This is a genomic window from Candidatus Omnitrophota bacterium (genome assembly GCA_041650805.1).
GTDB lineage: Bacteria > Omnitrophota > Gorgyraeia > 2-01-FULL-45-10 > 2-01-FULL-45-10 > JBAZKM01.
In genome coordinates this window covers 1-57,671 of sequence record JBAZKM010000004.1, presented here as the reverse complement: position 1 = coordinate 57,671, position 57,671 = coordinate 1, and the positions used below count along the sequence as shown (strand labels likewise).

Genomic DNA, 57,671 nt, shown 5'->3' with positions numbered 1-57,671 from the left:
TCCTGTAGACATAATTGAACGACGAAGAGGTGGTATTGCGCGATATACCCAGGCCCAGCAATGCTATGACCCCGCCGGGGTTCATTATATCCTTTAACCTGTCAAAGAAATCGGTGGTAAAAAAACCGTGGTATACAGGGTCCGCGATACTGTGGTCGAGCGTGATAATATCGTATTTTATTTTCGTGAACCTTATGTAGCTGCGGAAATCCTGTATGATGATATGCGACCGCGGGTCCCGGGAAACCGACGCATATTCCCCGGGGAAGACCTCCCTGCTTGCTTCTATGACAGGCAGGCAATTCTCGACCGTATCCACTCTCTTTACAAGGGGCGATCCTAAAAAAGCCGCCGAACTCACGCCGCTCCCGTATCCCAGAAGGAGCACGTTGCACGGCCGGTCCACTATCTCCAGCGTCGTTTCCGCCCATTGCCTGTGCCTTTGTGTGTCCCAGTCATAACTGAAGTATTGGTGTACACGGTTGACCCGCATATCGACGGCGCCGCTTTCCGTCTGCCATATCTCCACGGGGCCGAACTGGCTATTCCCGGTGAAGAGCAGGTTCTTAAAACTATGACAGATCGTAAAACGATCGCTCAATATGATAAGGACGACCGCGGCCACGAAGATGAGGGTTGTGAGCATCAGAAGGCGCCTGGTGAACGGGAGCATGAATAAGAGGGCGGCTGCGGCAAATACGGCCGCGAAGATATAAGTCGATTTCATCCCGAAGAACGGCACAAAAAATATACCGTGGGATATGCCCCCAAAGACGCTGCCGAGGGTGCTGAATGCATATATATATTTTATGTATTTTTCGCCTTTGTCGTATAATATCTCCACCGAAACGGCGTAGGTAAGGCCGGCGATCAGCGACGGGATCAGGGTGGAAGCCACGAAATAGATTATCACGGCCCCCTTATGCGGGCAGATATAAACGAAATACTTTTTTGTTATATAGAAAAGGAGTATGAATACGATCGCCAGGAACTGGAAGAATGAAAATTGCAGAGCGGGAGATCCCGGGGTCTTTGCCCTGAACTTATCCCAGGAGCCAAGATACGTCCCGCCGGCCAGCCCGGTCAGGAAGAGAGATATGATGAAAGCGTTGGAGAATGATGATGCCCCGAATACGTAGGTGAATTCCCTGAGGATGGAAAGTTCCAGTATAAGCGACACAACCCCGGCAAAAAATATCGCCAGAAAGACGTTCCAGGCATGTCTCATATGGACCATAGTATAGCATAAAGAATACGTATTCTGTGCTATAATATGGTAAGTCATGAGCCATATTAACAGGATAGCCGGTTATTTTACCAGGTACCTGGTCGTCTGGGTGGTGCTCTCCGTAGCCATGGCCTATCTCTTCCCGCAGGCCTTTACGCCGCTCAAACCGTTCATGGAGTGGTTCTTCGCCTGCACCATGTTCGGTATAGGCGCCCTCCTTTCGATGAAGGACTTCGAGCCCATCTTTAAAAGGCCCCGGTATCTCCTTCTCGGCATACTTGCGCAGTTCACCATAATGCCGGCCGCCGCTTTTGTAATAGCGCGGGTCCTCGACCTCCCGCCTGCCCTTGCCTTCGGCCTTATCCTCGCAGGCGCCGTTCCCGACGCCATGGCCGCGGGCGTGATGTCGTATATAGCGGAGGCGGATGTGGCCCTGTCCGTCGCGCTTACGACAGGCACCACGCTCATCTCGCCGGTCGTAACGCCGATGCTTACATACCTCTTTGCCCGCGAGTATATCCCGGTCCAATTCTGGCCCATGATGCAGAGCATAATGCTCATGGTCATAATCCCTCTCTTTGCCGGGCTCATCGTGAGGCATCGTTTTCCCGGGCATATCGAAAAGATGAGGCCGGTATTTCCGGCATTTTCCACCTTATTCATAGCATTCATCTGCGGCCTTGTAGTGGCGCTGAACAGGGGATCGCTCGAGCGCATTACGGGCATCGCCTTTGCCGCGGTCGCGCTGCTTAACTTCTCGGGGCTCTTCCTGGGATACTGGGCAGGCGTGCTCTTCAGGTTCGATAAGAGGCAGTGCCGCACCCTCGCTATAGGCGTGGGCATGCAGAATGCGGGCCTGGGCGCGGTCCTCGCCATCAAGTACGCATCGCCGGAGGCCGCTATACCCAATGCCCTCTTCGCCACCTGGTGCATCATAAGCGCCGCCATACTAGCCGGCATATGGAGCCGATCCTATGAAGGCCTATAAAAATATAATGTTCAGCGCGATCATCATCATCGCGATCTTCGGGTCCGCGGAGCTCGTGAGCAGGGTCTTCACATCACCGTCTTCCTATGACTACATTGAACGGCGTATAATCGAACACAACCTGACCCGGCACAAAAAGGCGCGCGAATTCCGTATATTCCTGTACGGCGAATCTACGATGCACGGAGGGGCGCTATATCCCAGTTCGGTGATAGGGAAGTGGCTGAGGCTCTACCTGTCAGACCTTCTGCCGGAAGACGTCATGAGGGATATCACCGTAGTCAACTTCGGCAGGATGGGGGCGGACAGCAGCTTTATTGCCAACGCCTTCGCGGAGACGATCCCCTACAAACCCGACCTTGCGGTATTCTATACGGTGCACAACGATTTTTGCCTCGTTGAATACAGGCTCAGGTATTCTTCAAAAAAACCGTTACTGCACAGGATAGAGGACTTCTTCGGGGCCGTTCCAAAGAGGTCCGCTCTTCTCAGCATCTTTAACAGGCTTATGATCCGGGCGAAGCTCGAACGCAGCAGGATACGCGACGCCAGAGCGGCGGCGGAAGACCCGTGGTACATGGAATCGGACAGCCCGGAGGCCTTCAGGGAAGACGCCAACCTGCTCCGTCCCGGGTCTTTGCAGTTCAGGGAGGTCACGCGGAACTTCGAAAAGAACGTGGGCAGGATCATCGAAACGGCGCGTCTGCACGGCATCCCGGTCATATTTTTCGAAGGGCTGTCCCGGTGGAAGGGGTATGAGCCGGTCAGGTCTATCCACGGCGCCTCCGTTGATAAGGATGCCCTTGCATCGTGGGAGGGATATTTTTCGGAAGCGGAAGGTCTCTTTGCCGGGAAAGAGTACGGCAAGGCGCTCGAGTTATACGGCAGGTGCATAAATATCGATCCTTCATACGCGCTCACCTACTACAGGGCGGCGGAATGTTACGAACGGCTCGGGGAATCCGATAAGGCCAACGCCAACTATGTGCTGGCGAACGACAATGATTATTTCCCCATCCACGCCCCTTCGCTTGTAAACCGGCTTTATGAGAATATAAGGATGGCCGGCATGAAAGGGGTCGATGTCATACAGACCCAAAAGGTGTTCGAAGAGAATTCCGCGAACGGCATAGTCGGTGATGACCTCACCGTAGATCAGATACACCCGTCGCCGGAGGGGCAGGCCCTTATGGCGCTCGAGGTCGTTAATATCCTATACAAGAATAACCTGCTGGCCCCACGGGAAAAGTGGAGGTGGGATAAGCTGCGCGATATCGATGAGATGAAGAAGGCGCTCGGCCTGGACAGCAAGAATATGTTCCATGTGTATACCGGCACTGCCAGCTATCTTGCCAAGCACTACCGCGAAGCGGCAAAATTTCTGGAGAAGGCCTTGGCCATAAAACCGGGATCCGTATTTGTAAGGAGCTGGCTTGCCTGGACATACTGGAAGATGGGGGAATTGGACAATGCCATAGCCCTTTACAGGGAGCTGTACCGGGAGAAGCCGTCCCTCGCCTCTTCATTCTTAGGGCGGCATCCCGATATAAAAGAGGCCCTTGGGGGTGAGCGCTGAAAGCCGCTCCATATGCTATGGCCGGGGCAGATTGTGATTGACGTAGTTTCGTCGTCGAGTATAATAATCAAAGGGATGCAGAATAAATATGGAAATATCCGTCATCATCGCGGCCTATAATGCCGAAAATACCATAAGGGAGGCCGCGCTCTCCGTCCTCGATTCCGACCTTGATAAGGAATTCGAGGTCATAGTGGTGGACGACGGCTCCGCGGACGGCACCGCAGAAAAGATAAAAGACCTGGGTGTCAGGGTCATACGCCAGGAGAATAAAGGGGCGGCCGCCGCCAGGAACGCCGGGGCAAAAGCGGCCCTGGGCGGCCTGCTCGTATTCATAGATTCCGATGTGGTATTTTTTAAGGATACGCTGAGAAAGATCTACGGGCATCTGACAAGGGACGACGTCGATTATGTCACGGGCATATACTCCGTAAGGCCGCTTAACGACGGATGGGCCCAGAGGTACAGGGCCATAGCCGACCATTCGTATTATTACGACCTCATATTCACCGCGGAACAGAAGAAAGGGCCCATAAGACAGGTGATCATAGGCGGGGGGATAGAGGGTATCAAGAGAAAGGTCTTCGAGAAGGTGGGCGGTTTTGACGAGAAGATAAAGGGCGCGGATGTCGAACAGGATAAACTTGCCCTGGTGCTGGTAAAAGGCGGGTATAATATGATAGCAGACGCGGATATAGTTACAAGGCACCACTTCGCCGGTTTTAAAAAACTTTGTAAGGACTATTTCCGCCGGACTCTGCACGTGATGGGCCTGGTCGGAGGAGAAGGTTACGGGCAGGCGTATATAAAGAAGAACGTCTTTCGTACCGCCCTCGGCGGCCTGACCGCCGGTTTTCTGCTCCTCTCGCTTCTCCTCTTTTCATTCTTCCATATCACGGCGACGTTCGTCATCGCGTTACTCCTCTTCCTGGCGTATTCCGCTTCTCACCTCGGCATCTTCATAACGGCGGCCAGGGAATACGGTCTCCTGTTCATGCTGTATACGGTAGCCATGAACCTGTTTTTTTCTCTGCTGATAAGCGTTGCGGGATGCCTGGGTATGGCGAGATCACTATTTGCGGGGCGATGACATGAAAGTGCTCCTCTTTACGACCCCCTGGGATTTTTCGAAGATGACCAACCCGTTCTTTTCCACCAAGGACCGGCTGGGCTTCATAAGAAAGATCTTTAAGGTGGAGGGGCAGGGGATAATGGGGTCTTTCCCGCCGCTCGGGTTGATGTATCTGAGCGCCGCATTGAAAAGGGCGGGCCACGAAGCCAGGATATTGAACGGGATGTTCGCGACGGAAGAAGAGATATTCCGGGAGATGGAGACGGGCGGCTACGGCCTTTTCGGGATATCTACGTACAGCGCGGGATGGCGCGATGATCAGCTCATGATAGAGAAGACGAAGAAGAGGTTCCCCGGCACCGGGATAGTGATCGGCGGGCCGCACGCGAACGGATGGAAGACCAACTGCTTTAAGGACAGCCCGTTCATAGATTATATGGTATACGGAGACGGCGAAAATGCGCTGCTTGGCCTGGTCGAGCGCCTCGGCGGCAATAAGCCGCTGGACGGCATAAACGGGCTCGCGTGGAAAGACGCCGGGACCTCGAAGGTCGTCGATAACGGCGGGCCCGATTACATAATGAACATCGACGACATACCCTTCCCGGATTGGGACGGTGTCGACATATACAGGTACAGGCCCACCCTCACAAATTACAAACGGCTCCCGGCGATAGACATAATAGGTTCAAGGGGGTGCCCGTTCCGGTGCATATTCTGCCATTCGAGCTGCGTCGTCAGAAAGAGGAGCGTAAAGAGTATAATGGACGAGATCGACATACTCGTCAAGCGGTACGGTATAAAGGATATGACCTTCTATGACGAGACGTTCACCATGTTCAGGGACAGGAACCTCCAGTTATGCGACGAGCTGATCAGGAGAAAGTACGACCTCGTATGGGCGGCCAACGCGCGGGCGGATTGCCTGGACGAAGAGATGCTGAAGAAGATGAAGGCGGCCGGATGCTGGCGCCTCCTTTTCGGCATAGAAAGCGGCTCGCAGAGGGTCCTCGATATAATGAAGAAGGGGATCACCCTGGAGCAGACCAGGAATGCGGTGAAGATGACAAAGGAGGCGGGTATCGAGGCGCACGGCACGATGATCTTCGGTATACCCGGCGAAACGTACGAAGAAGGGCTGGAGACGATAAAATTCGCATGCGACCTCGACCTGGATTACGCGGCATTCAGTTCGCTGGCGCTCTTTCCCGGGACAGAGGTATTCAATATGGTCAGCGGTGACGAAGAATTCGATTTTGAGGACCATAGCGCGCTGAAGGTCGGCTATGTCCCCGATTCGATGACGCGCCGGCAGCTGGAAGACCTCCTGGACAAAAGCTACAAAAAATTTTATTTTCGTCCCTCTTATATAGTTAAAAGGATCTCAAGGATCCGTTCGATGGAAGACGTAAAACGGAATATGATAGGTCTTCTGGCGTTCATGAGGGGCGAATAATAACGCGGCAGGGGTACCATGAAAACCGTCTCTAACCAGTTAAATAAGGTTAAGCGGTATTTTGAGAATAACTTAACCGCCGTACAGTTAGACCATATCAGGAGATCATATATAAAGTTTCTTGCGCCGATCCCCTCCAGGGTATTTTCGTCCGACCTTAATGCGCTATCGGTGATCAATTTCTCCGACAAGGGGCCCGCCCACGATTATGTAAGGCATTACATGAAGTATTTCCACGGGCTGAGAAAGAAAAAACTGAAGATCCTGGAGATAGGCGCAGGCGGATACGATAACCCCAAAGCCGGCGGGAATTCCCTCCGCATGTGGAAATATTACTTTCCCCGCAGCACGATCTATTCCATAGATATCCATGAAAAAGAACTGCCGCAGGATGAGCGGATAAGGATATTCAGGGGCAGCCAGGCAGACAGGAAGTTCCTCGAATATGTTTTTAGCGAGATGGGCTCCGTGGACATCGTGATAGACGACGGAAGCCATAAGGGCGCGGACGTGATAACGGCCTTCACCACGCTATTTCCCCTGCTGAAGGGCGGCGGCATATATTCCGTGGAGGACACAAATACGTCATATTTCCCGGAATGGGGCGGAAGCGATAAAGATCCGGACAGGCCGGAGACCACGATGGGATTCTTTAAAGGCCTTACGGACCGCATGAACCATACCGGGGCCGCAAGGCCGGATGATCCATATGCATATTTTGTCAAAAATATCGCCGGCATACATTTCTATCGTGATCTGGTGGTTATCTTAAAAGAGAAACTATCCGGCAGTACCGATGATTAACAAAAAGACCTGGATGTCGCTGCTTTCCGCCGTTTTACTGGCATGCGCGCCGTATCATACATGCGCCAGTGAGGACAACGATGTCATAAAGGCCACGCCTGCATGCGCCAGCTGTCCGCTCGCCGAAAAGAAGTACATGGTGAATATGAATAACCCGGAATGGTGCCCGAAGACGGGGACCTCTGATAAGAAGACGGGCGGGCCGGAGATCACCGATAGCAAGCTGCGCGAGGAATTGCGGCGCAGGAATATGAGGGCCCAGAGTATCGACAGCGCATACCGGAAGAAAGAGGCGGAAGAGGCCGAGAAGAGGCGGCGCCGGGAGGAATGGACAGGACGCCTTGAAAAGACGGAAGAGTGGTTCAAAAAAAATCTTCCGGCGGCGATAAGGGTGAGAGACAGGATAACCGCGGGCATCGATGAATTAAAGTGGAAAACCGGACAAAAACATGTGATAATAAATGGCGAAAGATATATGGAAAAAGACGGCGAATTCATTAAGATGGAAAAAGAGGGCCGATGATACGGGATACCTTATGATAAAAAGGGGGCAGGGCAAAGGTTTTACCATGGTAGAAGCCGTCCTCAGCATGGCGATAATAGCCCTGATATGGGTAGCCGCGTTCGACCTCTTCTTCGTGGGGGCGATCAGCAGTTCCATAGCGAAGCATAAGGCGCAGGCCATATATGTGGCGCAGGCGACCATCGAAAATATGCGCAAGAGGCCGTTCTCGGACATAGCGGGCGGCACCTCGGCGGTGAGCATCGACACCAAAGGCACACCCGACAATTATTCGGACGATTTCAGGGGCGCCCAGACGGTCACCGTATACAACGACTCCCCTTATTACAAAAGGGTCATAGTGGATATACGCTGGAACGAGACTATCCTGGGAAGAAGCAGGATCATGCACGAGCAGTGCGGCACCTATATAGCGAACGACCCGCAGGCAAATTGAAAGATATGCCATGAGGAATAAAAGCGCCTTCAGCACGATAGAGGTCCTGGTCTCTACGGTAATAGTCACTCTCATATTCGCATCCACTATAGGTGCCTTTATGCTGGTGAAGGGTGTCTTCCGGGACAAGGAGGCGGAGATAAACCTGCAGCAGAATGTAAATACGATAGCCGCCAGGATCATCCGGGGCCATCCGGAGCAGGGCAGCATAGTAGGGCTCCGCAGCGCCGTCTCGTTCACCATCCCGGTCGTCACGCCTGCCGGGAGCAGGATACAGTATACCGGGACCGACGATAATGTGCGGAGCTATTTTTTAAACGGTAATTCTATAATCTACGCCAGCCCCACGCAATCGCCGAATCAGCAGACAATCTATACGGCTCCGCCGGGTTCGTCCGTAACGCTTCGTTTTTGGGAACCCGCGGGTGTCACCGATAACGAAACGGTGGGGATCTATATAGCGGTCTCCCGGCAAATAGGCAACCGCACCATATCCGGGTCCCTGTCCACTTATATAAACCTGAGGAATGTGCCTAAATGAGTAAAAGGCCCGTAAGCGACAATAAGGGGTTTGCCATCATATACACCTTTATGTTCGTCTTCCTACTGGTGCTGATAATAACCGCTTTCTCGTCTATCGCTTACAGCAGCCTGTCTATGGCCAACAGGACGTGCAATACCATGCGCGCGTATTATATAGCCGAGGCGGGACTGGCGAGAAAATTCATGGACCTGAGGTCAGGGAGCACGTCATCCCTCTCCGGGACTTTTACCATAGCCGCAGGGAACACCGGGAGTTATTCTGTGACGGTGACACAGGTGAGCGGCGGGCTCTTCCCGACATACCGGCTCGATTCGACAGGCACTTACCGCAACGTGAGCGAAAGGGTGTCTTTGACGCTTAAGCAGATATCGTGCGCCAGGTACGCGTATTTGAGCAACAGCGAAGATCTCATGTTCTGGTGGGGCTCGCAGCCGATATGGTTCGTGACCGGAGACAGGCTGACAGGCCCGGTATACAGCAACGACCAGCTCAATATATCCGGAAGCCCCGTATTCGAAGGCGCGGTCTCAAGCGCGGCCTCGAGCATAAATTACTATCACGGCGGGCCCCCGACCGACGATCCCGATTTCCAGGATTCGCTGACTCTGGGTGCGCCGGTCATCCAGCTGCCGTCCTTTGTCAACGACGTGAAGGCCGCCGCGCAGCAGCCCAACGGCGTTTATCTTACGGGGAATACCATAATGACGCTCCTGCCGGATGGGACGATGAATGTCACTAATGCGGCGCAGGGTTGGATAAGCCAGAATATGCCGCTTCCCCCGAACGGGGCCCTCTTCGTCTCCGGCGGTTATGTGGATATATCGGGCACGCTCAGCGGCCAGCTTACGGTGGGGACGGATAACAACATATATGTGGTCAATAACTTAAGGTACAATGACGACCCGCGTATAAACCCGGACAGCTCGGATGCCCTCGGCCTGGTATCCCAAAACAACGTGCTGGTGGATATAAACGCTCCTTTCAATATGGAGATCGATGCGTATATAGTCGCCCTCAACTCATCGTTCTCGGTGCAGGGTTATGACTCGGTGCTCAAGGGAACGCTGACCCTTTATGGGGGCATGACGCAGCAGAGGAGGGGCGGCGTAGGGACTTTCAATGCCAGTACCAATCAAAAGGTGAGCGGCTATACAAAAAATTACATGTATGATGACAGGTTTGCGAACGTAGCGCCCCTTTACTTCCCTCCCGCGGTGGATAGTAACGGCAGGATCGTGTATCTTAAAATAGTATGGAGCGAACTGTGAAGACCATACATAGAAAAAGGCGAGTGTAACATGGCCGGCAACGATAATATGGGGACCATCAGGATATTTTTAGCCGTCATAATCATAACGATCATCGTCATAATGGTCATGCCTATCATCCTGATCAGAGAGGGCGGCGTGAACGCGCCCGGCGCTTCCCGGGCATCCCTGCCGGGCGACATGGAAGCCCGGATAAAGCAGCAGATGCCGTCAAATGCCATACCCGCGCTCGAAGATATAGAGGAAAGTATCGGCAGGAGGGATAGCAGGAGAAGAGAGCTTGAGGCGGAACTGGCCGAATTTGAAAGCGAAAAAGAGCGGCGGGCGAATAAGCCCGCGGAGGAAGCGGCGGCCGGGACGGAAAGGCCCGTTGCCGGAAAAGGCGCATACCCGCCCGAACGGGGAGACCCGGTCTTACCCACCAAAGAAGATATAAAGAAGATGGAAGAGCGCGGCGTCATCTGCTATTAACCACATGCCCGAAACAAGAGTATGCCTATCGAGAGAAGAAAGTACCCGCGTTTCAAGATAGTCATCCCCGCAGTGATACACCATCCTTATAACGAACATGCGGAGACCGCCGACATAAGCCTGGGCGGCGTCGCCATATATAATATACAGAAATACTATAATACCGAAGAGACCGTCGGCCTGGAGCTCATCCTGGGAGAAGAGTCGGGCTCCGTATTCTGTAACGCAAGAGTTGCATCGATATACCCCAACACAAAGGATGCGGAGATATATAAACTCCACCTCGAGTTTCTGGATATGTCCGATGAGGATAAGAAAAAATTGAAGGACTGGATAACGGCTTCAGGCGCAACCCCTGATGAGGGGTCGGATCGTATAGAGTGATGCCCTTCTTTATTCTCTGGCGAGCCTTGAGAGCGATTTGAAATTTTTGGTGAGCCATCCCAGGACGGCCATCTGTTTCTTCGTCTGGGCGATAGGGCGGGCCGGTATCCCCCACACCACAGAGTTCTTCTCAATGCTGCCTATGACGGCGCTCTTGGCGCCTACCATAACATTGTCGCCCACATTGACATTATCGACCACCCCGGCCTGGCCTCCCATCGTGACATCGTTCCCGATCGTCGTGCTCCCGGAGATGCCGCATTGGGCCGCTATCAGGTTGTTCCTGCCCATCTTCACGTTATGGGCGATCTGGCAGAGGTTGTCGATCTTCGTGCCGGCGCCGATGACGGTATCGCTTAAGGAGCCCCTGTCCACCGTGCTATTGGCCCCTATCTCGACGTCATCTTCTATTATGACCGATCCCAGCTGGGGGAATTTATATATCTTACCGCCTTCTTTCACGTAACCGAACCCGTCAGAGCCTATTACGACCCCGGCGTGCAGGGTGACATTCTTCTTCAATTTAGTATTCTCGTAGAGGGTGACATTCGGGTAGAGGTGGCAAAATGACCCTATAGAGCAATTTTTCTTTATCGCGGAATTGCTCTCGATTATCACATGGTCGCCTATGGTTACGCCATCTTCTATCACCACGCCCGCGCCTATCCAGACGTTGGTGCCGATCCCGGCGGACGGCGAAACGACGGCGGTCGGGTGGACAAACGCGCCTCTGCTCTCCGGGGTATGGAATTTATTGTAAATGATGAGGAATGAGAGCTTTGGATTTGCTACCCTTATGAGCGGTTTTGTCGATTTCCTGGTAAGCCGGCCGGTGAGGATACATGATGCGTTGCCTTTTTCGGCTATAGCGAGACGCTCCTCGTCCATCGCAAACGTCAGATCGCCCAATTTTGCGGTCTCCAGGCCGCTCAGGCCCGTGATATCGACATCGCCGTCGCCTTCGATCGCCCCTTCTACCAGTATCGCCAGTTTTTTTATCTCCATAGCGTCATCGCCGTCCTTTCGATTGTATAGAATCGAACCATATTATATCAGAAATCGGAGAAAAGGTGGTATTAAATTATTTTTAAATAGTGCTGGACAGACGTAACAAAAAGGGGTACAATCGATTATGACTTAAAGGTAGAATATGGATCTTGGCCGCAAGGTGAGGATTGATGTAACCTGCGGCTTTTATCTTTTCAGGCATATTCAGTTATTAATGTAATAAAAAGGAGGAACCGATATGCATAAAGGCAAGATAAAGAAGCTGGTCAGGGACAGGGGATTCGGCTTCATCAATGATACTGACGGCAGGGAGGTATTCTTTCACAGGAACAGCCTCGTCGACATAAAATTTGAGACGCTGAATGAGGACCAGGCCCTGGAATTCGAAGTCGAAAAGTCCGATAAAGGACCCCGCGCGATAAATGTGCGCGTCGTCCAGGAAACGGTGTAAGGACAGAGGGCCGAATATAATATGACACAGCAAAATCCGCAGCCGGCAAGTTCCTCTTTTTACGGGCTGGGCATTGCGCCCAGGATACTCGAGACGCTGGACCGTATGAAGTTCACGGTCCCGACGCCCATCCAGTATAAAGCCATACCCGTTGTGAACGAGGGCAAGGACATCATAGCCGTCGCGCAGACAGGCACGGGCAAGACGCTCGCGTTCGCCATACCTATTATACAGCGGCTCGCGCAGAAGAAAGGACGGTGTCTGGTGCTTGTGCCCACCCGGGAACTCGCGATCCAGGTGGATGAAACGTTCCGTAAGCTCGCGCCGCTCTTCGGTATAAAGACGGCAGTTCTCATAGGCGGGGCCTCCATGCATCTGCAGCTGCAGGCGTTAAGGCAAAATCCGCGCGTCCTTATAGCTACACCGGGCCGTCTGGTAGACCACATGAGCCAGCGGACGGTGATGCTTGCCGATGTTAACGCCCTGGTGCTGGACGAGGCAGACCGCATGCTCGACATGGGCTTCATGCCGCAGATAGAACGCATCCTTAAATTCATCCCGAAAGACAGGCAGACGATGCTATTTTCGGCGACGATACCGCCGGAGATAGTGCATATAGCCGCCTCATACATGAAGCTGCCTATCCACGTCGAGATAGCGCCGTCCGGCACTACCGCCGAAGGGATCACGCAGGAGCTCTTCATCGTAAGGAGGGAAGCGAAGCAGAAGCTTCTCGGCAAACTTTTAGACCAGTATCACGGGCCCGTCCTGTTATTCACAAGGACTAAGATAGGCGCGATGAAGGTCACCAGGCTCATCCGCTCGATGGGCCATAACGCGGCGGAGATACATTCTAACCGCTCTCTTCCCCAGCGGCGCGAGGCGCTGGACGGTTTCAAGTCCGGTAAATACAGGGTGCTCGCCGCGACCGATATAGCGGCCAGGGGCATAGATGTGACAGGGATAGAGGTGGTCATAAATTATGACCTCCCGGAAGACGCCGAGAATTACGTGCACAGGATCGGCCGCACGGCACGCGCAGGGCATGCGGGGCATGCCATATCTTTCGCGACGCCTGATCAGGGCGACGATGTCAAGAGCATAGAACGGCTCATCAAGACACAGCTGCCGATATCCGCGCATCCCGAACTGCCGCGGGAGAGCTTCCAGGCGTACCCCCAGCATAGTTCCGGTTTCCGGCCGGGACATCCCAGGCAATACGGCAGGCCGAGGCATCAGAGGCCGCACGGGCAGCAGCATGGCTACCACAGGTTTTTTTCTCACCAAAAAAGCTCCAGCCGGTAAAAGAGATTATCCGTTACCCAATCTTGAATTTGTAGACCTTTAGAGGTATAATAGCGCGATCGGTAGCATCCTCAAAAAGGGCGGGTATATTTATGAGGACAAAAGATCTTGCGCTTCTGGTGGGCGGCGTCGTAGAGGGAGACGGTAATATAGAGATAACGGGCCTGAGCGGTATCGAGACCGCCAAGCGCGGGGACCTCACCTTTGCAGCGGACGACGAACGGCTCTCTGCAGCCGAAAAGACGCTCGCCTCCTGCATACTCACCGGGCATGCCGGCCGCAGATCGGCGAAGTGCCTCATAAGGGTCAAAAATCCGAAATTCGCGTTCCTAATGGTCTATAACGCGTTCTTCCAAAAAGAGAAGAGGGAGGCGTTCGTCCACGGAACGGCGGTCATATCCGGTTCGGCACGTCTCGGCAAGGACGTATGGGTGGGTCCGAACGTGGTCATAGAGGACGGTGTCACCATAGGCGACAATGCTATTATAGACAGCAAGACGGTCATAAAGAAGAATTGTAAAATAGGGTCTTCCTGCCGCATCTATCCGAACGTCACGCTTTACGAAAACGTGGTCCTGAAGGACAACGTGACGCTCCATAGCGGGGTCGTGCTGGGCGCAGACGGGTTCGGCTACGTTAAGGAAAAAGGAAAGATATATAAGTTCCCGCAGCTGGGCCAGGTGATAATAGAGGAGAACGTAGAGATCGGGGCGAACACGACCATCGACAGGGGCTCTTTGAGCGATACCGTCATCGGAGCCGGCACAAAGATCGACAACTTATGCCAGGTGGCGCATAATGTAAAGGTGGGCAGGAACGTCCTCATGGCGGCGCAGTGCGGTGTCGCGGGGAGCTCGGTCATCGCAGAGGGTGTCACGATCGGAGGACAGGTCGGCATCGCCGATAATCTCCGGATAGGCGAGGAGTCGATGATAGGGGCGAAGAGCGGCGTCATAGGCGATATAGAGAAGGGGACGGTGGTGTGGGGGATACCGGCCCGCCCTATCGCCCAGACGAAGAAGCAGATGGCCGTCCTGGGATGGCTCACGAAGAACTTCAAGTATCTGCAGAAAGCGCTCGGCGGACAAAAAGGATAAAGATGCTCGACGGGAAGAAGATAGTGGCGGTGCTCCCCGCGTACAACGCGGAGAAGACGCTCGAAAAGACATACGGGGAGATCCCGAAGAACATAGTAGACGAGATAATACTGACGGATGACCATTCGCGCGACAGGACCGTAGAGATAGCGAAGCGGCTGAACCTGAAGATATTCGTCCACGATGAAAACAAAGGCTACGGGGGTAACCAGAAGACATGTTACCGCGAGGCGCTGAGGCTGGGGGCCGACGTGGTCGTGATGATCCACCCGGATTACCAGTATCCTCCGAAGCTCATAACCCCGATGGCGGCCCTCATCACCTCCGGGATGTTCGACGTCGTCCTGGGTTCGCGCATACTCGGCAACGCCGCCCTGAAAGGCGGGATGCCGCTGTATAAGTACGTAGCGAACCGCCTCCTCACGCTTGCGGAAAATAATATAATAAGCCAGAAGCTTTCCGAATACCACACCGGGTACAGGGCCTTCTCAAGAGAGGTGCTTTTGAGCCTCCCTATCGAAGAGGACTCCGACGACTTCATATTCGACAACGAGATACTGCTGCAGGCGTTCCGCTTCGGCTATCGCATAGGCGAGATAACGGCGCCGTCCCGGTATACTTCGGAGTCCTCATCCATAAATCTCCGGAGAAGCATCGTTTACGGCCTCGGCGTCCTGTCGACGGCATGTAAATACTTCCTGCAGAAGCATTCGCTGGGAAGGTTCCCCATATTTGACGATAACGGCAGACGGTTGAAGGTATAGGGATCTTAAAAAGGAGGAGCGTATGAGGTATCTGTGGATCGCCGTGATATTTGCCGCCTTCCTGGGCGCGGGCATATGCGTAGCCGGAGAGGCGGAAGATAATAAGACCGTTGTGTTGAAAGAGATAGACGTCGACAGGGACGGCGACGGGGCCATCGACGGGAAAGATGCGTATGATGACACCGGTAGGCTGGTCAGGAGAGGCTATGACGAGAACGGCGACGGCACCATGGACAGGTGGCAGAGTTACGACCCCAATACTGGCCTTCCCATAGTGGTCCCAAGCGACGCCGCGGGCGAGCTGAATTAGGGGCCGGAGTGTCTTGTTTATGCGGCCGCTTCATGTTATCATAGTAGCAATATAAGGGGCCTTATGGCAACGATCGAAGAGTTCAGAAAACTGGAATTCCGCATAGCTAAGATCAAAGAGGTGAATGACCACCCCAACGCGGACAAGCTGTACGTCGTAACGGTTGATCTGGGCGGCAGGACGAAACAGCTTGTGGCAGGCATAAAGATGTCTTATAAGAAAGAGGACTTGATAGGGCGCGAGGTCATAGTGGTCGATAACCTCGACCCCGCCGTCCTGCGCGGCGTAGAGAGCCAGGGGATGCTCCTTGCGGCGAGCGATGAGAAGGGGATCTCGGTGATCTCCCCCGATCGCGATGTCGCGCTTGGAAGCGTAGTGAAGTGATAAGGCATAGCTCATCTGAGCATTAAGGTATTCATAAGATTGTTCCTCCGATGCCTAAACGCATGCAGGCATCGGAGTGAAAATTTGCCTGATGGAATAGGCAGCAAATTTTCTAGCGCCTGTAGCTCAGCTGGATAGCCCGCGTAGCAATAGACTAGTAGTAGGCATCCAGCTGAGCATTAAGGTATTCATAAGATATAGCCGCGCCTGTAGCTCAGCTGGATAGAGTATCTGGCTACGAACCAGGTGGTCGCAGGTTCGAATCCTGCCAGGCGCGCCATATACCGTCAGTAAACTAGTTGATTATAAGGCACGTTTCAGGATTCGAAGCCCGCGAACGCCGACCGAAGGGAGGAAAAGGCCTCCGGCCGACAGTGAGCGGGCTGGCTACGGAGGTGGCCTCTGGACGCCGAAGTAGCCGAATCCTGCCAGGCGCGCCATAGAATTTGCTGTAGCTTTCCGATAGGCAAATTCATGCCGAAGCCTGCTCTGAAAATTTCGAAGAAATTTTCAGAGCGTTTAGGCGAGGGATAAAGGCAGATTTGTACCGCGCAACCCTATGTCCAAGCTCGACGACATATATATGGCCGAGGCGCTCAAAGAGGCGCGGAGGGCATTCGAGGAAGACGAGGTCCCTGTCGGCGCCGTCATAGTCCACAGGGGAAGGGTCATAGCTAAGGCGCACAACCAGATAATGCTCCTTAGGGACCCTACCGCGCACGCAGAGATGATCGCTATCACCCAGGCCGCCTCTTTTCTCGGCAACGAACGGTTGCTCGACACGGCCATCTATGTCACGATAGAGCCGTGCCCTATGTGCGCGGGCGCATTGGTCCTGGCCAGGGTAAAGCGCCTCATATACGGGGCGGACGACCCTAAGGCCGGGGCCGCAGGATCGGTGGTCGATATCACCCGCAACAGAAAGCTGAACCACCGGCTCGATGTGAAGAGCGGTATCCTTAGAGAAGAATGCGCGGGACTTTTGCGGGAGTTCTTCGGGTCAAGACGCAGGACTAAAATTCGCGGAGAGGTAGCCTAGCCCGGTTTAAGGCAGCGGTTTGCTAAACCGCCATACTGGTGAAAGCCGGTATCGAGAGTTCAAATCTCTCCCTCTCCGCCATGTACTATCAAAGAGGATAAATAGCTATGAAACGACTACTCAAGATAGCAGCGTCTATTCTGGCAATATTGGTCATGTTCTCGCTGCTTCCCGTTCTGTCCCTTTATCTGCAGAGAGATCCCAGACCGTATACGAACGCCGACGCCGCGGCGAAGCTGGCCGCCAATAAAGGCGAATATTTCGCCTTCACCGTCCTGGGGGATAACCACGCCGGCCTCATATTCAACGACAGCGCGGCGCTTAAGATGATACGCCGCATAAACATGGAGGACAGGTTCGGTAAGATCCCCGTGGACATGGCTATCATATCGGGCGACGCAACGTATCGCGGTTCGGCATGGGACTACCGCATATTCAACCGGGTCCGCTCTCTCATCAAACGGCCGGTCATAACGGCTATGGGGAACCATGATGATGACAAAGACGACGGGTCCCTCTTCAAAAAGTACGCGGGCGAAAAGGAATTTGCCTTTGCGGACAGGAATTCATACTTCATATTCCTTGACGATTCATCCAATGACCTGACGGAAGCCCAGTTCTCGTGGTTTGAGGAGGAGCTCAAAAAATCGCTCTCCTACACGCACGCGTTCGTAATAATGCACAAGGCGCCCGTATCTCTCTACCAGCAGTCGTGGTTCAGGCCGGAACTCAGCCCGTGGGCCAGGCGTTTCATGCGGCTCTGCGAACAATACAGGGTGAGCGCCGTCTTCACGGGCCACGAACACCTATTCAAGAGCCAGACGCTCGGGAGGGTCCATTACATCATGTCCGGAGGCGGCGGGATGCTTACCCAGGTCCCGGCCCGCGAGGGCGGGTTCCTCCACTATATCGTCGTCAGGGTGAACGGCACCTATGTCGACTATGAGGTCAGGAAGGTATTTCCTCCGCTATGGGAGTATCTCGCTTACTATATGTGGAAAGACCTCTTCTATTTCTTAAAAGACGTCATACTTTAATGATCGATGCGTATACTCCGTAATTACATACTGCGTGAATTTTCCCATTCATTCATCCTGTCGATCATCGTATTCACCTTCGTCCTCGTAGTAGGGAACATCCTGCAGCTGGCGAACCTCCTGATCAATAAGGGCGTAGACATCCTGTCTGTCGTAAAACTTTTTATGTACCTCATACCGTGGCTTTTGAGCTTCACTCTGCCGGTAGCGGCGCTCACCGCCGTGATACTCACTTTCGGCCGGTTCTCAAGCGACGGTGAACTGACCGCTATGAAGGCGAGCGGCGTCAGCTTCTACAGGGCGTCTATGCCGATACTCATGCTGGGCGTAGTATTCAGCGTGGCGGCCTTCTTCATAAACGACCAGGTGGCGCCGGAGGCGTCATTCGCCTCGCGGCGGGCCATCAAGGAGATCGGCATACGCAGCCCCACCGCCTATCTCGAGGAGGGCACCTTCATACGCGGGTTCGAGAACTATGTCATATTCATATACGAGATACGCGGGAATAAGCTTAAGAATATACGCGTCTACCAGCCGCAGGAAGGGAAACCAACGCGCACCATAGTGGCGGAGTACGGCGAGATCAATACCGTGCCGGCCAGGAACATCATCGAACTCAAGCTTTATAACGGCACGAGCGAAGAACCGTCGCCCACAGAGCCGGACAGTTTCTACAAGCTGAACTTCAAGACATACTACATGACGCTCGACCTGTCAAAGATCTTCAAGAAGGAGAAGATACAGAAGAAGCCGCGGGAGATGACGATACGGGAGCTTCGGCTGGAGATCACAAACTGCCTCCATCAGAAGATAGACCCTACCGCGCTCTGGGTGGAGATATATAAAAAGGTCAATATGGCGATCGCCTCCTTCGTCCTCATACTGGTGGGCATACCGCTGGGGATACGTTCGCACCGGAGCGAGAAGTCGATAGGGTTCGGCATAAGCCTCATAATATTCGCCGTCTACTGGGGCCTTTTGCTGGGTGGGATAGCGATGTCGCTCAAAGGCGTGATGTCCCCGCTTGCAGGTACATCGCTCCCGAACGTCGTATTCTTCGCGGCAGGGGCGATCCTCTTCATCCATACCGCACGGCGATAGATATGAGAGTGCTTTTTCTCAACCCTCCTTTCAGGAACGCGCCCTTCTCCCGTTCTTCGCGCAGCCCGGCCGTCACCAAATCCGGCACATTATATTATCCCGTGTGGCTTGCCTACGCCGCAGGTGTACTCGAAAAGGACGGCTTCGAGATCAAACTTATTGACGGGCCGGCACGCCGTCTCTCGGAGAGCGATGTTGTAAAGGCGGCGCGCGCTTTCGACCCGGACGTCATAGTTGTCGACACCTCTACGCCCAGCATATACAGCGATGTCGAAACGGCCTCTTCGGTGAAGGCGGCCGTGAAGAAAGCATTCGTCATACTTGTCGGCACTCATCCTTCCGCGCTCCCGGAAGAGACGCTCGGCCTGAGCCGCTCTATCGACGCCGTTGCGATAGGCGAGTACGACCATACGATAAGGGACCTTTGCAGGGCGCTCGGTTCCGGGAGAGGCCCCGCGGATATCCCGGGGATAAGCTTTCGCCGGGGAGACGCTATAGTCCACAACGGTAAGAGACCCTCGATAGAGGACCTCGACGGTCTTCCGTTCGTCACCTCCGTTTATAAACGCCATCTCAACGTAAAAGATTATTTCTTCGCGGCAAGCTTCCACCCCTTCGTCATGATAATGACGGGGAGGGGTTGTCCTTTCGGGTGCAGTTTTTGTGTCTATCCCCAGGTCTTCCATCCCGGGAAGTGCCGTTTCCGCTCCGCGGGCAGCGTAGCGGATGAATTCGAGTACGTGAAGAGAGAGCTGCCGCATGTAAAGGAGATAGGTATAGAGGACGACACCTTCACTGTGGATCCGAAAAGGACGGGAGAGATCTGCAGGGAGCTGATAAATAGGAAGGTGAAGATGCCGTGGTACGCAAATGTCAGGGCGGATCTTGATCTCGAGACCATGGTCATGATGAAGAAGGCCGGGTGCCGGCTCATCATAGCCGGATTCGAATCCGGTTCCCAGGAGGTACTGGATAAGGTGCATAAAGGCGTCACCGTAGAGAGGATGGAGCGTTTCAGCCATGACGCGAAGCGCGCGGGCCTTCTCGTGCACGGCTGTTTCATGATAGGTAACCCGGGCGACCGTCTTGATACGGTGCTAGAGACGATCGACTTCGCGATACGGCTCAATTGCGACACGGCGCAGTTCTTCCCTCTCATGGTCTATCCCGGCACCGAGGCGTACGAATGGGCCAGGGATAACGGGTACCTGTCGAGCGAGCGGTTCTCCGACTGGGTCACCGCCGAAGGACTGCACAACACGGTGGTGAGCACCGAGCATTTTTCCAACAAAGAGCTTGTGCGGCTGGCAAACTACGCGCGCCGCAGGTTCTATATGAGGCCGGGGTATATCATCTATAAAATGGCGCGCTGCCTGGCGGATCCGTCAGAGCTTGCCCGCACGCTCATATCGTTGAGGACTTTTTACAGGCATCTGGTATAATAAGTCAGGAGTTGGGAGGGAATTTGAATGAGTGAAATATACGACATAGTCATAATAGGAGGCGGCCCCGCCGGGCTTACGGCAGGGATATACGCGTGCCGCGCGAGGATGAAGACGCTTCTGATAGAGCAGGTGACATGCGGGGGGCAGGTATTGATAGCCGATATCGTGGAGAACGTACCGGGATTTTCCGGCGGGGTGCGCGGACCCGAACTCGTCGAAGAGATGGTCAAACAGGCCGGAAAGTTCGGCCTCAATGTGAAGATGGACGAAGCGAAAGAGATATCGGCAAAGAACGGCGAAAAGGGCCCTTTCACGGTGCTGATGGCCTCGGGAGAGCGCATAGAGGCGCTGGCGCTTATAATAGCGACAGGCGCGCGCTGGAATTCGCTGGGGATCCCGGGGGAGAGGGAGCTTACCGGCCGGGGCGTCTCGTATTGCGCCACATGCGACGGCCCGTTATTCAGGGATAAAGAGGTGGCTGTCGTCGGCGGAGGCGATACCGCCGTAGGGGATGCTCTCTTCCTGGCCAAATTTGCCAGGAAGGTCACCATCATCCACCGGCGCTCGCAGCTCAGGGCCGCCAGGATCATGCAGGAGAGGGTGCATAAGAACGACAGGATAGGGCTCCGGCTTAATTCTGTCGCCGTCGAGATCACGGGGAGGTCAAAGGTCGAGGGCGTCAGGATAAAAGATGTAGCTACCGGTAAGGACGATATCGTAAAGGCGGACGGCGTCTTTGTCCTCATAGGGGTCACCCCGAATTCGGATATAGTGAAAGGCGCGGTCAAAACGGACGAAAAGGGCTATATAATGACAGATATCGACATGCATACGTCCGCGGAAGGGATATTCGCCTGCGGCGATGTCCGGAAGAAGGCGCTGAGGCAGATAGCTACCGCCATAGGCGAGGGGGCCGCAGCCGCCTTCACCGCCGAACACTACGTCGAGGGTATCAAAGGGTCGGGATACAAATAGGGTTGACGGTATCCGCATTTCGTGTTAATTTATTTATCGGTTTTAAGCCGAGGTAGCTTTCCGCCTTCGCAGTCAATAAGTTGTAGACAAAGTGCTTCGGCGAGATTCGCCGACACTTTAATGTTATTCACGGATGTTATTCAGCGCCGAGGTAGCTCAGCGGTAGAGCGCTGCCCTGAAAAGGCAGGCGTGGTAAGTTCGACTCTTACCCTCGGCACCATCCGCCTTCCTGTGTTTAGTGTTTCAGGAAGATAGCGTTCGGCGGATGAGCCCGCCGAACGCTAACATCTCCGAATCGCTAATTACAGGAAGGCGGGCCATCTTTTTGTCCATCATTTTTCACCAGCAAGATTATATGGTAAACTGAAGATATGAAGATCTCCGCGGCCGTTATCGCGATCTTTGTATGCGCGCTCCTCAGCTGCGCATTGCCCGGGGATTGCCGTGCCCGGGAGGCGAAGAGCGCTCAGGGGCAGTTCGCTTTAAGCAACGATTTCAGATATTACCAGATCACGTACGAGCAGGAAGAGCGGGATGCCCAAAGCGGGAAGGTCATCGATATCAAGGCAACCCCGCCGGTCAACGAGCCGGTATACGGCAAGGGATATATAGATTATTACCAGCTCATACGGGAGAAGATCAAAGAGGAGCTCAAGTACAGGTACCGCCGGTGGTATAAGGAGGGGGATGTCATCCTTAACTTCATCCTGAAGTCGGACGGGACCCTGATAGGGTTCGACACGGACAAGGCCGCGTCTACGGGAGACGCCCGGCTGGCCGAGATAGCATCCTTAAGCATAAAACAGGCATCGCCGTTCCCGCCCTTCCCCGAAGGGCTTCCGTTCCCGCAGATGTCCTTCACCGTTACGGTATCATTTAAAGAGAAGTAGGGAATGTCCCGCACATATCCGGAGGCCCCCTTTCCCGAATTATGAAATTGACTAAATGAGAAAGATGTAGTAACATATAGGCACATATAAGACGACGTGGTCTTCTAGCAGGTAGACTAGAAGACATTTTTTTTAAGGCATAATAAATTAAAAAGGAGGATGTGATGTTGCAAGGGCTGACTGCGTTTGAGGTTGTCGCGATCTGGAGCGTCCTGGGAGTGTCTCTCCTGGGGTTATTGTACGCGCTCTTTCTCCGCCGGCAGATATTGCGTGAAGATAAAGGGACACCGAAGATGCTGGAGGTATGGAACGCGATCCGCGAGGGGGCCGACGCCTACCTCCGTAAACAGCTCTTCAGCATATTGCCGCTCATAGGGCTCCTGACATTCGCCCTCTTCTTCTCCGTATATATAGTCCCGCCTTCACAGGAGGCGCTTGAGCGGTTCGCCGGGCAGTCGGAATCGGCGGTCCGCCTCCTCATAGGTATCGGCAGGGCGCTGGCATTCGTCATGGGCGCCATGTTCTCTCTTATGGTCGGTCAGCTCGGCATGCGCATGGCGGTACAGGCTAATGTGAGGGTCGCCTCCGCGGCAAGGACATCTTTCAGCAGCGCGCTGAGGATAGCCTATCGCGCCGGCACGATCACAGGCATGTTGACGGACGGCCTGGGCCTCTTCGGAGGCACCATCATATTCATAATCTTCGGCATAGCCGCACCGGATGCCCTCCTGGGGTTCGGCTTCGGCGGCACGCTACTTGCGCTCTTCATGAGGGTCGGAGGAGGCATATACACTAAGGCCGCTGACGTCGGCGCCGACCTGGTCGGCAAGGTAGAGGCAGGCATCCCCGAAGACGACCCCCGTAACCCGGCCGTAGTGGCGGACCTTGTCGGTGACAATGTCGGCGACTGTGCCGGTATGGCGGCCGATATATTCGAATCGTATGAGGTCACGATCGTCGCCGGGCTTATCCTCGGCCTTGCGCTGTATCACATCACTCACCGTCTCGAATGGATAATATATCCTTTATTGGTGCGAGGCATAGGCGTCATCTGTTCCATCATAGGGACGTATGCCGTGAAGGGCGATGCCGGCAGGGAGAAGAGCGGCGATGCCATGAAGGCGATATTCAAGGGATTCCTCACATCCGCGTGTATCTCCATAGCGCTCTTCGGCGTACTGGCATTCTTCTATATGAATAATATACCGGGCGGGTGGTGGAGGCCGTTCCTTGCGACCACCATAGGTGTGGCCCTGGCCATAGCGATCGACCGCCTGACGGAATATTTCACCTCGACCCATGGCCGTCCCGTACAGGAGATACGTAAGGCCACGAATACGGGACCTGCCACCACGATACTGTCCGGTATAGCTGTCGGGTACGAGTCATCGGTATGGTCGGTGCTCGTGATCGCAGCCACCATATTCGGCTCCATAATGATATTCGGGACTATACCGGGTGTTGTCGGCCCCGACAGGATCGCTTATATACTATACGGTGTCGCGATGACCGGCATAGGGATGCTTACGCTGACCGGCAACAACGTCGCGATGGATTCATTCGGCCCGATCGCCGATAACGCTAACGGCATCGGCGAGATGGCATGGCACGGCCAGAGCGGTAAAGATATAAAAGATGCCAAGCAGATCATGGCGGACCTCGATGCCGTGGGCAACACCACGAAGGCCATAACAAAAGGAGTTGCCATAGGATCGGCCGTAATAGCGGCCGTCTCGTTATTCGGGTCATATATGGTCGACGTGAGCAAGGTCCAGGCCGCTATGGGGGTGGCCGTAGCGGACCAGCTCACTTCGCTCGGCATACGCGTATCCATCCCCCAGGTATTCGTGGGCATGCTGATAGGAGGCGCCCTGCCGTGGCTCTTCTCTTCATTCGCCATACAGGCGGTTAGCCGTGCCGCGTCATTGATAGTCCAGGAAGTGCGCAGGCAATTCCGCCTGGGCGTATTGGAGAATAAGATCAAACCGGATTACAAGCAGGCGGTGGCGATATCCACTACCGCCGCGCAGAAAGAACTTATAAGCCTGGCCATATTGAGCGTCGTTACGCCCATACTGGTCGGACTCGTCCTTCAGGTCGAAGCGCTCGGCGGTTTTCTTGCCGGCATAATACTGTCGGGGCAGCTCCTCGCCGTCTTCATGTCCAATGCGGGCGGGGCATGGGACAATTGTAAAAAGACGATAGAAGACGAAATATCGGATACGGTGCTCAATACAGGCAAAGGTTCGGAGCGTCATAAGGCGGGCGTCGTAGGCGATACGGTGGGCGATCCGCTCAAAGATACGGCGGGTCCTGCGCTCAACCCGATGATAAAGGTCGTAAACCTCGTCTCCGTCATAATCGCCCCGATCGTCGTCCAGTATAATAAGCTCGGCTTCGGGGCATGGGTGACCATCTCCTGCCTGAGCGCGCTCCTGATATGGGCGATCTGGCAGAGCAAGAGGCCGGCGCCCTCTCTCGTCGAGAAGGCGTAAATACCGTTACTCATCACCGGGGACAGATACTTCCAGGGTATCTGTCCCCATTTTATTTGTGTTTTTTCGCTTTAAGAAGTATAATTGAAGACGGAAGATCTCCGAATGGACGAAGGCGATAAATCAAAGAAGGACCTTTACAGGTGGGTCAAGATCGGCGGGCTCCTCTCGTTCATACCGTTCGTGCTCGCGGCGGGCCCCCTGGCCGGATACGTCCTGGGCGGCTACCTGGAGAAGAAGGCCGGCGCCGCCCCTTATCTATCCGTTATCTGTATAACGGTCGGTTTTGCGGCAAGCGTCCGGGAGACGATACGCATAGTTAAGATGGCCCTCCGCGCGGAGGGGCAAAAATAGGTTAAGGGTACGATGGGAGAGAGGGAACTTCCTAACATAGTGACGCTTGCGGCAGAGTGCCTGAAGGGCACCCCATGGTCGGGGTACCTCATAAGGTGGGAGAACCTCATATTCTCGGTCATAGTCATCTCCGTCATCGCGCTGACAGCGTATGCCGCGTCCCGCAGGATATCCCCGCTCCCGGGGCGGCTCCAGAACGCCCTCGAGCTGTTCGTCGGCGGTGTAGATGACTTCGTCTGCGGCATCATAGGCCCGAAGGGAAGGCAATATACGCCGTTCATCGGGACGCTCTTCATATATATCATCTGCATGAACCTTTCAGGCATCATCCCGTTCATGAAGTCATCGACGTCGAGCTGGTCGACGACGCTCGCGCTTGCGCTATGCGTCTTTGCGTACGTCCAGTATGCCGCGGTGAAGGAGCTGGGACTCATAGGATATGCAGATCACCTCCTGGGAAGGCCTAGGGGGATAATCGCTTTCTCTGTATTCATACCCCTGATGATGCTCATACTCCATGTCGTGTCCGAGCTTGTCAGGCCCATAAGCTTATCGCTCCGTCTCAGGAGCAATGTCTGGGGGGACGATATGCTCCTCGCCGTCCTGGCCGGATTCGGCATAAAGGGCATACCGCTCCTGTTCTTCAATACGCTTCTGGTCATACTGGCGTCGGTCGTGCAGGCAGTCGTCTTCTGCCTCCTGACGACCATATATTTTACGCTTGTCCTGACACACGAAGAGGCATAAACAAAAAAGGAGGTAGTGTATGGATTATAAAGCGATTCTCGCGATCGGCCTTCCGCTGGGATTGGGCATAGTGGGGTTCGGTTCCGCGATAGCGCTGGGCAAGGCCGTTGCCGCGGCAATGGACGCTACCGGCAGGCAGCCGGAGGCGTCGACGAAGATACTGATAAATATGGCGACCGGGTGCGCCTTCATAGAGGCGCTTACGATCTACGCGCTCGTCTTCGTATTCGGGCTTGCAGGTAAGATATAAATATCGGTCCGAAGCGCGATAACCGAAAGTGTGCATATGGGGCTTCTTGAACTTTTAAGCTTTCCCGAGCTGGTCGCTCAACTAGTCAGCTTCCTCCTGCTCATGCTGCTCCTGAGAGTGTTCTTATGGAAGAGGTTCCTGAGGATACTGGACGACAGGAAGAGCAGGATCGCCGATGATCTGAAGATAATAGATGCGGCGAAGGAGGAACTCGGCAGGATAGAGACGGAATATAAAGAGAAGATGGGCGATATCGAAGCTGCGGCCCGGATGAAGATACAGGAAGCGATCGTCGAAGGCAAGAGGATAGCGGCAGAGATAATAAAGGATGCGGAGCATGGCGCCCGGAAGTCCGTTGACGAATCGCGCGAGACGATAAAGACCGAGCTCCAGAAGGCCCGGGAGACGCTGAAAGAGGATATAGTCGACATAGCTATAAAGGTTGCCGAGAAGGTAGTGGAAGAGAAATTGACCGAGAAAGAGGACAAGAGGCTGATCGAGGATTTTTTAAGGAAGGTCGAGAAGACGCAATGACTACAGTAAAGAGGTATGCCGAGGCGTTCCTGGAGTATGCGGCCGTGACGATAGGCTTCGAGAAGGGGCTGGGAGAGCTCAGGGGCGTAAGGGATATCTTCCGGGACAACCCGGATTTCAGGGAGTTCCTGGAGAGCCCTGCCATCACCCGGGCCGAAAAGTGCGCCGCCGTAGAAAAGGTGCTGGGGGAAGGGTTTTCCGCAGAGATCCGCCACTTCCTGGAATTGCTTTTGAAGAAAGAGCGTTTCGGCGAATTCGATTCCATGGTCGAGTATGCCAGGGCCAAGTACTCTCACGGGGAAGAGGTGGATGCGGTGTTGAAAGTGAGTTACCCGCTGGATACGGAAGCGATGCGCTCCATAAAAGAAGCGCTCGAAAAGAAGGTCCATAAGAAACTGCACCTCTATATCGATATAGATCCTGCTTTGCTCGGAGGGGTCAGCGCGACCATCGGTAACACGGTCATAGACGGCTCGGTAAGGAGACGCCTGGAGGATATGAGAGATAAGCTTATGACAATTAAGGCGGGATGATATGGCACTGAGACCGGAAGAGGTCACGTCGATCATAAAGAAAGAGTTGGAGAAGTATAAGTCCAGGCTGAGGGTGGAGTCCATAGGGACGGTCCTCCAGGTGGGGGACGGAATAGCCCTGGTCTACGGGCTGGATGATGTAATGGCCGGAGAGCTGGTCCAGTTCGCGAACGGCACCATAGGCATGGTCTTCAACCTGGAGGAAGAGAACGTAGGAATAGTCATATTCGGCGAAGAGAAGGATATCAAGGAAGGTGATATAGTAAAGAGGACGGATAAGATAGCGGAGATACCGGTCGGTGAAGCGCTACTGGGGAGGGTCATCAACCCTCTCGGGAAACCGATCGACGGGAAGGGCCCCATAGCCACACACGGGTACCGCCCCATGGAGAGGAGGGCGCCGAACGTTATAGAGCGGCAGCCGGTCAAGGAGCCGCTCCAGACGGGCATAAAGGCGGTCGACTCTATGATACCTATCGGCCGCGGCCAGCGCGAACTGGTGATAGCGGACCGCCAGACCGGCAAGACCGCCATCGCCATAGATACCATAATAAACCAGAAGGGGAAGGGCGTATATTGCATCTACGTCGCCATAGGGCAGAAGATGTCGAATATCGTGGCCGTATCAGAGACGCTCAGGAAATACGGGGCTATAGAGTACACGACCATAGTGAGCGCCTCATCGCGCGATTCGGCGTCGCTCCAGTACCTGGCGCCTTATGCCGGGTGCGCTATCGGAGAAGAGTTCCTGTATTCCGGAAGGCATGCCCTTGTGATCTACGATGACCTGTCGAAGCACGCGCAGAGCTACCGGCAGCTGTCCCTTCTCCTGAGGAGGCCGCCGGGCAGGGAGGCATACCCGGGAGACGTCTTTTATATACATGCGCGTCTTCTCGAGCGCGCTGCGAAACTCACCGACGGGCTGGGCGGAGGTTCGCTCACGGCCATCCCTATCATCGAGACGCAGGCAGGAGATATCACAAGCTACATCCCGACCAACGTCATCTCCATCACCGACGGCCAGATATATCTTGAAAGCGACCTGTTCTATTCGGGCGTAAGGCCCGCGATAAACGTGGGGTTGTCGGTTTCGCGCGTGGGCGGAAACGCCCAGACGAAGGCGATGAAACAGGTCGCCGGGCGGCTGCGGCTGGACCTTGCGCAGTACAGGGAGCTTTTGGCGTTCACCCAATTCGGTTCGGAGCTCGACAAGACCACTCAGGCGCAATTGACGCGCGGCGCGCGTATGGTCGAGATACTGAAACAGGACCAGTATGAGCCCCTGCCCATAGCAAAGCAGGTAATGATCATATATGCCGGGACCAACGGCTACCTGGATGACCTGCCGGTGGGGGTGATAAAAAAATTCGAGAGCGAGTTCTATTCATACATGGGCAGACTGCACCCCGACATAGAGATACGCATCAATGCGGAGCAGGAGTTGAGCCCGGAGACGACGGACCGGCTCGATTGGGCCATCACGGAGTTCAAAAAGGATTTCAGGGACAGGTATAAGATATGACGGAGTCGCTCAGGAACATAAAGCTGAGGATCCGCAGCGTCGGGAATACGCAGAAAATAACGCGGGCTATGGAGATGGTCTCCGCCGTGAAGCTGGGCCGCGTCAAAGCCGCCCTGTACGCATCGAGGCCTTACGTCGTCAAACTGGAATCGCTCATGGACCGCCTGGCGGCAAGCGTCGAGATACCGTCCCATCCTTTGCTTAAGAAGAGGGAAGAGGTCAGGACGATAGCCCTCTCGGTCATAACGTCCGATGCCGGGCTCTGCAGCACTTATAATTATGCCGTCATACGCGCGGCCGATGATTTCGTAAAGAGGTTCCATCCCGGCAAGGTAAAGATAGCGCCCATAGGCAGGGAAGGCGGCAAACATTTCAGGCAATACGGCATCCCGTTATTGGGAGGATGTCCCGAACCGCACGGCCGCTGCTCGGCCGAGATACCGGAAAAGATCGCCTCATACCTGACCGGTTCATTCTCGGACGGTAATGCGGATGAGGTGTATGTGGCATATATGCATTTTGACAGCACCCTGCGCCACAGGCCGGTCGTGGAAAAATATCTGCCCGTGGAGAGCAAAAAGGCAGGGGCCGTGAACTATATCGTGGAGCCGGACATCGCAAGGGTCATGGATGAGCTTGTCCCGCATTATCTGGCGGAGAAGATGAGGCTGGTGCTTTTGAACGCTTTCACTTCCGAGCATTCGGCCCGCATGGTCGCGATGAAGACGGCGACGGATAACGCCGAAGAGATGATAGACGGCCTGACCCTCCTGCGGAATAAAGTGCGGCAGGCCACCATCACAAAGGAAGTGATCGAGATCGCCTCATCAGCTGAGGCGTTGAAGGGATGAACATGGCATACGGCGAAGTGATACAGGTCATAGGTCCCATAGTCGACATCGTCTTCCCGGAGGGGGAGGTCCCCAAGATCCTGGATGCGGTGAAGATAGAGGACAGCGGCAGGAAGATAGACCTGACGCTTGAGGTGGAACAGCTGACAGGCAACAATACGGCGCGCTGCGTCGCCCTCGGGCCTACCGACGGCCTTGCCCGCGGCATGAAGGCCAGGGGCACGGGTGCGGCCATTACCGTGCCGGTAGGCGAACAGACGCTGGGCAGGATATTCAATCTCCTTGGCGAGCCGGTCGACGGGCAGGGACAACTGCTCGACCCGGGCAGACGTTCTCCCATACACAGGGAGCCGCCTTCATTCGAAGAACAGATGCCGCTCTCGTCCATGCTCGAGACCGGGCTCAAGGTCATAGACCTTCTTGCCCCTTATCCAAAGGGCGGTAAGATCGGCCTCTTCGGAGGGGCGGGGGTGGGCAAGACCGTCATAGTCATGGAGCTGATCCGGACGATCGCGGCCGAACACGGCGGCGTATCGGTCTTCGGAGGCGTAGGCGAGCGGACCAGGGAAGGTAATGAGCTGTGGCTCGAACTGAATAAATCCGGCGTGGTCAAGAAGACGGCCCTCGTCTTCGGGGAGATGAGCGAACCGCCGGGCGCCCGGTTCCGCGTCGGGTTATCGGCGCTTGCCATGGCCGAATATTTCCGGGACGAAAAGGGTATGGACGTCCTTCTCTTCATAGATAATATCTACAGGTTCGTACAGGCAGGCGCCGAGGTCTCTACGCTCTTGGGAAGGATGCCTTCGGCCGTCGGTTACCAGCCGAGCCTGGCCACTGAGATGGCCCAACTCCAGGAGAGGATAGTGTCGACAAGGCGCGGCTCGATCACGTCGGTCCAGGCAGTATACGTGCCTGCCGACGACCTTACGGACCCGGCCCCGGCGACCACATTCTCTCACCTGGATGCCAAGATGGTGCTCTCGCGGCAGATATCCGAGCTCGGCATATATCCTGCCGTAGACCCGCTCGACTCGACCTCGCGCATAATGGACCCCCGGATACTGGGAGAAGAGCATTATAACACCGCGATAGCCGTACAGAAGGTCCTGCAGCGCTACAAGGACCTGCGCGACATAATATCGATACTGGGCATAGACGAATTGTCGGATGAGGATAAATTGGTCGTGGCGCGCGCCCGGAAGATCCAGAGGTTCCTCTCACAGCCGTTCTTCGTCGCCGAGGCGTTCACCGGCATCAAAGGAAAATACGTAAAGTTGAGCGATACCATAAAGGGTTTCAGGATGATCGTAGAGGGTAAACTGGACGACCTGCCGGAGCAGGCGTTCTATATGGTCGGGCCCATCGAAGAGGCGATCGAAAAGGCCGAACAGCTCAAGAAGATAAATTCGAAGGCATGACTATGGTAAAGGCATTCGATCTCAGCATCATGACACCGGATAAGATGATATATGAGGGGAAGACGGTTTCGCTCGTAGTCCCCTCGGAGTCAGGCTATATCGGGGTCCTGGCAAACCACGCGCCGCTCGTCACGAATTTATCCGCCGGCACTATAACCGTAAGGAGCGATTCCGGCGTCCGCCTCTCTTTCCGCGCTCCCGACAAAGGTTTTCTGGAAGTCCTTAAGAATAACGCCACCATATTTTTGAACACCTTCTAAAAGGCGGCCCGTAATATGCGTTCTATTTACAGAGGGAAGCTGTTGAACGTCTTCGTGAAGAAGGAACGCCTGCCGAACGGATTTCTGGCCACGTTCGAGATGATAAAACATCCCGGGGCCAGCCTCATCGTCCCTTTCCTCGGCAAAGACAGGGTCATCATGCTGCGCCAGCTCCGCCCGGTCATAGGGTCATACATATACGAGTTCCCGGCCGGGACGCTCGGCCATAAAGAGTCCCCGCTCGGGTGCGCCCGCCGCGAGATCATAGAAGAGACCGGCTATGCCGCCGGGCGGCTGGAAGCGGTCGGCAGGATATATCCCGTCCCGGGCTACTCCACCGAGAAGATATTCATATATAAGGCCTCGCGTCTTAAGAAGAGGGACCGCGTCATGGAAAAGGACGAGGTCATCGAGAACCGCATATTGACGAGGCGGGAGTTTAAGCGCCTCTTCAGGAATGGGAGTATCGTCGACGCAAAGACGATATGCGCCCTCGCGCTTTGCGGATTAATATAGAAATATAGCTCAATGAAAGACAAAGTAATACGATTAAGAAAAGGCAAAAAGGGGATCATAAAAGAAGGGCACCCCTGGATATATAACAGACAGCTTCTGGAGCCCTCCCCTTCCGTCCTCCCGGGCGATATCGTCTCCGTCATCGATCCGAAGGGCGGCCTCGTCGGCCGCGGTTATTACAACCCCAGGTCGGATATATCCGTAAGGCTTCTGGCGTTCCGCGACGGACCGGTAAACAAGGACCTCTTCGGCATCAGGGTCCGGCGGGCTTTCGATAAACGTAAAGCCCTTCTCGAAAAGACCGACGCCGTCAGGGTTGTCTTCAGCGAAGCGGACGGCCTCCCCGGCCTCATCGCGGACCTCTATTCGGGCACGGTCGTATTCCAGATACTTACGCTGGGGATGGAGACGCGCAGGGCTGAGATCGTAAAGAGCATACGCGGGGTCATAGGGCCTGAATATATATACGAGAAGAGCGATTCCGCGTACAGGGCCGTCGAAGGGCTGAAGCCCGTAAAGCAGTGGATAGGCAAAAAGGGACCTTCCGGGATAAAGATACGCGAGGGAAAGGCGGAATTCCTGGTCGATATAGAGAACGGCCACAAGACCGGTTTTTATCTCGACCAGCGCAGGTCAAGGATGGCGCTCGGGAATATCGCCGGGAAGAAGAAGGTCCTAGACCTTTTCTGTTACACCGGAGGATTCTCGGTATCGGCCGCGCTGGCCGGCGCATCGGCCGTCACAGGCGTTGATATAAAAGACGGATGGCTCGCCTCCGCGGGGAAGAACGCCGCCCTTAACGGCGTTTTTGGGAAGACCAATTTTGTCAGGGCCGACGCTTTCGAGTTCCTCAGAAAAGCTTATAACTCGGGCGAAAAATTTGATATAATAATACTCGACCCGCCCTCCTTCGCGCGTTCAAGGAAGGACGTTGCGAGCGCGTCCAAAGGATACAGAGAGATCAACGGCATGGGCATGAAGACCCTCGCGGAGGGCGGCATACTGGCGACCTTTTCCTGTTCGCATCACATATCGAACGAGCTCTTTTCCGGGATCCTTAAAGAAGCCGGACGGGCCTCCGCGAAGCGCATCACGATCCTGAAGCGGTGTCACCAGGCCGAAGACCACCCGATAGTGCGCGCCATACCGGAGACGGAGTACCTGAAGGGATATTTTCTCAAGGTGGAGTCCGCGTAAATGCTATGAAGAAGAGAAGCTTCCTTTTCATCATATTGCTGGTCATGGCCGTCTGCATCTCCGGCGTCAGTTTCCTCATCCTGCAGCAGGAGAACATACTCCGCAAGTATTTCATACTCGATCCCCAGGAGAGGATGAAGGAATATAAGGCATCCCTGGCGAATTCCCTGAGCAAATATTTCACGCGCGAGAACAAGTCCTCCCCCATAAACGATATCACCGACTATATAGGGAAGTACGGCAGGACGTCCCTCTTCGACCTCATGTTCGTCTTCAGGGACGGCGACGGCTCGATGAAACAGATAAGCAAGATAGGCGTCACCGCCGTGACCAAGGATGCCCTTTCCAGCGAATATGTCTATCCCGTGACCGTAGATAACGGCAGGGTCGACGGGTATCTCATGGTGATGATAAAAGAGACGGGGGAGGCGGAACTCAGGGAGGGGCTGAAGAAGTACAGCGCGATAAGTTATTCCCTCCGTTTCATGTTCATCCTTATAATAGCCGCCCTCGCCGTGATACTCATCTACCACAGTTATTCCGCCAAGATGAAACTCGCGCGCGACATCGCCGAGATGAAGGCATCGAACGACGGGCTTACGGGCCTCCACACCCACGAATATTTTCTTAAGGAGCTCAATATAGAGATCGAGAAGTTCAGGATATACCACACGCCGGTGGCGCTTCTCATACTCGACATCGACTATTTCAAAAAACTGAACGACCAGTTCGGCCATCTTGCCGGCGACAGGGTGCTCGAAGGCGTCTCCAAGATAATAAAGTTCAGCACGCGCGCCACAGACATACTCGCGAGGTACGGGGGAGAGGAATTCGCCGTTATAATACCGTATGTCGCGAAGGCGGGGAGGGTGAGGTCGAAGGAGAACCTCCGGAATTTCATCGATGAATTGAAGGGCGTCGCCGAAAGGATACGGAAGAACGTCGAGGACTACCGCGCCGAATTCCTTCCCGATTCTTTCAGGGTCACGATCAGTATAGGCGGCGCGTTCTTTTATAACAGGAGAGACAATCTCACGAGCGCGGCCATCCTCCAGAAGGCGGACAGGGCTCTCTATAAGGCCAAGAGGACGGGCAGGAACAAGGCCTGTATCGATTATGAATCGTCGGCAAACGAGTAAGGCCATAGAGGTGCGGCCCCTTACCCGCGCCGCGTCCCGGGCCTACGGTCTTATCATAGATGCCTCGTGCGTGGATGACAGAGGCCGCGGCAATTCGTTCGGTATACTCCTGAAAGAGAGGTCCTCCGGGTGGAGGATAGGGTACCTCATCGTACGCGAGAAGAGGATAACGCGGCTGGAGAGGCACAGAGACAGTTTAGAGACCTTTGAACCCGTAAAGGGAAGGGTCGTCATAGCGCTCGCCCCCGATAAATATCCGGATAAAGCAAAACTTTTTCTGCTGGATAGACCGTTCGTCGTCAAGAAAGGGGTCTGGCACGATGTCGCCGGCCTCTCCGGAAGGGCAGAGGTGAAGATCTTCGAGAATATAGAGGTTGAAACCGACTACCACGAACTGGATAGAGAGATATACACCGGATGGAAAAAAGACCGTCATCGGATAAGAAGATATCCCGCCGCGCATTCATAAAGGCATGCCTTGCGTACCTGGCACTCCTCCCGTTCTCCGGAGGCCTCCCGGGGGACGCTTCGGCCTCACCCGCGGTGAGGAACGGTTTTAACGGCCGGCCTAAGAGAGGGGTGAAGGGCGACTACGACCTCGTAGTCGCGAAGGGCGCGGACCCTTACCTCATCACGGTGAAGGCGATAGATAAGATGGGCGGCATGGGGAAGTTCGTGGCGAGGGGCAGCACGGTCGTCATAAAGCCGAACATAGGGTGGGACCGGACGCCTGAGCAGGCGGGTAATACCAACCCGCAGGTGGTGGCGGCCCTCATAGATCTCGCGTTCAAGGCCGGGGCGAAGAGGGTGAATATATTCGATGTGACATGCAACGACATGCGCCGATGCTATGCTAATAGCGGCATAGAGGAGGCGGCCAGGGCCAGAGGGGCAAATGTCTACTTCCCGGACGATTGGGATACGGTGAACGCCCGCTTCGATTACGAAAGCCCTCTCGAGGACTGGCCTGTGCTGCGCGACGCGATAGAGTGCGATACGTTCATCAACGTGCCGATCCTGAAACACCACGGCCTGTCGCGCCTGACGCTGTCGATGAAGAACCTCATGGGCGTCTGCGGCGGCAACAGGGGCATCATACACCGGGATATCGGCAGGAAGCTCGTGGACCTGACCGATTTTATCAATCCCGACCTCACCGTCATAGATGCCTACAGGGTCCTCGTGCGGAACGGCCCGACCGGCGGCAACCTCGATGACGTGGAACTGAGGAAGACGCTCATAGCGGCAACCGACCCGACGCTTGCCGATCTATTCGCGGCGGACTTTGCCGGTGTCGACCCGTTATCGGTGCCGAACATAAAAGTCGCCGTGGAGCGCAATTTCGGCAATGCCGACGTCGGCAAGGCCAGCCGCGCGGATATCGAGGTCTGATGGCAAAAAGATCGGTGCGCGCGCGTAAGGTCTCCCAGACATTTTTCTTCATACTATTCGTCTACATACTCTGGTCGACCACATATCCCCTTACCGGCATCTTGCCGCCGGCGGCGATCTTCAGGATAGATCCTCTAGTGACGCTTTGCACGTCTCTCAGCGAACGGGTCATCCTGCCCGGGTTCTTATTATCCGTATCGATGCTCGTCTTCTCGGCGCTCTTCGGCAGGTTCTTCTGCGGATGGGTATGCCCGCTGGGCAGTGCCATAGATGCCGTCGGCGATATCAGGAAGAGGGTAACGCCGGAAGACGACGCGGCGAACAGGCGAAGAAGGGTATTTAAATTTTACATCCTCGGCGCTATCGTTATAGCGGCGCTGTCCGGGAGGCAGCTGGCCTGGGCCGCCGACCCCATAGTCATAGCGGCGAGGTTCGTATCGCTCAATCTCATCCCCGCAGTGACGTCGACGGTCAACGGGGCCTTCATCCTGCTCATAAAATACGCGCACATCTATATGTTGCAGGATATATACCGGCCGCTCAGGGCATCGGTCCTGGGCGTCAACGTCTACTATTTTGCCCACGCCGGGGTCATATTCTGCGTCTTCGCGCTTATAACCGCAGCTTCCCTGTTCAAGAGGAGGTTATGGTGCAGGAGCGTATGTCCGCTCGGTGCATTATATGCTTTCATCGCGCGCATCGCGCCTCTCCGGAGGGTCGTTACAAAGTGCTCCAAATGCGCCGTATGTAAAAGCTCCTGCCGGATGGGGGCGATACGCGATGACATGACCTATTCCCCGGGCGAGTGCATCCTGTGTATGGACTGCGTTTATGAATGCCCGCAGCACGGGACGAGATTCGCATGGTATCCTTCACGGAAGGCCCGGATGCCCGGAGGAATTCCGGATACAGTAAAGGGCGGCATCTCCAGGCGGAAGTTCCTATTCCTTGCCTTCTCCCCGTTCCTGCTTCTGGTATCCGGGCCGGGAGGAAAAGGAAAGAAGGCCGGGACGGGTATGATACGGCCTCCCGCCGCGCTGAAGGAAGAGGAGTTCCTGGACCGGTGCATCCGGTGCGGCAACTGCATGAAGGTATGTATCACGAACGGGCTGCAGCCGGTCATGTTCGAGGCGGGGCTGAACGGGTTATGGACGCCCCGGCTCGTTCCCGAGATAGGATATTGCGAATACCAGTGCACTCTATGCGGCCATACCTGCCCGACGGGCGCTATACCGAAGCTCTCGCCGTCCCGTAAGCGCGCTACGCGCCTCGGAGTCGCCGAGATAGACCGCTCCATATGCATACCGTGGGCCCAGGATAAGGAGTGCATCGTCTGCCAGGAGCACTGCCCTGTCCCGGATAAAGCCATAAAGTTGCAAAAAGAGACCATTGGTGATAGGATTATAGCAAAGCCGGTCATAGATGAGTACCTTTGCGTGGGGTGCGGCATATGCCAGAACAAATGCCCCGTGCGCCCGGTCAGAGCGGTCCGCGTCTCACCGCGAAACAGTGAGCGGACTTAGAGAAGTAAAAAAAGGGAACAGTGTCTCTGTTGTAAACGAATATTTGGATCGTTTCTCCGATGCCTAAACGCATGCAGGCATCGGAGTGAAAATTTGCCTGATGGAATTTATAAGTTTGTTTTCTCCGATGCCTAAGCGCTGCGCAAATTCCTTCGGAATTTGCTTGCAGGCATCGGAGTGAAAATTTGCCTGATGGAATAGACAGCAAATTTTCTAGCGCCTGTGGCCTAACGGATAAGGCACTAGCCTCCGGAGCTAGTCATGGCAGTTCGATTCTGCCCAGGCGCGCCAAATTTTGCCCGGAGATAATAGACAGCAAAATTTCCATAGGGGGAAACTGCGTTTCCCCCTCTTGGCGCTCGCTCACCGGTAAGCGTTAGCTAATGAGTTCGCTCGCTGTCACCCCCTTCCTTTAGAATCGCCTAGCTAAATAGCCGATCATTTTTATCATAAGAGAAGGGAAAAGATTTTCCCTTCTCTTATGTATCTTATCCCTTTTACATATGTGTCACTTCGTGACCTGGAATGAGTCATATCCACGCCGCGCTCAAATAGTCCTTGCCCGCCTAAGTAAATGCATATATAATAATTATGTCTAATAAGGTGACCCATGCCCTCAAGCGATTTTGATCTCATAGGCCAGCTCCTCGTGCAGAGAGGCCTCATCACCATGGACGCCCTGGAGAGGGCCCTCGCCGAACAGGACAAGTCGAAGGGGCTCATCGGCGAGACGCTCATAAAGCTCGGCTTCATCACGGAAGACAAATTTTACACCGCGCTTGCGGAGCAGCTCAACGTCGAGTACGTGACGCTCAAAAGCGTCACGATAGACCCGTTGGTGATAAACGACATTCCGGCCAAATTCGCCTGCCATTACGAACTTATACCGATAGGACGCGACGGCGACACCATAGTCATCGCCATGTCCAACCCGCTCGATATACACACCATAGACGACATAAGACTCCTGCTGAAGAAAGAGATAAAGACGGTCCTCGCCTCCAAGCGCGACATCCTGGACGCCATAAAACGGTACTACGGCGTCGGCGCCGAGACGATAGAGAAGATAACGCCCGAGGCAGGGCAGGAGAAGTTCATAAGCGTCCAGTCCCAGGAGACGCAGGACCTCATAGAGTCCGCCGACGACGCCTCCATCATAAAATTCGTGAACCAGATACTGCTGGAGGCCTACCGTGACAGGGCCACCGATGTTCACATCGAACCCTACGAAGACGAGCTGCGCGTAAGGTACAGGATCGACGGCATACTGTACGATACGAAGGTGCCGCCGACCATAAAGGGGTTCCAGGCCGCCATCATCTCGAGGATCAAGATCATGGCCAACCTCAATATCGCCGAGCGCCGCCTGCCGCAGGACGGGAGGATAAAGATAAAGATAGGCGACGACGAGGTGGACCTCAGGGTCTCGATACTGCCGACCCCTTTCGGCGAGAGTGTCGTCATAAGGGTCCTCTCTTCCAACGTCCTCTTCGGTCTGGGGAACCTCGGGCTGCTGAAGCGCGACCTCGTCATCCTCGAGCGGATGATAAAGAAACCGCACGGCATCATATTCGTCACGGGCCCCACCGGGAGCGGGAAGACGACGACGCTCTACGCGTGCCTGAGCAAGATCAACGACAAAGAGAAGAAGATCATCACGATAGAGGACCCGATCGAATACCAGTTGAAGGGTATCATACAGATACAGGTGCAGCCGCGCATAAACCTCACGTTCGCGAACGCCCTGCGCTCTATGCTGAGGCACGATCCCGACGTCATGATGGTCGGCGAGGTGCGCGATTATGAGACCGCCGAGATCACCATAAGGGTCGCCCTGACCGGCCACCTCGTATTCTCGACCGTCCATACCAACGACGCCGCCGGAGGCGTCACCCGGCTCCTGGACATGGGTGTGGAGCCGTTCCTGGTGGCCTCCGCGGTAGAGTGCTTCATAGCCCAGCGGCTCGTGCGCGTCATATGCCCGAAATGCAAGCGCGAAGTGAAGCCGGAAAAAGAGATACTGCGGGAGCTCGGCGTTTCGCATCTCGACCTCTCGAACGTGAAGATATACGAAGGGAAAGGGTGCGAGGCCTGCAAGCACACCGGGTACAAGGGGAGGACCGCCATCTATGAAATACTCTCAATGGACGAGGAGATACGCGAACTCGTCCTTAAGAGGGCGTCGTCCGACCAGATAAAGAAGAAGGCATTGAGCCGCGGCATGAGGACCCTGCGCCAGGACGGGTGGGAGAAGATAATGCTGGGCATCACCACGCCGGGCGAGGTCATACGTGTTACGCAGCAGGAAGAGCTTGAAGAATAATACCATATGGCGAGATTTTTATACGAAGCCAAGATAAGTCCCACCGAAACGACGAAAGGCGTACTCGTCGCTGACTCAAGGAACGCCGCCATCCAGAAGATAAGCCAGATGGGCTATTACCTCGTCTCCATAGAAGAGGAAGGCGGGGCCATAGGCCCTTCTGCCGGGAGCGGGTTCTCTTTTTTTAACAGGGTGGGGCTCAAGCAGACCACGGATTTTACACGTCAGCTTTCCGACCTCCTGGAATCGGGGCTCAGCATAGTGAAGGCGCTGGACATACTCTGCAACCAGACGGAGTCGAAACGCCTCAAGAGGGTCATCCTCGATATAAAAGATTTCTGCATAAGCGGTAACCCGCTGTCGGCGGCGCTCGCCAGGCACCCGGACGTCTTCTCGGACCTCTACGTGAGCATGGTCCGCTCGGGAGAGACCGGAGGCGCGCTTGAGAATATACTCAAGCGGCTGTCCGATTTCAGCGAAAAGCAGCTCGAGATAAGGACAAAGATAAGGACGGCCCTCGCTTACCCCATCCTGATGTCGGTGATCGGCTGCGTCACGATAGTGATACTGATGACGTTCGTCATACCGAAGATGACGGCCATGTTCAGCGATCTCGGCCAGGTATTGCCGCTGCCTACCCGCATACTCCTGGGTATAAGCGGGTTCCTGACGAACTACTGGTGGATACTCATAGCGATCATAGCGATCATCGCCGTTACGGCGGCAAAGATATATGCCACGGCGGACGGGCGGCTTGCCATAGACCGCCTTAAGCTGGGATCTCCCGTCGCGGGGCCTCTCATCAAAAAGGTGGAGCTGGCGCGTTTCGCGCGCACGCTCGCCACGCTCCTGAATAACGGCGTGCCGATACTCGAGGCGCTCAAGATAGTGTCCGAAACGATGGAGAACGCGCTGATAAGGGGAGAGTTCGCCAAGACGTACGCCTCCGTCAGGGAAGGGTCGAGCCTGGCCAGGGGTCTTTCGGGAAGCGCCGTCATACCGCCCGTGGTGATAAATATGGTCGCGGTCGGCGAAGAGGGCGGTCACCTCGAGCGTTCGTTATTGAAGGTGGCGGAGACATACGAGAGGGAGTCCGACGAAGCGATAAAGATCATGATGTCGCTCCTTGAGCCGTTCCTGATCCTGACGCTCGGAGTCGTGGTGGGGTTCATCGTCATATCGATGCTACTGCCGATATTCGAGATAAATTTCTTAATGCGGTAAAAAACGGAGGTTACCATGGCAGCACATGACAGGAGGGGTTTCACGCTGGTCGAGCTGATGCTCGTCGTCATAATAATAGGCATACTCGTCGCGATGGTGATGCCGCGGCTTGCCGGCAGGACAGAACAGGCCCGGGAGGCGGCCGCGAGGGCCGACATAGAAGCGAATATCGGGTCGGCCCTGGACCTGTATGAAGTCGACAGCGGCCGTTACCCCGACACCCTCGACGCGCTTCTTCAGAAGAAAGAGGGGATAGCCAACTGGAAAGGGCCGTACCTCAAGAAGAAGCCGGTCGACCCGTGGGGCCGGCCTTACGTCTACAAATATCCGGGCACGCACAACGATTATGACCTGTACTCGCTGGGACAAGACGGCGTCGAAGGCGGAGGCGATGATATCACGAACTGGGAAGAGGAGCGGGCGAATTAAGGCCTCCGGCGGGTTCACCCTGATAGAACTTGCGCTTGTCATTGTCATAGTGCTTATAGTGATAGGCCTCGCAAGCCCCATTCTCAAACATAGCACGTCAGACCTTGCCCTTAAAGACACCGCTTTCAATGTCTCGAAATTATCGCAATACGGCCAGGAGAAGGCTATCCTCGAACGGAAAAATTTCAAGATGGTCTTCGACTTCAAGGATATGAAGTATCAGCTGATGGAATTCGACACGGCCGCGGATCCGCCCGGCTATAGAAAGATGGACGGGAAGTTCGGAAGGGCCTACAGGGTGCCTCCGGGGTTTTCCATAGAGGGGGGTAACGGCGAAGTCGTATTTTATCCCGACGGCCGCTGTGATGAGGCCGAGATCAGGATCAAGGACGCCCGCGGCAACGGATATTCGATAAAGGTCAGGGGTTTCGGACCCGGGCCGGAGATCAAGGCGATAGGTGATGAAAGATAAGAGAGGTTTTCTGCTCCTGGAGGTCATAGTGAGTATCGTGGTGATCACGGGAGGGCTCCTATTCGTGACGCGCGCCTATTCCGCCGCCCAGCATGCCCTGACGAGATCGCGCGATATCTCTATCGCCGGGTTTCTTCTGGAGGAGAAGGCGTTCGAGCTGGACGAGAAGGGCGCCCTGGCCGTCTCATCAATAGAGGGCGAATTTGCCGGACGTCAGGGTTATTCATGGAAGATAGACGCCGTCCCCATCGAAGGGACCATGCTGAACGCGGTCACTCTGGAGGTATCCAGGCAGGGCGCGCGCGGTTGGAGTTATTCCATCTCGACCTATCTGAACGCTGTTCAGGAGACACAGGACGAATGAAGAATAACGGGAAGAAGGCCTTCACGTTCATAGAGCTCATAATAGCCGTTACGATATTCTCTATAATCGCGGTGAGCATATATTCCACTTTCAGGGCGGGGATCAGGGTGTGGCTGAGGGCAAACCCGGTTATAGAGGAGAGTCAGGCGAACCGGGTCTTCTTCGAGACGGTAGCGAGAGACCTGAAACGGGCATTCATATATACGTATCCGGACGGCGCCGTGAAGTTCGACGCCTCCGCCGACAGAGTATCCTTTATGACCATGGTTGATGTCGCAAGCGCGGGCGCGCTCCCTCATGAAGAGTACGCGAGGGTCACCTACTCGCTCAACCCCGAAGAGATGACGATAGAGAGGGCCGTTGCCGGGAGGGGGGAGGGGTTTGACGAGCTCTATGCCAGGCGTACCGTATTGCTGAACGGCATCCGGAAAGAAGAGTTCGGGTTCGCCTACTGCTACAAAGGCCCTTCGGCCGACCAGCCCTATGAATGGAAAGCGGCATGGGAGGACTCAAATAAGGTCCCGCGCGGAGTGAAGATAACGGCCGGGGATTCCGTGAAGACCGTCTTCATACCGATGGGGGAGCTGGGCGGCGCAACATGACGGACAGAAAAGGCACGATACTGGTGGCGTCGCTCTGGATACTGTCGATCCTTTCGATAATGGCGGTGGGGATAGGGTTCCGCACGTCGCTGGAGGCGCGGCTAAGTAAATACAACCTCGACAGGATGAAGTCGCTCTACCTGGCGCGCGCGGGATCGTTCAGGTCGCTCGAGGCCATATCCGCAGACGGCAGGGATTATGATTCTATGCGCGAATGCGGCATAATGATATCCGATGAGTACGGTCCTGAGGCAGGACCGTCCGTCTTCTTTTCGGACATCCGGGCCGGCGACGGCACGTTCAGCGTCGGGTACACATCGGATAAGAAATATTATGCCGGCATGTCGGATGAGGCAAGGCGCATCAACATAAATACCGCTCCGGCGGCGGTCCTGGAGCGCCTCCTGGGGCCCGGGAATGAAGAGGTCGCGTCATATGTGATAGACTGGAGAGATACCGATGCGATAACGGCGCGGGGTGAGTCGGAAGACGCCTACTACCAGTCGCTCGAGCATCCGTACAGGTGTAAGAACGGGAATTTCCTGGCTCCGGAAGAACTTTTTATGGTCAGGGGCATGACGCCGGAAATATTCTATAATATAAAGGAATATATAACGGTCTTCGGTGAGGGGAAGATTAATATCAATACGGCGCCGCCGCGTGTCCTCCTCGCCTCGGGCCTTTCCGAAAGCACGGCGGATATAATAACGAGGTTCAGGGCCGGCCCGGACGGTATATACGGCACCGGCGACGACGGCATATTCAGGAGCGATGGTAACATCCAGAACGACTCGATATTCACCGGCACCGCCGCAGCCGACAAAGAGACGATCAGAAACTCCTTTACAATAAAGTCCGAGTATTTTAGAATTGAGTCGACAGGCAGGGCCGAGAATTCGAAGGCAGAGAAGCTCATACTGGCCGTAGTCCAGAAGAACGCCGCCGGAGGGACTCATCCATTAAAGTCATACCGCGAATATTAGAAAGCGCCCGGGAGATCTTTGAGCTTGATAAGGATATCGTCGCGCTCGAGATCGGGGAGGAGGCGGTCAAGATCGTCGTCTCCGGCGTCTCGAAGGGGAGACGCGGGATAATCCGTTTTATAAAGGAGGACCTGCCCTCAAACGACGACGCCGCGATCGTCGAGACCATCAAGTCAGTTTTCGCTTCGCAGGCGATCACCCCGAACAGGATCTACCTTATAATACCGCGCCACCTGGTGACGGTACGGCTCCTCAGGATACCGTCGATAGACGACGAGGAGATACGCAAGATCATGAGGATAGAATCGGCCAAGCACGTGCCGTACGCCGATGAGGATATAGTATCCGGATACAGGGTGGCGGAGAAGACGGCGGACGGCTATTCTTCCGTGCTTCTGGCGGTCACCAGGCGCGAAGTCGTGGACCGTCTCACCGGCATCGCGGCGAAGGCGGGTTCGCCGGATGTGCCGGCGGTGGTGCTCAGCTCGGAGGCGCTCCTGTTGTGGTACCTCAGGGCCTCCGTAGGGAAGAAGGCCGGGGAGAGCGTCTGCATAGTCAATATAGACACAGATCACATCGACATCAACATAGTCGAAGACGAACGCCTCGTCTTCACGCGCGGTATCGTATACGGCGAAAAGGCCGCCTTCACCGGTGATAAGGTGGTCTCGGAGGTCAGGGTTTCGGCGGCGAGTTACAGGAAGGAGTCGGACAGGACCGTTTCGAAGATAGTTCTTACCGGCGTCCAGGCGAATGCCGCCGGATGCAGGGAGATGCTGGAGAGGGAATTGAAGGTGCCCGTCGAATTGACAGGCCAGTCGGAGAATATACCGCTCGGTGAGGGCATCGGCATAGATAACGAGGAGACGTCGTTCGCGGAGCTCATAGGGCTTGCGCTCTTTCCCGACGGGACCAGGATAAACCTTCTTCCGGGCGCCGTGCAGGAAGAGAAGCGTCTCGCCGTGTCGAAAAAGAACATCGCCGTAACGGTCGTGATAATCTTTATGATCAATGCGGTCGCGGTGGGAGTGGTGTTCAAAAAATTGCACGACAAGACGCTTTGCATATACCGCATTGAATCGGAGTCGAGAGAGATATCCCCCCGCGTCGAGCGTGCCGCTAAGATGGTGAAGGAGATGAAGATCATAAGGGAGAGGATGGAGGAGAGCCCCCTAGCCATCGACATCGTGAGCGAACTCGTCAAAGTGACCCCGCAGGGGATATCGTTCAGCATGCTCGAATTCGAAAGCAAAAAATCTCTCACGATCCGGGGGAGCGCCGGCGCGCTGGCCGACGTCTTCAGTTATGTGAACGTCCTGGAACTGTCCCCATATTTTGAAAAGGTCAAGGTGAAGTACGCAAATAAGAGGGCCTCGGTGGCGGGGGAATCCGCCGATTTCGAATTGTTATGCCTCCTATCCGATGGTAAGGCGAAAGGTCCCGGCGATGGTATTAAAAAATCTAAGTAAACGCGAACGCTATATAGCTTTCGGCACGGTGGCCCTGGCGGCGTCGGCTGCAATATACGCCCTCATCGTGGAACCGGTCACCCAGCGATGGGGCCGGCTCAACGCCGAGGCCATGTCAAGGTCGGCGGCGCTGAAGAAGGACTCGAAGCTCATATCTTCGTATAAGACGATCGAGGCCGATTATGCCAGGATATCGAAGTTCGCCAAGGCGCGGAAAGGCGGGGAAGAAGGGCTGGCCGATATGCTTACCTACATAGAAAATATCTCGCGCAACGATTCATGCGCCATCGTCAATATAAAGCCGATGGGGACCAAGGATTTCGGTGATCATAAAGAAGTGCTCATAGACGTCACCGCGGAAGCCGACCTGACAAAATTTTCGAGATTTTTATACGATATAGAGAATGATAAGGATATGATATTGAGGGTCAAACATTTTACCATAAGTTCAAGGTCTACCCAGGAAGGGTCCCTGCGCGGCACTTTTCTGATAAGTAAGCTCCTTATAGAATAGCTCCTGCCAATTCACCTAACTCATTGCCGTCACTTGACAAATAGAAATATCATGGTATACTCTCTGTTTAGAGAGTAAAAGTCAACTATCTACATAGAGAGCATATGCCTGAAAAAGAGATCTATCTCATAAAAGATCTTTCCCGCCTGTCAGGCCTTTCCGTCTTCACCATAAAGTATTACCTGAACCTCGGCCTCATAAAAGAGATAGGGAGGAGCCGGGAGACGAACTTCAGATATTTCGACCAGTCCACACTGGACGGGTTGAAGAAGATAATAGAGCTCAAGAAGAGGGGCATATCGCTGGGGAAGATCGCGGACCTTATGGGTGAGGAGGCAAGGCCGTGAGTTACTACGAAGCGTTGGGACTCAAAAAAGAACCTTTCTCCACAAGCCCGGACCCCGCCTTCTTTTACCGTTCCGCCGCCCATACGACGGCGCTGCAACGGCTCGAGATAATGATACGGCTGAAGAGGGGCCTCAGCCTCATATTGGGCGACGTCGGGACCGGGAAGACGACGATGTCGCGCGCGCTGCTCCAGGGCTTTGCCCAGGACGACGGTTATGTCTTTCACATAGTCCTCGACCCGTCCTATAAGTCCGAATTCCAGTTCCTCTCCAGCCTTGTGAGGATGTTCGGTATAAGGCCCGATTCCCGTTCCACCCTGGATTACAGGGAAGAGATAGAGAAGTATCTTTTTAAAAAGGGGGTGGACGAAAATAAGACGGTAGTGTTACTGATAGACGAGGGGCAGAAGTTGTCGACGCCGTTCCTGGAGATGCTGCGCACGCTCCTCAACTATGAGACGAACGAATATAAGCTCCTGCAGCTCGTCATCGTTTCGCAGATGGAACTCCTCCCGCGCATAAAGAAGATAAGGAATTTTTACGACCGCATAGGCCTCAAATATATCATAAACCCCCTTGACCAGAAAGAGGTGAAAGAGGTCATACGCTTCCGGCTTCAGGAGGCGGGCCTCGAGCCGTCGAGAGAGCTATTTACCGACGGGGCCGCGGATAAGGTGTTCGAGTATTCGCAGGGGTACCCCAGGAAGATATCTATAATATGCCACAACGCGCTGGAAGAACTTGTGATGAGCGGGAAGACGGTCGCTGATGAGGCGGTGGTCGAGGATGCCATAAAGAGGGATACCGTTTAGATGCATAAAAATATGTCGCCGGAAGAGCGTCTTCTCAATCTCATAAGAGGAAAGAATAAAAAACCGGACGTTGCATCCCCGGACGCGTCCCCGGACGGGCCTTCCGGAAAGACGGACGGCGGTAAAAGGGCTGTCAGGCCGGCGTTCGGGGCGCTCTTTAAAGGCGGCCCGGCGGCCATCGAATTTTTCAGGCGTAACTTCACCAGGCAGAAGCTGCTGGAGCCGGAGTTCCTGAAGGTCGTCAACCGTTATCTGGCTGTGGTCCTGGCCGTACTCTCCGTCTATTTCGTCATAGAACTTATATTCGTAAGGCCGTATGAGGATATGGGCTCCACCGCAGGGGAAGAGACGGCCTCCGCGAGGCCCCGTTCCCATGCGCCCAAAGACCTCCTGCCGGCGGCAAAAGATTATTCCCGGTATTCCGGTGTCATATCCGGCAGGCAGATATTCGGCCCTGCGCAGGGCGAGTCCGGCCAGGCGCAAGCGGTCATCACCTCCGATGATATATCAAGCGCGCTCGGGCTCGTCGGGATAATCACCGGGCCGGACCCCCAGGCCATCATAGAGGACAAGAAAGACCAGAAGACATATTACCTGAAGAGGGGCGAATCTTTCAATAATGTGACGGTTGAAGAGATATCCGAAGGCAAGGTCGTAGTCAACTACGACGGGAGAAGGGTAACGCTGTTTCTATAGAGGAGCGGACCATGAAAAAGATACGATCGACGGTCAGCATTTTAGTCATCTTCGCTTTCACCATAGGCCTTTTTGCGACCTCGGACGCGCAGGATAATGCAGCGGCCCCGTCGGGCGACCCGGGCAAGATATCCCTTGACCTTAAGGGGATGGACGTCGTCGAGGTCATAAAGATGCTGTCGGCCAAAGGGGACCTCAACGTCGTCGTCGGGAGCAACGTGAAGGGGCGCGTGACCATATTTTTAAAGAGCGTCGGCATAATGGACGCCTTCGATATCATACTGGTGGCGAACGACCTCGCGTACGACAGGCGCGGCGATATCATCTACGTAATGTCGCAGAAGGATTACGAGGCGATGTACGGCGAACGCTACGCGGACAAGAAAGAGGTCAGGGTATTCCAGCTCAAGTACGCCAAGGCGGTCGAGGTGGCGAAGGCCGCGAACCAGCTGAAGACGAAGATCGGCAAGGCGGTGGTCGACGAAGGGTCGAATACGCTCGTCGTGATAGACAGCCCCGTCTCCGTCTCCCAGATAAGCGACATGATAGCCAAGGTGGATATGCCTACGGCCACGAGGATATTCGAGCTTAAATACGCGAAAGCGGCCGACCTGAAGGCCAAGGTCGCCGAGAGCCTGACGAAAGGCGTGGGCACCATGCAGATAGACGAGAGGACCAACAAGATCGCCGTGACGGACCTCGAGAAGAAGATGTCGGAGCTCGAGACGATGATCACGGCGTTCGACGATAAGCTCCCGCAGGTCCTCATAGAGGCGAAGATCGTCCAGATCACCCTTGACGACAAATTCAAACTGGGCGTCGACTGGGAGAGCGTGCTGAAGAAGCTGTCGAAAGAGGTCAGCATAAAGAGCACGTTCGAGCTTGCCACCCAGAATACGTTCACGCCCGGGGCGCAGGTCCTCGTAGGCGCGCTCAATTCGGGCAGCGATTACGCCATGATGGTCCAGGCGCTGAAGACGGTGGGGGACACCAACCTCCTCTCGAGCCCGCGTATCACCGCCCTGAACAACCAGGAGGCCAAGATACTGGTCGGGACATCGCAGCCGTATGCCACCAACACCGTCACCCAGGGGACGGCCACTACCACTACCGGAACTTCGCTCAGCTTCCTAGACGTCGGGGTAAAGCTCTACGTGACCCCGACGGTCAATAAGGACGACTTCGTGACGATGAAGATAAAGCCGGAGGTGAGCTCCACCTCCAGCAGCTATACTTACGGCAGCCCGTCTACGACGGTGCCTATCGTGGAGACGACGCAGGCGGAGACGAGCGTCACGGTCAAGGACGGGACGACTATCATCATAGCCGGCCTCATAAAAGACCAGCGCACGAGCCAGGTCGACAAGGTGCCGATACTCGGGGATATCCCTTATATCGGAGAGGCGTTCAAGAAGACCGTCAAAGAAGTGGTGAAGCAGGAGCTGGTAGTATTCTTAACCCCTCATATCATAAGCGGCGGGAACGATTACCTGGAGCAGCCCCTGAGCCCTCCCGTGGGCGAGAAGAGGTTCACCGTGCCGGAGAAACCTACATTCGACAGGCGCAATGAGGTCGCCCTGAGGCCGGGATATTTTGAACAGAGGAAAGAGGTCCTAGAGGACGAAGCGGATAAGGCGGCCAGGCGGCAGAGGAACGAGGGTTCCATCCTGGTCTCGACCGAAGACGAGTATAGCTACTTTGTGAAGACGAAGATAGTCGAGAATGTGAGGTCTGCCAAGCGTAAGAAACGTTCTATGAAAGGCACGGTGAAGGTCGCCTTCATGCTCTCTCCCGCCGGAGATATGGTCTCGGGCCCCGAGGTAGTGAAGTCGTCGAACCATGCCCTGGACAGGGTATCTTTAAACTCGGTAAAGAACGCGGCACCGTTCCCGGCCTTCCCGGCATCTATGGGGCCGGAAGATAAGAGATTCGTCATCGATATATCATTCGAGTGATCTTTAAAAGAAAGGAAAATGTATGAACAGGGACATTAAGCTGCTCGTGATATTTCTTTCGGTAACGAGCGTTATCCTGCTTTACACCACGATCGTCTTATTTGTCCTTAAAGAGAACGAAAGGGACCGCAAGGTCATGCTGCAGAAGAGGTTCGATGAGGTCAGCATGGCAAAGGCAGAGGTCGAAAGCGCGCTTAAAGAGCTCGAGATGGCCAATATCGAGATGAAGACGAATATAAAGGCCCAGGACGAAAAGATAGGTATCCTCGCCCAGAATCTGGAGGAGGCGAAGAAGGCGCTCGCCAGGGCGCTCATCAAGACCGACGAACGGGAATTTGAGATCCAGAACCTGAAGCGGAAACTGGAAGAAGAGCGCGCCGAGAAGGAGGACCTCCTTAAGCGGCTCGAAAAGGTGAACGAAGATTACATGAATATGAAGTTCCAACTCGATAACCTTCTGAGGACAAAGGAAGAGCTCGAAAAGAGGGCCAGGGAGATCACCGAAAAAGAGGGTGTGTCACTGGGCACCATAGTAATAAAACAGTGACGGGTTAGGGAGGCAAAAGCTTGATTTCAAAGTTGACAAGGGCCATATATGATAATATGATATACTCCGCATCTATTACCACAGCTCATGCATATGAAGGCCAATATCACAGTTCCCATCATAGCGGTAGCCGTATTGACCGGCGCGTTAACATACGCAACCTCTCCATTCAGTAAAACAAATCCTGTAAAAAGTCCCGTTTCAAGTCCCCGCCATTCGGCGTCGTTCGAAGATTTCACCTTTACGAAATATGCCGATAACGGAACCGAAAAACGGTATACCATAGAGGGGAAGAGGATCAGGGCCGTTAACCGCAAGATAGCCCTCTTTTCTACGGACGTGTCAAAGGCCGTCCGGCTGGAAGATGTCCTTATAACTTTTTATGAAAATAACGCCCCGGTTTCGTACCTGAGCGCGAAACGCGCCATCCTGGGTGCGCCCATCCAGAAAGGGGACATGATATCCGCCATGACGTCGCGCATAGAGCTCTCCAGGGATATATGCCTGGTCACCACCCAGCACAGGACGCTCTCATGCAGGACCCTGGTATTGGACAACGCGAAAAATACGGTCTTTGCCAACGGCAATTGCGTATTGAGATATGACGGCAAGGCGGTAAAGGCGGATATGGTAGATTCGGACGTAGCGTTACGGAATTTCGATATCCGGAACGATAGATATAAACGCGTGAGGTCACTTACAAGGATATTCGGCTAAAGAGGGGGATGATATGCGTAATAGGAAAGGTCTTGCTTTATCGGTATTATCGGTCTTTGTATCTTTAACGGTCGTCTTCGCCGCAGGCACCGCGTCCGCCACGGACATAGATGACGGGAAGACGCTCCTTTTGAGCGACAAGAACTTCGTAGGCGCGCACAACGCGTTCGAAACCGCGCTAGCCGCGAACCCTACGGGCCAGGTCGAGAACTTTTGGCACGCGGTGACGGTCATCTCCGGTAACGAAGCCCTTAAGGCAAAATTACGGGAACTCGACCTCCTGGACGAGGCCGATATGCCGCTATTTTTCGATGCCGAAGGCGAGTTCAATTACAATATGTACGAGATCGAGAATATCATCATCGATAATGACAGCGAGCTCTTCTCGTGCGACGACTCGTGGACCCTCTCACCGGAGACGGACTCCCTCAACACCTATGATACCAATTGCCGGGTACATGCTTCGGGCTCCAATACTGACACAGCCACGTGGTATATAAACGTGCCGGTGGAAGGCGAATATGAGGTATTTGTATGGATACCGCCTGCAGAGGGGGGCACAGAGAGCGCGCACTATACGGTGAATCACGGCCTGGGTAGCACCGAGGTCTACAAGAACCAGAAGAGTTACGGCCAGGGCGCCGGTTGGCGCAGTCTGGGTTTATACAGGTTCAACTTCGATGAGTCCCACAGCGTGGTATTGTCCGGCGATTCATCGACAGGCGATGTCGTCGCGGATGGCCTGAAGCTCGTTTATGAAGGGAGGGTCACCGATGACTCCAGTGAGCCAGATTTTTACACTTCCGGCGACGGGTGGCAGGAGGTGAGCGAGGTCCAGCATGCGAACAGGGGTAATTACCACCGGGCCATCGCGGGCGAAGGCGTAAGCGCGACGTGGATGTTCAACGTCCCGGACGCCGGGGAAGAGTATGCCATATACGTATATATGCCGCATATGGAGGGCGAGTGGGAAAACGCCGGGACGGTCCAATATACGGTGAACGGGTATGATACGGTAGACGTGAAATACGAAGGGAACGATAACCACTGGTATTGCATAGGCATATTCCAGTTCGAGTCGTCCGCAGAGAATTCGATCACGCTCTCCAGCAATGAGACGGGCAATATGATATGCGCGGACGCCATAGAGGTAAGCATGTGCCGCCCGTATCCGGACCTGGGTGAGGGGCAGTATATCGCGAGCGGGGAGACCGGTACTACAGGCATCCTCGCCGAGATAAATACGGCCCTCGGCAATCTATCCGTCGTAACAGGCGCTTTTTCCGATACGGTCACTCCGCTCCATTGCCCCGCTCTCTCCGAAGACCTTGTGCTCGATTACGGGGATGCAAAGGCGCTCGAATCGGGCCTCTATTTCCTGAGATCGAACATCAAGATCAACGCGGCGTATGATATGGGCGACGCCGATATCAGGCAGCTTACTATGGGCGACGGCGAATTCGACATAGTCCTTTCGATACTTAACGATAATGAGGGCCTCTTCAAGCTGCGTACCGACGAAGGGATCGATACGGCGGCGCTTCTCGGAGACGCGAAGACCGCCCTGGTCAATGCGATCGATTCGTACATGGCGGCATCCGCGGCCATAAGGGCGAGGACAGACGGATCGAACCACCTCTTCAGGTTCTATGAACCGGAAGACCCCGAAGAGGAAAAGGAAGAGATCCTGGACGTAGAGGAGATGGTGCGGGATCAGATGGCAGGGGTCAAGAATAACCTCGTTGACCATGCGGCCAACCCGTTCTTTACCATACCCTCCCTTTCCGAATTTTTCGGCGAAGATGCCGGTACGGGGATAGATATAGACGTCGACCTCTATGAGTTTTTCACCAATCCCAAGGACCTCCGGGACTATCTCGATGCCTTTATAGACAACAGCGATCTCATACCGGATGATTTTGAATATCCTACGCTGGACGGCATACTGCCAGGGTTCAGGCCGGCCGACTGGAACTTCCTCTTCGGCAACGGCCCTGAAGGCAGGTCGCCGAAAGTCGTCTGGAGAGGCGAGACGCCTTCGGTATATCTCGAGTGCACCTATGCCGATGACCCCCATAAGGCAAATATCACGAGGTTCGAGATATACAGGTCGACCGGCAATGAATCGCTCAAGAGCCCGGCCAATCTCATAACCACGATATACTATCCGTCAGGGGACACGGCATGTTATACGGATAACACGCTAGACCCCGCCAACAATATATACTATTACCAGCTCTACACATACTATGATCTCGGCGACGGCCGTACGGCAGAGACGTACACCAGCGTCGGCGAGGCGATCATCAGCATCTACGTAGATTGTAACAGCGTTTCCGCCACTGAAGACGGGACGAAGGCGAACCCGTTCAGGAACCTCGGAGACGCCATAAAAGAAGAGACGGGCGACGGGACGAAGGTCTTCATCGCGCGCGGCACATATCACGAATCGGCTATGAGCATCGGCATGTGGAACAAGGACGGCCTCATCCTCGAAGGCGGGTACGAGCCGACGGGATGGACCAGGGATATAGAGGCGAACGAGACGATAATCGATGCCGAGGGACGCGACGACTGGTCTATCATCGGGCTTTCCAACGTGTCCGATGTGGTCATAGACGGCCTGACACTGAAGAACGGCACGGCTAAAGAAGGGACATCCGGCGTCAGCCTGTGGTATTCCTCCTCGATAATAATAAGGGACTGCAGGATCATAAACTGCGGCCAGGGCGTTCAGGTGAGCAACGGCACGTCTGTCATGATCGAAGGTTGTTATCTGGAAGGCCGCAAGGCCGACTCGACCGGTTACCAGGGCGTCAGCATATACGGACCCGGCATATCCGTCGAAGTGATAGATTCCACGATCACAAGTTTCAGATACGAGGGTATCTCCGCATGGAATACCGATTCGTCCGTACTGGTAGCGGGGTGTACGATATTCCAGAACGGCGGGAACGGTATATACGGGGCCGCGCAGTTCACCATAATAGGGTCACGCATCGCTCAGAACACCACCAACGGCATCTACCTGAACCAGAATCCGTACGCGCAGATCATGAATAACATCATAGAGGATAATGAGGCCACCGGTGTCTATTGCGAGAATATGCAGGGGCTCTCCATAGTGAACAACACCATCCTCAACAACAACGAAGGAGGCGGCATATATTACACAAATGTCGCGGGGAGCGAGATAAAGAATAACATCCTCGTCGGCAATAACGGCGGATGGGGCAATAGCGGCATATATTGGGGCGGCAGCGGCGCCAAAGGGACGATATCCAATAATGACTCCTACGGCCACACCACCGCTGACTACAGGAATTGCGAGCCATTGCCGGAGAGCAATATCTCCCAGGACCCGCTCTTCTTCGATGCCGCGGGCGGCGATTATCACCTCAGCCAGACCTCTGCAGGGCAGGTCTCCGACAGCCCGTGTTTAAATACCGGGAGCACCTCGGCGGAATATATCGGCCTGTCGGGCCTCACTACGCGCACAGACCATGTACTCGACGCGGATACGGTCGATATGGGATACCATTACCAGTCTCCGGGCTATTCCGGGGCGAAGAGCGATGTCGTGATCGCCTTCGGTTCCGAGTACGGCATATGGGTGAGGCATAATACGCCCTACTTCTCCTTCTGGTCCAATCTGCACATACTGGACCCGTATTCGATGACCACCGGCGATATTGACGGTGATTCGAAAGATGAGGTCATAATCGACTTCGGCTCCGAATACGGCGTATGGGCATGCCATGAAGAGGGTGGCTGGGACCCGATAAGCGATACAAGCCCCGAACTGATGGTCACCGGCGACGTGAACGGTAACGGGATGGATGACGTCATCATCGACTTCGGCTCCGATTGCGGGATATGGGTGCGATATGACGACGGCAGGTGGAGCCAGGTAAGCGATGTGAGCGCCCTGAATCTCTGCACGGGTGATATAGATAACGATGCAAAGGACGAGATGATCATCGACTTCGGCGCCGATTACGGTGTATGGGCGAGGCATGACGACGGCGTCTGGAATTTAATAAGCGCCGTAAATGCGGAATGGCTGACCGCCGGCGATTTTGACGGTGACTCGAAGGATGAGGTCATCATCGACTTCGGCTCCGATTACGGCATATGGGCATACCATGATGACGGCAGCTGGGACCAGATAAACAGCGTGAGCCCCGACTCGATGGCCACGGGAGATGTGAACGGTAACGGCAAGGACGACATCATCATCGACTTCGGCCCGGTATACGGTATATGGACCTGGTATGATAACGGGGGCTGGGAGCTGATGAGCCCGGTCGATCCGGAATCTATGGTCACCGCCGATGTCGACGGGAATGGCAGGTGTGACGTCGTCATCGACTTCGGCTCCGATTACGGTGTATGGGTCCACCATGATGACGGCAGCTGGGGTTTTATCAGTAATGTGACGCCGGAAGTTATGGTAACCGGAAAGGTCTTATAAAGAAGCATATATTATACTGATTTCTTGAAAAGAGGGCTAATATAGTTAAATGATAAAAAAGCTAGATTAGCCCTCTTGTTTTTCCCGCTATCCATGATATAATTAGTGGATTTTAAAATCAGAGGCAAATTAAGATGAAAGACAAAAAGAGGATATATACAGCATTTATTACCGTGGCCCTGGCGCTCGTAACCGGCATCTTCTATACGATCATGCCCGGAACGACAGAGGCCTTCGGGGTCGATGAATCGGAGTTCGTCAAAAGGGACGGCGCGCACCTTACGTTGGACGGGGAGCCGTTCTATTTCGCAAGCACCAACAACTATTACCTCTTCTATAAGACGCAGGCCATGATAGACGAGATCCTGGACGACGCAAAGGCGCTGGGCCTGAGGGTGGTGAGGACGTGGGGGTCATGCGAAGGCAATATAAAGGACACCTACTGTTTCCAGCCCGAACCGGGCGTATACGACGAACCAACATTCCAGAAGCTCGACTACATAGTCGCAAAGGCGAAGGCATGCGGCATCAGGTTGATAATACCCTTCGTCAACAATTGGGACGATAATTTCGGGGGCATAAGAAAGTACACGGCCTGGTCGCCCACGGCCAAGGCGAGGATATCGTTCGATATATATAACCCGGGCGGTGTTACGGACGTAGCTCTCGCGGTAAGCACCGGGACGCTCTGGGATTGGCACGAATCGCTTCCGCAGGCGATCGCGACGGGATGGAACCACGTCACATTCACCCTCGATTCTAATGACTGGAAGTGTGAGGCATCGGGGTGGGAATATACCAGCGCCATAGCCGGCCTGGATGACGTGAAACAGCTTAGCATCGGCGTCTACGGTCACACCGCGAGCGGGTCCGTCTACGTCGACAATATCTATACGGGGACCGCGTCGAAGACGCTCCTGTGGGACGGGGCCGAAGAGGTAGGCGGGTGGCATGAGGCGTCGGCCTGGTCGGACGCTTCCTCCGTAGCGCTCTCGAATATGTCGACCCAGGGCTACCACTCGCTCGAGCTTGTATACGATGCCTCCAAGGGTAACGGGAAGGCGTTCTGGGAGATCTACACGGATATCAGTAACCACGATATCTTCTATTTCGACGAGACATGCAGGACGCTCTATACGAACTATATCTACCATATGCTCAACAGGGTCAATACCATTACGGGAGTCGCTTATAAGCATGAGCCGGCTATCATGATGTGGGAGCTCGCCAACGAGCCGCGCTGCGAAAGCGACCCGTCGGGCGATACCCTCCAGGCGTGGATCGAAGACGTAGCCGCTTACATAAAGACCGAAGACCCATACCACCTGTTATCGGTGGGCCTCGAAGGCTGGTACAACGGGAGCGGGACCGACTATATCAGGAATAACCAATGCACAAATATAGATGCCTGCTCATTCCACCTCTTCCCCAACGATTACATAATGTCGGAAGAGGAATCAAAGGAATGGATAGAGGACCACATCAGGGACGGTCATACGACCGTAGGTAAGCCCGTATATCTCGGAGAGTTCGGATGGCGGATAGGCGGCAGGACCGATATCCAGAAAGAAGAGGTCCTCCACAGTTTTGGCAGTGACACGGAGGGATGGGATATCCACTGGGGGTACACGGCAGGGCCGGCATGGGCGGGAGGTATCAGCGCCGACGGCAACGGTTCGATACAGTATACCGCCTCCTTCTCGGGGTGGTCCACCGCAGGAGGCAGGGTCTGGTACGGGACCTCTAAAGATCTTTCGGGATATGAATACGTATCGGGATGGGTCCGTGTGCCTGATGCGCCGCCGGGGACATGGATTGAAGTACAGCTTTACGCTGAATCAGGGCCGACGAATGAGAAGACGTGGTCGAGTGATCTGGTAAAAGGGTACCTCTGGGCGGGCCACTGGTATTTATTGAAGTTGCCCGTGGCAGAGATACCCTACCCGTCACAGGTCAATTCCCTGGGTATCCAGGTGAAGAGCGATTACTCGACCTACACAGGTGAGGTATATTACGATCTCATAGAGGCCTATTCGGGCACCGCGGTACGTGACAGGGTCTATAAAGATTGGACCGACCTTGTATATGCCGCAGGCGGTGACGGGGCCGGTTTCTGGGATATGGTGGGACACCAGGAAGACGGCGATCTATACCCCGACTATTATCTCTACTCGGTATATTATCCGGAAGATCTCTCTACCTGCGCCATAATAAGTAAATTCGCCTCTGATATGAGCTCAAAGGTCATTGCGCAGTCGCCCCGTGTCACCGTAGGAGACATCGACGGGAATGGCGGATCGGACGCCATCATCGACTTCGGCGCCTCTTACGGCATATGGATATGGCATGACGACGGCACATGGCTCCAGATAACCGCGGTCGACCCGGAATCTATCACCTCGGGCGATATAGACGGCGACTCCAGGGACGAGGTCGTGATCGACTTCGGCGCCTCT

The 57,671-nt window shown here is 54.8% G+C and carries 58 protein-coding genes and 4 tRNA genes (1 of these 62 running past the window's edge); 60 read left to right on the top strand and 2 right to left on the bottom strand.

Annotated elements, in window-relative coordinates; translation table 11 throughout:
- A protein-coding gene (locus WC515_03740) for a hypothetical protein (GenBank protein ID MFA5146473.1) crosses the window boundary here: on the bottom strand, positions 1-1,237 show its 5' portion. The gene continues 242 nt to the left of window position 1, outside the view; only the first 1,237 of its 1,479 coding nucleotides appear in the window; it begins with the start codon at positions 1,235-1,237; its stop codon lies beyond the left edge, outside the window.
- A gap of 46 nt (positions 1,238-1,283) precedes the next feature.
- Here WC515_03740 and WC515_03735 point away from each other — a divergent pair, with 46 nt between their 5' ends.
- From WC515_03735 to WC515_03685, 11 genes are all read left to right on the top strand, one after another.
- On the top strand, positions 1,284-2,216 hold the full coding sequence (locus WC515_03735) for a bile acid:sodium symporter family protein (protein MFA5146472.1): 933 nt from the start codon (positions 1,284-1,286) through the stop codon (positions 2,214-2,216).
- The gene (locus WC515_03730) at positions 2,203-3,792 is read left to right on the top strand and encodes a tetratricopeptide repeat protein (protein ID MFA5146471.1); all 1,590 of its coding nucleotides are present in this window, start codon (positions 2,203-2,205) and stop codon (positions 3,790-3,792) included. The genes WC515_03735 and WC515_03730 overlap by 14 nt, the downstream gene beginning before the upstream one ends.
- Positions 3,793-3,880: 88 nt before the next feature.
- Complete coding sequence (locus WC515_03725) at positions 3,881-4,882, top strand: glycosyltransferase (protein MFA5146470.1); 1,002 nt, start codon at positions 3,881-3,883, stop codon at positions 4,880-4,882.
- Between the two features lies 1 nt (position 4,883).
- A complete protein-coding gene (locus tag WC515_03720; GenBank protein ID MFA5146469.1) occupies positions 4,884-6,320 on the top strand; it encodes a radical SAM protein in 1,437 nt (478 codons plus the stop codon).
- An 18-nt stretch (positions 6,321-6,338) separates the two neighbouring features.
- The gene (locus WC515_03715) at positions 6,339-7,124 is read left to right on the top strand and encodes a class I SAM-dependent methyltransferase (protein ID MFA5146468.1); all 786 of its coding nucleotides are present in this window, start codon (positions 6,339-6,341) and stop codon (positions 7,122-7,124) included.
- The gene (locus WC515_03710) at positions 7,117-7,647 is read left to right on the top strand and encodes a hypothetical protein (protein MFA5146467.1); all 531 of its coding nucleotides are present in this window, start codon (positions 7,117-7,119) and stop codon (positions 7,645-7,647) included. Before WC515_03715 ends, WC515_03710 begins: the two co-directional genes overlap by 8 nt.
- On the top strand, positions 7,586-8,083 hold the full coding sequence (locus WC515_03705; protein MFA5146466.1) for a hypothetical protein: 498 nt from the start codon (positions 7,586-7,588) through the stop codon (positions 8,081-8,083). Before WC515_03710 ends, WC515_03705 begins: the two co-directional genes overlap by 62 nt.
- Positions 8,084-8,093: 10 nt before the next feature.
- A complete protein-coding gene (locus WC515_03700; GenBank protein ID MFA5146465.1) occupies positions 8,094-8,624 on the top strand; it encodes a type II secretion system protein in 531 nt (176 codons plus the stop codon).
- Positions 8,621-9,895 (top strand): hypothetical protein, encoded by a 1,275-nt coding sequence (locus WC515_03695; protein MFA5146464.1) that lies wholly within the window; start codon positions 8,621-8,623, stop codon positions 9,893-9,895. Before WC515_03700 ends, WC515_03695 begins: the two co-directional genes overlap by 4 nt.
- Before the next feature lie 30 nt (positions 9,896-9,925).
- Entirely contained in the window at positions 9,926-10,366 is a 441-nt protein-coding gene (locus tag WC515_03690) for a hypothetical protein (protein ID MFA5146463.1), read from the top strand.
- 21 nt (positions 10,367-10,387) lie between these two features.
- Positions 10,388-10,750 (top strand): PilZ domain-containing protein, encoded by a 363-nt coding sequence (locus WC515_03685; protein ID MFA5146462.1) that lies wholly within the window; start codon positions 10,388-10,390, stop codon positions 10,748-10,750.
- Between the two features lie 9 nt (positions 10,751-10,759).
- Here the strand turns inward: WC515_03685 and lpxD (WC515_03680) are convergent, their stop codons facing one another.
- Positions 10,760-11,755, bottom strand: coding sequence for a UDP-3-O-(3-hydroxymyristoyl)glucosamine N-acyltransferase (gene lpxD / locus WC515_03680; protein ID MFA5146461.1), 996 nt, complete (start codon positions 11,753-11,755; stop codon positions 10,760-10,762).
- A 241-nt stretch (positions 11,756-11,996) separates the two neighbouring features.
- On the opposite strand from lpxD (WC515_03680), the gene WC515_03675 reads away from it, so the two are divergent.
- The 49 genes from WC515_03675 to WC515_03435 all read left to right on the top strand — a co-directional run.
- Complete coding sequence (locus tag WC515_03675; protein ID MFA5146460.1) at positions 11,997-12,209, top strand: cold shock domain-containing protein; 213 nt, start codon at positions 11,997-11,999, stop codon at positions 12,207-12,209.
- A gap of 21 nt (positions 12,210-12,230) precedes the next feature.
- Entirely contained in the window at positions 12,231-13,514 is a 1,284-nt protein-coding gene (locus tag WC515_03670) for a DEAD/DEAH box helicase (GenBank protein MFA5146459.1), read from the top strand.
- A 92-nt stretch (positions 13,515-13,606) separates the two neighbouring features.
- Complete coding sequence (lpxD, locus tag WC515_03665) at positions 13,607-14,611, top strand: UDP-3-O-(3-hydroxymyristoyl)glucosamine N-acyltransferase (GenBank protein ID MFA5146458.1); 1,005 nt, start codon at positions 13,607-13,609, stop codon at positions 14,609-14,611.
- Between the two features lie 2 nt (positions 14,612-14,613).
- Complete coding sequence (locus WC515_03660; protein MFA5146457.1) at positions 14,614-15,375, top strand: glycosyltransferase family 2 protein; 762 nt, start codon at positions 14,614-14,616, stop codon at positions 15,373-15,375.
- A gap of 22 nt (positions 15,376-15,397) precedes the next feature.
- Positions 15,398-15,685: a hypothetical protein gene (locus tag WC515_03655; protein ID MFA5146456.1), complete on the top strand. Its 288-nt coding sequence runs from the start codon at positions 15,398-15,400 to the stop codon at positions 15,683-15,685.
- Positions 15,686-15,748: 63 nt separating this feature from the next.
- On the top strand, positions 15,749-16,069 hold the full coding sequence (gene metG, locus WC515_03650) for a methionine--tRNA ligase subunit beta (protein MFA5146455.1): 321 nt from the start codon (positions 15,749-15,751) through the stop codon (positions 16,067-16,069).
- 203 nt (positions 16,070-16,272) lie between these two features.
- Positions 16,273-16,349: transfer RNA gene (locus tag WC515_03645), tRNA-Arg, on the top strand.
- 279 nt (positions 16,350-16,628) lie between these two features.
- Positions 16,629-17,108: a tRNA adenosine(34) deaminase TadA gene (tadA, locus tag WC515_03640; protein MFA5146454.1), complete on the top strand. Its 480-nt coding sequence runs from the start codon at positions 16,629-16,631 to the stop codon at positions 17,106-17,108.
- Positions 17,094-17,189: transfer RNA gene (locus WC515_03635), tRNA-Ser, on the top strand. The genes tadA and WC515_03635 overlap by 15 nt, the downstream gene beginning before the upstream one ends.
- A gap of 26 nt (positions 17,190-17,215) precedes the next feature.
- Positions 17,216-18,145 (top strand): metallophosphoesterase, encoded by a 930-nt coding sequence (locus tag WC515_03630; GenBank protein ID MFA5146453.1) that lies wholly within the window; start codon positions 17,216-17,218, stop codon positions 18,143-18,145.
- Positions 18,146-18,151: 6 nt separating this feature from the next.
- Positions 18,152-19,246, top strand: a complete 1,095-nt coding sequence (locus tag WC515_03625) for an LptF/LptG family permease (protein MFA5146452.1) — start codon at positions 18,152-18,154, stop codon at positions 19,244-19,246.
- A 2-nt stretch (positions 19,247-19,248) separates the two neighbouring features.
- Positions 19,249-20,688, top strand: a complete 1,440-nt coding sequence (locus WC515_03620; GenBank protein MFA5146451.1) for a radical SAM protein — start codon at positions 19,249-19,251, stop codon at positions 20,686-20,688.
- A gap of 27 nt (positions 20,689-20,715) precedes the next feature.
- On the top strand, positions 20,716-21,666 hold the full coding sequence (gene trxB / locus WC515_03615; protein ID MFA5146450.1) for a thioredoxin-disulfide reductase: 951 nt from the start codon (positions 20,716-20,718) through the stop codon (positions 21,664-21,666).
- A gap of 145 nt (positions 21,667-21,811) precedes the next feature.
- Positions 21,812-21,886: transfer RNA gene (locus tag WC515_03610), tRNA-Phe, on the top strand.
- Positions 21,887-22,037: 151 nt separating this feature from the next.
- Entirely contained in the window at positions 22,038-22,556 is a 519-nt protein-coding gene (locus WC515_03605; GenBank protein MFA5146449.1) for an energy transducer TonB, read from the top strand.
- A 164-nt stretch (positions 22,557-22,720) separates the two neighbouring features.
- The gene (locus WC515_03600) at positions 22,721-25,051 is read left to right on the top strand and encodes a sodium-translocating pyrophosphatase (protein ID MFA5146448.1); all 2,331 of its coding nucleotides are present in this window, start codon (positions 22,721-22,723) and stop codon (positions 25,049-25,051) included.
- 105 nt (positions 25,052-25,156) lie between these two features.
- The gene (locus tag WC515_03595) at positions 25,157-25,405 is read left to right on the top strand and encodes an AtpZ/AtpI family protein (GenBank protein ID MFA5146447.1); all 249 of its coding nucleotides are present in this window, start codon (positions 25,157-25,159) and stop codon (positions 25,403-25,405) included.
- 12 nt (positions 25,406-25,417) lie between these two features.
- Positions 25,418-26,152, top strand: a complete 735-nt coding sequence (atpB, locus tag WC515_03590) for a F0F1 ATP synthase subunit A (GenBank protein MFA5146446.1) — start codon at positions 25,418-25,420, stop codon at positions 26,150-26,152.
- A 19-nt stretch (positions 26,153-26,171) separates the two neighbouring features.
- Positions 26,172-26,402 carry an ATP synthase F0 subunit C gene (locus tag WC515_03585; GenBank protein ID MFA5146445.1) on the top strand — a complete coding sequence of 77 codons (231 nt, stop codon included), beginning with the start codon at positions 26,172-26,174 and terminating at the stop codon, positions 26,400-26,402.
- A gap of 36 nt (positions 26,403-26,438) precedes the next feature.
- Entirely contained in the window at positions 26,439-26,936 is a 498-nt protein-coding gene (atpF, locus tag WC515_03580; GenBank protein ID MFA5146444.1) for a F0F1 ATP synthase subunit B, read from the top strand.
- Positions 26,933-27,469, top strand: a complete 537-nt coding sequence (gene atpH, locus WC515_03575) for an ATP synthase F1 subunit delta (protein MFA5146443.1) — start codon at positions 26,933-26,935, stop codon at positions 27,467-27,469. The genes atpF and atpH overlap by 4 nt, the downstream gene beginning before the upstream one ends.
- A 1-nt stretch (position 27,470) precedes the next feature.
- The gene (atpA, locus tag WC515_03570) at positions 27,471-28,991 is read left to right on the top strand and encodes a F0F1 ATP synthase subunit alpha (GenBank protein MFA5146442.1); all 1,521 of its coding nucleotides are present in this window, start codon (positions 27,471-27,473) and stop codon (positions 28,989-28,991) included.
- Positions 28,988-29,842, top strand: coding sequence for an ATP synthase F1 subunit gamma (atpG, locus tag WC515_03565; GenBank protein MFA5146441.1), 855 nt, complete (start codon positions 28,988-28,990; stop codon positions 29,840-29,842). Before atpA ends, atpG begins: the two co-directional genes overlap by 4 nt.
- Positions 29,843-29,844: 2 nt before the next feature.
- Positions 29,845-31,260, top strand: coding sequence for a F0F1 ATP synthase subunit beta (atpD, locus tag WC515_03560; protein ID MFA5146440.1), 1,416 nt, complete (start codon positions 29,845-29,847; stop codon positions 31,258-31,260).
- A gap of 2 nt (positions 31,261-31,262) precedes the next feature.
- Positions 31,263-31,520, top strand: a complete 258-nt coding sequence (locus WC515_03555; protein MFA5146439.1) for a F0F1 ATP synthase subunit epsilon — start codon at positions 31,263-31,265, stop codon at positions 31,518-31,520.
- Between the two features lie 15 nt (positions 31,521-31,535).
- Complete coding sequence (locus WC515_03550; protein ID MFA5146438.1) at positions 31,536-32,036, top strand: NUDIX hydrolase; 501 nt, start codon at positions 31,536-31,538, stop codon at positions 32,034-32,036.
- Positions 32,037-32,048: 12 nt separating this feature from the next.
- Complete coding sequence (locus tag WC515_03545; protein ID MFA5146437.1) at positions 32,049-33,233, top strand: class I SAM-dependent rRNA methyltransferase; 1,185 nt, start codon at positions 32,049-32,051, stop codon at positions 33,231-33,233.
- A 5-nt stretch (positions 33,234-33,238) separates the two neighbouring features.
- Positions 33,239-34,372 carry a GGDEF domain-containing protein gene (locus tag WC515_03540; protein MFA5146436.1) on the top strand — a complete coding sequence of 378 codons (1,134 nt, stop codon included), beginning with the start codon at positions 33,239-33,241 and terminating at the stop codon, positions 34,370-34,372.
- Positions 34,350-34,841, top strand: coding sequence for a hypothetical protein (locus WC515_03535; protein MFA5146435.1), 492 nt, complete (start codon positions 34,350-34,352; stop codon positions 34,839-34,841). Before WC515_03540 ends, WC515_03535 begins: the two co-directional genes overlap by 23 nt.
- Positions 34,790-35,764, top strand: coding sequence for a DUF362 domain-containing protein (locus WC515_03530; GenBank protein MFA5146434.1), 975 nt, complete (start codon positions 34,790-34,792; stop codon positions 35,762-35,764). Before WC515_03535 ends, WC515_03530 begins: the two co-directional genes overlap by 52 nt.
- A complete protein-coding gene (locus WC515_03525; GenBank protein ID MFA5146433.1) occupies positions 35,764-37,287 on the top strand; it encodes a 4Fe-4S binding protein in 1,524 nt (507 codons plus the stop codon). Before WC515_03530 ends, WC515_03525 begins: the two co-directional genes overlap by 1 nt.
- Positions 37,288-37,503: 216 nt before the next feature.
- Positions 37,504-37,578 (top strand) — tRNA-Arg (locus WC515_03520).
- A 319-nt stretch (positions 37,579-37,897) separates the two neighbouring features.
- Positions 37,898-39,610, top strand: a complete 1,713-nt coding sequence (gene gspE / locus WC515_03515) for a type II secretion system ATPase GspE (GenBank protein ID MFA5146432.1) — start codon at positions 37,898-37,900, stop codon at positions 39,608-39,610.
- 6 nt (positions 39,611-39,616) lie between these two features.
- Complete coding sequence (locus WC515_03510; protein MFA5146431.1) at positions 39,617-40,834, top strand: type II secretion system F family protein; 1,218 nt, start codon at positions 39,617-39,619, stop codon at positions 40,832-40,834.
- Positions 40,835-40,849: 15 nt separating this feature from the next.
- Entirely contained in the window at positions 40,850-41,263 is a 414-nt protein-coding gene (gspG, locus tag WC515_03505; protein ID MFA5146430.1) for a type II secretion system major pseudopilin GspG, read from the top strand.
- Positions 41,226-41,735 (top strand): prepilin-type N-terminal cleavage/methylation domain-containing protein, encoded by a 510-nt coding sequence (locus WC515_03500; protein ID MFA5146429.1) that lies wholly within the window; start codon positions 41,226-41,228, stop codon positions 41,733-41,735. Before gspG ends, WC515_03500 begins: the two co-directional genes overlap by 38 nt.
- Positions 41,725-42,099 carry a hypothetical protein gene (locus tag WC515_03495; protein MFA5146428.1) on the top strand — a complete coding sequence of 125 codons (375 nt, stop codon included), beginning with the start codon at positions 41,725-41,727 and terminating at the stop codon, positions 42,097-42,099. Before WC515_03500 ends, WC515_03495 begins: the two co-directional genes overlap by 11 nt.
- A complete protein-coding gene (locus WC515_03490) occupies positions 42,096-42,701 on the top strand; it encodes a prepilin-type N-terminal cleavage/methylation domain-containing protein (protein MFA5146427.1) in 606 nt (201 codons plus the stop codon). The genes WC515_03495 and WC515_03490 overlap by 4 nt, the downstream gene beginning before the upstream one ends.
- Complete coding sequence (locus WC515_03485; protein ID MFA5146426.1) at positions 42,698-43,684, top strand: hypothetical protein; 987 nt, start codon at positions 42,698-42,700, stop codon at positions 43,682-43,684. The genes WC515_03490 and WC515_03485 overlap by 4 nt, the downstream gene beginning before the upstream one ends.
- Positions 43,660-45,153 (top strand): pilus assembly protein PilM, encoded by a 1,494-nt coding sequence (gene pilM / locus WC515_03480; protein ID MFA5146425.1) that lies wholly within the window; start codon positions 43,660-43,662, stop codon positions 45,151-45,153. The genes WC515_03485 and pilM overlap by 25 nt, the downstream gene beginning before the upstream one ends.
- On the top strand, positions 45,131-45,667 hold the full coding sequence (locus WC515_03475) for a hypothetical protein (GenBank protein ID MFA5146424.1): 537 nt from the start codon (positions 45,131-45,133) through the stop codon (positions 45,665-45,667). The genes pilM and WC515_03475 overlap by 23 nt, the downstream gene beginning before the upstream one ends.
- Positions 45,668-45,771: 104 nt before the next feature.
- On the top strand, positions 45,772-46,014 hold the full coding sequence (locus WC515_03470; protein ID MFA5146423.1) for a MerR family transcriptional regulator: 243 nt from the start codon (positions 45,772-45,774) through the stop codon (positions 46,012-46,014).
- Positions 46,011-46,826 (top strand): AAA family ATPase, encoded by an 816-nt coding sequence (locus WC515_03465; GenBank protein ID MFA5146422.1) that lies wholly within the window; start codon positions 46,011-46,013, stop codon positions 46,824-46,826. Before WC515_03470 ends, WC515_03465 begins: the two co-directional genes overlap by 4 nt.
- Positions 46,827-47,522 (top strand): type II secretion system protein N, encoded by a 696-nt coding sequence (locus tag WC515_03460; protein MFA5146421.1) that lies wholly within the window; start codon positions 46,827-46,829, stop codon positions 47,520-47,522. It begins immediately after the preceding gene.
- A gap of 11 nt (positions 47,523-47,533) precedes the next feature.
- Complete coding sequence (locus tag WC515_03455) at positions 47,534-49,477, top strand: TonB family protein (protein MFA5146420.1); 1,944 nt, start codon at positions 47,534-47,536, stop codon at positions 49,475-49,477.
- 22 nt (positions 49,478-49,499) lie between these two features.
- Positions 49,500-50,024, top strand: coding sequence for a hypothetical protein (locus WC515_03450; GenBank protein MFA5146419.1), 525 nt, complete (start codon positions 49,500-49,502; stop codon positions 50,022-50,024).
- Between the two features lie 93 nt (positions 50,025-50,117).
- Positions 50,118-50,741, top strand: coding sequence for a hypothetical protein (locus tag WC515_03445; GenBank protein ID MFA5146418.1), 624 nt, complete (start codon positions 50,118-50,120; stop codon positions 50,739-50,741).
- 13 nt (positions 50,742-50,754) lie between these two features.
- Positions 50,755-55,215 carry a right-handed parallel beta-helix repeat-containing protein gene (locus WC515_03440; protein MFA5146417.1) on the top strand — a complete coding sequence of 1,487 codons (4,461 nt, stop codon included), beginning with the start codon at positions 50,755-50,757 and terminating at the stop codon, positions 55,213-55,215.
- 134 nt (positions 55,216-55,349) lie between these two features.
- The coding region (locus tag WC515_03435; protein MFA5146416.1) for a hypothetical protein at positions 55,350-57,671 on the top strand (2,322 nt) is incomplete at its 3' end.

Bases quoted from the DNA above. Each gene is read 5' to 3' on its own strand.
- WC515_03735 (MFA5146472.1), top strand. From the start codon at position 1,284: ATGAGCCATATTAACAGGATAGCCGGTTATTTTACCAGGTACCTGGTC.
- WC515_03730 (MFA5146471.1), top strand. From the start codon at position 2,203: ATGAAGGCCTATAAAAATATAATGTTCAGCGCGATCATCATCATCGCG.
- WC515_03725 (MFA5146470.1), top strand. From the start codon at position 3,881: ATGGAAATATCCGTCATCATCGCGGCCTATAATGCCGAAAATACCATA.
- WC515_03720 (MFA5146469.1), top strand. From the start codon at position 4,884: ATGAAAGTGCTCCTCTTTACGACCCCCTGGGATTTTTCGAAGATGACC.
- WC515_03715 (MFA5146468.1), top strand. From the start codon at position 6,339: ATGAAAACCGTCTCTAACCAGTTAAATAAGGTTAAGCGGTATTTTGAG.
- WC515_03710 (MFA5146467.1), top strand. From the start codon at position 7,117: ATGATTAACAAAAAGACCTGGATGTCGCTGCTTTCCGCCGTTTTACTG.
- WC515_03705 (MFA5146466.1), top strand. From the start codon at position 7,586: ATGGCGAAAGATATATGGAAAAAGACGGCGAATTCATTAAGATGGAAA.
- WC515_03700 (MFA5146465.1), top strand. From the start codon at position 8,094: ATGAGGAATAAAAGCGCCTTCAGCACGATAGAGGTCCTGGTCTCTACG.
- WC515_03695 (MFA5146464.1), top strand. From the start codon at position 8,621: ATGAGTAAAAGGCCCGTAAGCGACAATAAGGGGTTTGCCATCATATAC.
- WC515_03690 (MFA5146463.1), top strand. From the start codon at position 9,926: ATGGCCGGCAACGATAATATGGGGACCATCAGGATATTTTTAGCCGTC.
- WC515_03685 (MFA5146462.1), top strand. From the start codon at position 10,388: ATGCCTATCGAGAGAAGAAAGTACCCGCGTTTCAAGATAGTCATCCCC.
- lpxD (MFA5146461.1), bottom strand. From the start codon at position 11,755: ATGGAGATAAAAAAACTGGCGATACTGGTAGAAGGGGCGATCGAAGGC.
- WC515_03675 (MFA5146460.1), top strand. From the start codon at position 11,997: ATGCATAAAGGCAAGATAAAGAAGCTGGTCAGGGACAGGGGATTCGGC.
- WC515_03670 (MFA5146459.1), top strand. From the start codon at position 12,231: ATGACACAGCAAAATCCGCAGCCGGCAAGTTCCTCTTTTTACGGGCTG.
- lpxD (MFA5146458.1), top strand. From the start codon at position 13,607: ATGAGGACAAAAGATCTTGCGCTTCTGGTGGGCGGCGTCGTAGAGGGA.
- WC515_03660 (MFA5146457.1), top strand. From the start codon at position 14,614: ATGCTCGACGGGAAGAAGATAGTGGCGGTGCTCCCCGCGTACAACGCG.
- WC515_03655 (MFA5146456.1), top strand. From the start codon at position 15,398: ATGAGGTATCTGTGGATCGCCGTGATATTTGCCGCCTTCCTGGGCGCG.
- metG (MFA5146455.1), top strand. From the start codon at position 15,749: ATGGCAACGATCGAAGAGTTCAGAAAACTGGAATTCCGCATAGCTAAG.
- tadA (MFA5146454.1), top strand. From the start codon at position 16,629: ATGTCCAAGCTCGACGACATATATATGGCCGAGGCGCTCAAAGAGGCG.
- WC515_03630 (MFA5146453.1), top strand. From the start codon at position 17,216: ATGAAACGACTACTCAAGATAGCAGCGTCTATTCTGGCAATATTGGTC.
- WC515_03625 (MFA5146452.1), top strand. From the start codon at position 18,152: ATGCGTATACTCCGTAATTACATACTGCGTGAATTTTCCCATTCATTC.
- WC515_03620 (MFA5146451.1), top strand. From the start codon at position 19,249: ATGAGAGTGCTTTTTCTCAACCCTCCTTTCAGGAACGCGCCCTTCTCC.
- trxB (MFA5146450.1), top strand. From the start codon at position 20,716: ATGAGTGAAATATACGACATAGTCATAATAGGAGGCGGCCCCGCCGGG.
- WC515_03605 (MFA5146449.1), top strand. From the start codon at position 22,038: ATGAAGATCTCCGCGGCCGTTATCGCGATCTTTGTATGCGCGCTCCTC.
- WC515_03600 (MFA5146448.1), top strand. From the start codon at position 22,721: ATGTTGCAAGGGCTGACTGCGTTTGAGGTTGTCGCGATCTGGAGCGTC.
- WC515_03595 (MFA5146447.1), top strand. From the start codon at position 25,157: ATGGACGAAGGCGATAAATCAAAGAAGGACCTTTACAGGTGGGTCAAG.
- atpB (MFA5146446.1), top strand. From the start codon at position 25,418: ATGGGAGAGAGGGAACTTCCTAACATAGTGACGCTTGCGGCAGAGTGC.
- WC515_03585 (MFA5146445.1), top strand. From the start codon at position 26,172: ATGGATTATAAAGCGATTCTCGCGATCGGCCTTCCGCTGGGATTGGGC.
- atpF (MFA5146444.1), top strand. From the start codon at position 26,439: ATGGGGCTTCTTGAACTTTTAAGCTTTCCCGAGCTGGTCGCTCAACTA.
- atpH (MFA5146443.1), top strand. From the start codon at position 26,933: ATGACTACAGTAAAGAGGTATGCCGAGGCGTTCCTGGAGTATGCGGCC.
- atpA (MFA5146442.1), top strand. From the start codon at position 27,471: ATGGCACTGAGACCGGAAGAGGTCACGTCGATCATAAAGAAAGAGTTG.
- atpG (MFA5146441.1), top strand. From the start codon at position 28,988: ATGACGGAGTCGCTCAGGAACATAAAGCTGAGGATCCGCAGCGTCGGG.
- atpD (MFA5146440.1), top strand. From the start codon at position 29,845: ATGGCATACGGCGAAGTGATACAGGTCATAGGTCCCATAGTCGACATC.
- WC515_03555 (MFA5146439.1), top strand. From the start codon at position 31,263: ATGGTAAAGGCATTCGATCTCAGCATCATGACACCGGATAAGATGATA.
- WC515_03550 (MFA5146438.1), top strand. From the start codon at position 31,536: ATGCGTTCTATTTACAGAGGGAAGCTGTTGAACGTCTTCGTGAAGAAG.
- WC515_03545 (MFA5146437.1), top strand. From the start codon at position 32,049: ATGAAAGACAAAGTAATACGATTAAGAAAAGGCAAAAAGGGGATCATA.
- WC515_03540 (MFA5146436.1), top strand. From the start codon at position 33,239: ATGAAGAAGAGAAGCTTCCTTTTCATCATATTGCTGGTCATGGCCGTC.
- WC515_03535 (MFA5146435.1), top strand. From the start codon at position 34,350: ATGAATCGTCGGCAAACGAGTAAGGCCATAGAGGTGCGGCCCCTTACC.
- WC515_03530 (MFA5146434.1), top strand. From the start codon at position 34,790: ATGGAAAAAAGACCGTCATCGGATAAGAAGATATCCCGCCGCGCATTC.
- WC515_03525 (MFA5146433.1), top strand. From the start codon at position 35,764: ATGGCAAAAAGATCGGTGCGCGCGCGTAAGGTCTCCCAGACATTTTTC.
- gspE (MFA5146432.1), top strand. From the start codon at position 37,898: ATGCCCTCAAGCGATTTTGATCTCATAGGCCAGCTCCTCGTGCAGAGA.
- WC515_03510 (MFA5146431.1), top strand. From the start codon at position 39,617: ATGGCGAGATTTTTATACGAAGCCAAGATAAGTCCCACCGAAACGACG.
- gspG (MFA5146430.1), top strand. From the start codon at position 40,850: ATGGCAGCACATGACAGGAGGGGTTTCACGCTGGTCGAGCTGATGCTC.
- WC515_03500 (MFA5146429.1), top strand. From the start codon at position 41,226: ATGATATCACGAACTGGGAAGAGGAGCGGGCGAATTAAGGCCTCCGGC.
- WC515_03495 (MFA5146428.1), top strand. From the start codon at position 41,725: ATGAAAGATAAGAGAGGTTTTCTGCTCCTGGAGGTCATAGTGAGTATC.
- WC515_03490 (MFA5146427.1), top strand. From the start codon at position 42,096: ATGAAGAATAACGGGAAGAAGGCCTTCACGTTCATAGAGCTCATAATA.
- WC515_03485 (MFA5146426.1), top strand. From the start codon at position 42,698: ATGACGGACAGAAAAGGCACGATACTGGTGGCGTCGCTCTGGATACTG.
- WC515_03475 (MFA5146424.1), top strand. From the start codon at position 45,131: ATGGTATTAAAAAATCTAAGTAAACGCGAACGCTATATAGCTTTCGGC.
- WC515_03470 (MFA5146423.1), top strand. From the start codon at position 45,772: ATGCCTGAAAAAGAGATCTATCTCATAAAAGATCTTTCCCGCCTGTCA.
- WC515_03460 (MFA5146421.1), top strand. From the start codon at position 46,827: ATGCATAAAAATATGTCGCCGGAAGAGCGTCTTCTCAATCTCATAAGA.
- WC515_03455 (MFA5146420.1), top strand. From the start codon at position 47,534: ATGAAAAAGATACGATCGACGGTCAGCATTTTAGTCATCTTCGCTTTC.
- WC515_03450 (MFA5146419.1), top strand. From the start codon at position 49,500: ATGAACAGGGACATTAAGCTGCTCGTGATATTTCTTTCGGTAACGAGC.
- WC515_03445 (MFA5146418.1), top strand. From the start codon at position 50,118: ATGAAGGCCAATATCACAGTTCCCATCATAGCGGTAGCCGTATTGACC.
- WC515_03440 (MFA5146417.1), top strand. From the start codon at position 50,755: ATGCGTAATAGGAAAGGTCTTGCTTTATCGGTATTATCGGTCTTTGTA.